Genomic DNA, 57671 nt, shown 5'->3' with positions numbered 1-57671 from the left:
ACACAGCAGGCAACTGCACACATCGGTGATATGGCGAACGCGATGGATAAAACACATCCTTCGACGATGGATCAACTGAACCAGATGGGACAATCTGTCGGTTCAAGTAATGCGGGGCTTCAGATGATTATGGGTAAACTTCAGCAACTCGCTACAGTCAATGGCATCACTGATGCATTCTGGCTGGCAACTGCCCTTAGTTTCCTTGCGTTTGTTCTCGCATTCTTCTTGAAAGATAAAGAACACTATCGTTCTGACGAAGCGTAAATAATTATAAAATGAACAAGTTGAAATTAACTATTTCTTCAACTTGTTTATTTTTATATAATGATTTGTAAGGAGTTGGACGACTTGAAGATAAAATACATCGATAAAAGGCATTGGCGTAGATTGCAGAGACGAGACTACAAGGAAATTCGACTTGAAGATGAACGATTTGATGGAATCGTAGGTCTAGTGACAATGCAGAAAGTCAAATCTCCCTTACAGGTTGAAGTAGTAGGAAAATTCATAACAGTAGCTGATACCGGTTATCAGTGGCTGCAATTATTGCCAAAAAATAAGCCTTTCAGCATTACAGCAATGTATGATAATTACGGCCGACCAGTTCAGTATTATATCGATATCAATGAACAGAATGTTATCGAGCTTGGCGAAGCACGTGCACACGATTTATTTCTAGATGTCCTAGTGCTGCCGAACGGAGCTTATGAACTTGTAGATGAAGTAGATTTGAAATTTGCACTTAAAAAAGGCAGTATTACAAAAGAACAGTATGATTTTGCTTATCAGACAGCTCATCAAATTATGAATAATATTCAGAAAGATTTTGAGACGTTCAAGACGACTATAGATTACTGCCGTAAAAAAATAACACCATCAGACAATTAATTGTCTGATGGTGTTTTTGGTTAAATTTAACTTGAAATATAGTCTCCGCCGTTGATGTGTATCGCCTGCCCAGTAATATAAGTAGAATCTTTTGAAGCAAGAAATACATATGCCGGTGCATTTTCACTTGGTTGACCGCGTCGTTCAAGTGCTGTTTCCTGACCATGTTTTTCAACTTTTTCAGCTGGGAAAGTCGCCGGAATAAGCGGTGTATAGATTGGACCCGGTGCAACACTGTTCACACGGATTTTCTTAGGCGCTAAATGCTGTGCAAGAGAACGGGTAAAGGCAGTGATAGCACCTTTAGTCGCTGAGTAATCGATTAATGTATCAGAACCACGATATGCTGTGACACTGCTTGTATTAATGATGGTATCCCCTTCAGATAAATGTGGAATCGCTGCCTGAGATAAATACATCATACCGAATATATTTGTAGAGAATGTCGTCTGAATCTGTTCGGGTGTCACATCAAGAAAATCTTCCTGAGGGAACTGAACACCACCATTATTGACAAGAATATTCAACTTGCCGAAATCAGTGACAACATCAGTGACTAATTTCTTGCATTGCTCAACATCTTTTAGATCGAACGCATAAGATTTAGCTTTAACTCCTATTTCTTCAAGACGTTTCACTGTATTATCTGCATCATCTGTCTCATCATAATAACCGATGGCAACGTCTGCACCCTCCTTAGCGTAAAGAATCGCAACTGCGCGACCGATACCAGAGTCGCCACCTGTAATCAGAGCCACCTTACCTTTTAATTTGCCGCCAGCCTGATAATCCTCATCTTCAGCAATCGGCTTAGGGTCCATCTCGCGTTCACTGCCTGGTTGTTTGCTTTGCGTATAACCTTTAATCTCTTTATCAATTTTTTCAAATTTATCCATTATTACACCTCATTTTATATTGATTTGTTATTAGTCTATACCTCAATTAATAGAGGTAAAACAATGCGTATGACTCTTCAAATATAAAAAAATATCATAACCGATTAAAATTGCTTAATTTGTAGAATACTGATTCGATAGATAGACCTGCCAGGTTATCTGATATAATAGAAGAAATTACTCGGATGTTACTGATAGGAGGTTATGGATGAAAATCGATGATTATCGTCTGCTAGTTGCGCTTGCAGATGAAGAAACTTTAAGAAAAGCGGCGGACACGCTTTATATTTCACAGCCTGCTGTCAGTCAGCGTCTGAAATCCATTGAACAGGAATGGGGGACAGATATTTTTATCCGCACGAAGAAAAAACTGATTGTCACGACCAATGGTGAAATTATTCTTCAGCATGCCCGCAAAATGCTGAAGGAAGAAATGAATCTGAAAGAAATGATTCAGTCATCTGAAGGGATTGTCAATGGTAAGCTGTCAATAGGTGTGTCATCATTAATCGGTCATACGATATTACCGCGTGTTCTTGGGCATTACGTCGAACTATACCCGGAAGTGAAAATTCAGCTGCAAGTCGGTTCGAGCGGTAGAATCATGGCGAACCGTCATGATTTTCATGTATCAGTCATCCGCGGCATGAAAATTATGAATCTCAATAATGATGTGCTGCTGACGGATAAACATTACTTCATCTATCCGAAGGCTAAGAAAAAACAGCTGGATACTTTGCCGATGATTGAATTTCAGGCGGATCCTGTTTACCTGAAGGAGATAGAACTGTGGTACACCGAGCAGTTCAATCAAACTTATGCGCCGCAGATTAAGACCGATCAGATTGCAACGTGCAAAGAGCTGTTGTTATCTGGTGTAGGAGTTACAGTACTTCCGGAAATCGTAATCGGAGATATCGATCTTGAGCAGTTTGAAGTAGAACTGCTTCAAGTCAATCAGCATCAATTAGTGAGGGAAACCTATATCAGTTATGAGAATGACGTGCTGGCACTTCCTCAAGTCAAAGCATTTATTGAGTTAATGAAGAAGGAAGCAGCGCTTTAAAGTTATAGAAATTGGAACGTAGCGAATAGAAAAAATTACAGTTCTATTCCTTAAGTTGTGAGTTTGAGTAATTGTTTTCTGAACTTAACTTGATCCTCTTCTGGTAAAGCATCAACTTTCAGTGCTTTTTCGAGTAAACATTTATTTTTCTTGGCGGTGTATTTTAAAGCATTATATTCGTCAATAGTGAACTGAATGGGGTGTTTACTAAGCAGTTCAAGCTGACTGTCCGGCTCAACCAGACCCTCTTCAAGTACTCTGAAGTAACATCCGGTTGCATGGGCTGCACTCATCAGTTTGACAAGGTTCGGCACATTGTATTTCTTGGCAATTGTTTGACACGGACCACGTCCTTCTGTAACTTGAATTACAGCTGACCCGAACTTAAATGTATCACCGATAGCAATGTTGTCCTTTGTCAGACCGACTGTTGTGATATTTTCTCCGAACAACGCATATTCCGGCATTATTTCAATATAGGGACGCCATAAATCATAATCGAGTTGGTCATAAAGGCAAATAGCTTTATCAACACCTCCATGACCATGATATTCATGTTCGTCTCCCTCAAGCCCCAGGTATGATACATACGTCGGTTGCTGAATAGGGGATTTAGAAACAGCTGTTTTTTTCGGAGGATGGGAATCGAATACTTCTGTCTTGATTTTACCAGTACATATTTTAATGATTTTATATTCCATGAATGTTTCCCCGCTCTTTTTCGTTCGATTGAATTCCTATATAATTAAACAATATCACTTAGAAGAAAGTTTGTGAAACTATGTTTATTCAGCTGTTGAGTATTAAGAACTACAAATTATTCCTGATCAATATGGCGCTTCTCGGTATGGGTCTTGCCGTAACAGTTCCATTTTTTATTCTCTATGCGACTCAGGAGCTGGGTATGACAAAAGGACAGTATGGTTTGTTGATGGCGCTTGCTGCACTGGCAGGATTTATGATGAATACATTCATCGGTCGATTTTCTGACACTGGACGTATCAATCGGAAATGGCTGATTATCTTTTCACTGCTGATGGCAAGTCTCGCGTTCAGTGTCTACTTCTTTGTACACCAAGTATTATGGTTTATTGTACTCTATACAATATTCACGGGATTTGCCGCGCCAGCTATGCCGCAGATGTATGCATCAGCTCGTGAAAGTATCAATGTATCGGCATCGAGTAGAAATGCTGTATTTGCGAATACAGTACTCAGGTCAATGTTCAGTCTCGGATTTTTGTTCGGACCGTTAGTCGGTACTATACTGTTAAGTCGTTTCGGCTATGATGGACTTTTCGGAGGAACCATTGTACTGAACGTAATTGTCCTTCTATCAATGATTCTATTTTTCAAAGATATTAAGACTGTAGCTCCAGCAAGAACTCAGAATTATGTAGAACCTGTGGCGCCGAACTTATTAAAAGATATGAATTTATTAATTCCGTTTCTAGCTTTTGTCATGCTGCACGTCGGACAATGGATGTACACATTGAATATGCCGTTATTCGTAACAGAGCACTTGAATGAATCTGAAAATAATGTCGGATACCTTGCAAGCCTTTGTGCAGGACTGGAAGTACCGTTTATGATTATCCTCGGTATGCTTGCGAGCAGATTTCAGTCAAGAACATTGCTGATGATCGGCGCTGTATTAGGGGGCGGTTATTTCCTGTCAATCGGACTCTTCAATTCAGTGACAGCGATGCTTATAGGACAGCTTGCGCTTGCGTTCTTTCTTGCGATACTGCTTGGACTCGGTATCAGTTACTTCCAGGACATTCTCCCTGATTTCCCGGGTTATGCCTCAACGCTATTTTCAAATGCTATGATTGCAGGACAATTGCTCGGCAACCTGTTAGGCGGGGTCATGAGTGATATCGTAGGACTGGGGAACGTCTTTTACGTGTCAGCGGCCTTTATAGCATTAGCATTTGTATTACTGATTTTTACTAAACCGGTTAAAATGGAGGATATTATATGAGTGCATTAATATGGCTATTGATTATCGCTGCATTTATCGTGGCATTTGCAGGTCTTGTCATGCCGGTCATTCCAGGAATATTGATGATGTGGGTTGGATTTTTTCTTTATCACTTTCTGATTGACGATAATAAGTTATCATGGATTTTCTGGGTAGTGATGGCAGTACTGACAATAATCAGTCTCGTGAGTGATTATGTCGCTGGCAGTTATTTTGTGAAACGCTTCGGCGGCAGCAAAGCAGGAGAAATCACAGCAGCAGTCAGTGTTATTGCCGGCAGTTTTGTCTTTCCGCCGTTCGGAATTATTTTAGTGCCACTAGTGGCGGTACTGATTGTGGAGTTGATTGTGCTCCGTGATCTTGAACATGCAGTAAAGGCGAGTATCGGTTCACTGTTTGGCTTTCTCACCAGCACATTTGCGAAGTTTCTGATACTGGTGATCATGGTCGTATGGTTCTTTATTGATGTGAATGTGAATTTTTAGTGTTTACGCCGTTATCATGTATTTATGAGACATTCAGAGCTGATTTTCGAAGCGAATGTCTCATAAAAAGAAGATATGGGACTTTCACCGCGAAATGCGAGGGTGAAAGTCCCATTAATTTTTGAATATCTGTATTAATCAATCTTACGGGAGAAATGAGAGGTCAGTAAACCGAAAATAAAAATCATTAACATAGCAAGCCATACAGGAATGGCTGTATCTGGACCTAATTTAAGAGGATTATTTCTGAAGTATGCATATTAAACATCCTTTCTTAAGAGGGACTTACTTTATTACGATATATCCATATTGTGAGTATTAAGAGTAATAGTTCACTAGGTATAGCAAATCGATAATCAAGATAGAATTTAGGTCCAATTGGTAAAACAGTATAAAGGACTAATGGTATGGATACCATAAGTGAAAATATCACTATAAAAATAAACATAGACTTTTTCTCTCTGAATGCATTATTTTTCATTGAATTAAGAGTGAATGAAATAAGAATGATTAATAAAATAATGAAGAGTGCAGTATTTAAAGTGAAAGAAATAGAATGCAGCATTATGTGTTTGCCGGTTACTAAATAACGAATCATTTCTATGATGCTAAAAGGTAGCAATGATGATGATAAAGTCAGGCAAACTATGAAAGCAAAATGCCATAACTTATCGATTGGCTTTGTATCAGGTAATTCTTCAATTATTTCTTCTGCATATTCCTGATAGTTTTGCCCGAAAAATTGTTGGGCGTGCATACCATTTGATTGAGCTTCTAATAAATGATCTAACATATCCTCAATAACTATATCGGCAGCTGTTTCAGATTTTGCATAATTAAACTTAATTTTATTTGCAACGTTTAAAAATATCTTTCTGTTTTCAGAAGTTAGCTTTTGCAGTTTTTTTGTATATTCTAAATTCATATCATTTAATATGGTCATTTATAAAAATCACTCCTCATTATAACGATTTAAAGCATATCGTCCGAATAATATAATAATCACACCTATCGGCATTGCTATATACCAAGGTATAAATATTGAAGGACCGACTTTAATAAGCACCATCGGAAGTATGAATGCAGCAAATATGATTGCACAGATAAACCACAAGAATAAAAAATTCATAACTTTATTAAACCAATTTTTTTCAGGTTGAAACTCATCTTTTTGAATAGCTTTGAGAAGATAGTTAAGAAATAAGAGAAATAGCATAAATCCAATTAAATATCCCGTAACAAATCCGATTAAGTTTTCTGATACTTGAGGTTTGTGAAAAAAGGAAATAATCATATTGCTGAAACCATATGCAAAAACTAAAAAGCCTAGTGATATCAGAAAAAGTGAACTCACAAAACTCATTAAACTTCTTTTATTTTCCTCAGGCAATTCTTCTACTAGATCCTTAGCGAAAGTTTCAGGGTTATCTCCGAAGAATTCCTCAGTTGTTACACCATTTCGCTGCGACTCTAATAAGTGATCAAGTAAATCATTCAGTACTTCTTCAGTATGACGATTTGAAAGTTTCCATTCTGTACGTAGATATACTAACACTTTCTCATACATTTTTAGATTTTCAGGTGTTAGTTGTTTTCTTTTTATGTTATTGAGTTCAATTAATTCGTCTATATAACTCACAACAATCACTCCTTATCTTAAAAATTATTGAGTAAATCCGAAATAGGACCCACTATATCATTCCATTCAGCTGTCATCTCATTTAGGGACGCAAGCCCTTCTTCAGTAATGAAGTAATATTTTCTTTTAGGTCCCAAATCACTCTGTCGCATTTCACTTGTGATTAAATTTTTCTTTTGTAGTCTAAGTAAGACGGGGTAGATGGTACCTTCACTGATGTTACCTAAGCCGCTGTCCAGTAATTTCTGAGATAACTCATAACCGTAAACTTCTTTTTCTTTTATTATTGAAAGAACTACTGCATCAAGCAGACCTTTCAACAATTGAGTGCGCATACCCAATTGATTCACCTCTATTTTGTAATACAAGATAGCGTATCTTTTAATAGCTACTTTGTAATACATAGTAGCTGAGATAAGTATAAAATTTCTATAAATATTTGTCAATGGTGAGTGATCAGCTTTATATATTTATGGGACTTTCGAATCGAATTTTCGACGCGAATGTCTCATAAAAAGAAAATATGGGACTTTCACCGCGAAATGCGAGGGTGAAAGTCCCATTAATTTTATCTTCCTTTATTTGCCCGGTTCTGTCTGCCGATTTTCGTATTTTTCTTCCACATGTCCTGTTCGGCACGCCGCATTGCCTGGTTACTGCGTCGTTCCTGATAGGCAAGTTCACGCTGGTATTTCTCATACTGTTCATATCGCGCCGCACTTAATGTACCATCGCTGAGAGCCTGTTGGACTGCACAGCCGGGTTCATTGGTATGACCGCAGTCGTTGAAGCGGCATGACTCAATAAGTGATTCAATATCTGAGAATTCTGTGCTGAGCCCGATGTGGTCACCTGTGGACCAGAGCTGGAATTCACGCATACCCGGCGTATCAATCATGATGCCGCCATCTGGTAACAGCAGTAATTCACGGTGTGTCGTCGTATGTTTTCCTTTACTGTCACTTTCCCGGATATCATTAGTCACCATAACATCTTCACCCATCAATTTATTGATCAGTGTGGATTTGCCGATACCGCTTGAACCAAGAATTGTTGCGCTTTTATTATCTTTTAAGAGAGCTCTTAGTTCAGCTATGTGGTCATCTGTATGCATCGATATGAAGTAGACAGGAACATCTCCTGCAATGCCGGAAAGTTCGGCTGTCATAATTTCTTTTTCCAATTCATCTATAAGATCTGCTTTAGTCAGCAGAATAATTGGTTCTGCACCGGAATCACGTGCAGCAATCAAAAAGCGCTGCATACGGTTGACGTTAAAGTTATCATTACAGCTCATCGCGAGAAAAGCATAGTCGATATTTGCTGAAATAATCTGAGGTTTTGTTTCAGTACCTGCCGCTTGTCTGATAAAAGCCTGCTTTCTCGGCAGTACGTGTTCTATCAGTCCTTTGTTTTCTCCGGGCTGAAGCGTCATCAGCACAAAATCGCCGACTGCCGGTAGAGCGAGAGGATCAGTCAGATCATGCATGAATTTCCCGGGCAATGTCGCAAGTATGACATGATTTTCAGTGACTACTCTATAAATTCCTTTTGATTGAGTAGCAATTCTACCCGGTACAAGATTGTCTATACGTTCTAATTGTTCATTGGAAAATCCTAATTGTTGTAAAGTTGTCATTGATTTCATCCTTTTCAGTTAATAAAAATACCCATGGCTTAGCCATGGGTACACTGAAAACGTCCGTTAAAGGGCGCACGTGTGCCATGGCTTCAGTGACAGAATCATATTCATAGTTGCCATTAGACATCACGCCCTTTCTTTTTCTTAAGTCTACATGAGAACACTTTACAATGTCAAACGCTTTCAAGTTGCACTTACTCTAACAACCCTCTAAACTGAAATTAACAACTAAAAGGGGGATCAACATGTATACGTCGAAAGATGCATTTATCAATGAATTTGAACGTGAGAGCCAATTGACACTGAACTGTCTTCGGGAACTGACGGATGAGTCACTTGCTCAGGCGGTCACAGAGAAGGACCGCACACTCGGTGAACTGGCATGGCATATTACACAGAGTCTGGGTGGTTTTGCATCATTATCCGGTGAATCTTATGAAGGTGCTGGGTTTAATGATGAAGCGGCACCAGAATCAGCACAGGAACTTGCAGACATTTATGAAAAAACATTTCAGAGCGTTCTCAGTTCATACAAGCAGACAGTGACCGATGATAATTTAACTGACGAAGTGGATTTCTTCGGTACACCGATGCCTAAAGGAGCACTGCTTCATACGGCTAACTTGCATCAAGTTCATCATCGCGGTCAGATGACAGTACTGATGCGTCAGGCGGAACTTCATGTCCCTTCACTCTATGGTCCATCACGTGACGATCAGTAAACACAAAAAGCTTCAGGCATCTGCCTGAAGCTTTTTTGCTGTTAGCTTGCCTCTATCCGTTGTTAAATAATATAACTATCATGGTAAAATAAACATATGCTGAAATATATCAATAGTGAGGATCCGCTCCTCAAGACCATCGCAAGTTTACATGAAAACATTCCATCTGAATATAAAGAGTGGCAGCCGGAAAGTATCGATAAAGTGCTCCGCTATGAATCCCTGAAACTTTTGCTTCAGCAAGGAGCAGATAAAGTGATGGTCATAGAAGGAAATGGTGAACTCATCGGCTTTATATGGTTCAAACTGACTGACCATACCCATATCAAATCGCTCTGGGTAGCACCAGAATATAGAGGACGGGGTTACGCTTCTATGCTCAAAGAAGAAGTAAAAGTGATCAGTAAGAAACACCATATGCCTTACATCTCAGGGACAGTCAACCCTGATAATCGCATCATGATCGCCATGAATCAGAAACTGGGCTATAATTGGAAAGGGAAAAATATGATATTGAAGTTATAGAGGTGGCCCATGATTAGAACGTTATATATTGATGAGTTAAATGAATTGAAAACATGTGAATCACCTTATCAGATGGAAGGAACGCCTAAATGGATGTGGGTCGATATGTCCGAGCCGACGATGCATGAAAATTTGCTGCTCAGTCAGTATTTTCATTTTCATCCTCTGTCGATTGAAGATGCGGTATCTGTCAGGCAGCGACCGAAATATAAAGAGTATGATGATTATTTGTTCTTCGTTTTCCACGCCATTGATCTGACGACGATGCTGCCTGAAGAAATAGATGTATTTATCAATAACAGCATAATTGTCACATATCACAAAGAGCATTCTGAAGAAGTGGATAAAGTATGGAATTCCGTTATTTATAAACGTGTCAATGAAAAGCTGACGACATCGGAGATTATGTATCGCACACTTGATGCGATTGTCGATAATTATTTCCCATTTGTTTATGAGCTTGAAGATAAAGTATTTTCTTTCGAAGATCGTCATTCAGTTGATATTTCAACAGAAGTGCTGATTGAGGAAACCTTCGACTTAAGAGAAGATCTGCTGATCATACGACGGACAGTTCTGCCTATGAAAGACCTTGTCTACAGATTGTTGGAAGGAAGAATTATGTCACTGTCGAAGAAGCAGAAGATCTTTCTGCATCATATTAATGATCACCTCGTCAAACAGGCGGAGATGATAGAATCTTCCCGGGAAATGACAGCAGATATTAGAGACAATTACATATCGCTCAACTCGTTTAAAATGAATAACATTATGAAAATATTAACGATATATTCTGTAATTTTCATGCCGCTGACGTTACTTGTCGGGATATACGGAATGAATTTTGATTTTATGCCGGAGCTTCATTGGAAGTATGGTTATTTAGCGGTTTGGGTTCTGATGCTCAGTATAATGTTTGGAATGATATATTATTTCAAGAAAAAGAAATGGTTTTAGCATAACAAGCTGTTTATTTTCGGCTGTCTATACAAATAAACGCCTTGGAAATTTAAAGATTTCCAAGGCATTTATTATTTAGGATACTAGTAATCTTCCTAGCATTTTCTATCGACTGTGCTGCAGTGGTACAATCCTTCCCACTCTTTGAACATAGGACCGCTGTCGCCCTCTACTGGATCAGTTTCTGGTATCATCACACTGCTGATCTGACTTTGAATTTTTGTAAGATCTTCATAAGATTTTAAAGTTTCAACCTCTTGTTCATTCGGATAAGCACCGACAATTTTAAAGTCATCTGACTGGCTTAACAGTTTGTGTCCATAACCTGCAGGAAGCAGTAGGACATCTCCTGCTTTCACTTTAAGCGTTTGTCCATTCTCACCGCCGATCATTAATTCGGCGTCACCAGATTTGATTCCGAGTACTTCATGCGCATTAGGATGAAAGTGATGGTAATCGTATACACCGTTTTCCCAAATGCCGTGCCAGCCATTTTTCTTAAATGTTTCTGCAGGATCAGTGACTGATTGCGGATAGACAATGACCGGGTAAATAATATGATTCGGTGTAGAAGGAGAGACAGGAGCATGTATAATCTTATATGACATTAAAAAACCTCCGTTTATTGTATAATAAAAACTATTCCCTTATTGAGTATGTATTAATCTTATAGAATTTGTATCTATTATATGATTCAGAAAAAATGAGAGGTGCGTCATGGAAAACTTTATTGTCATTGTCAGTTTCATTGTAGCTGTGATTCTCTCAGCTATTATCCATCATTATTTTAATAAAATACCACTAGTCTTTATTCAGATAGGTATCGGTATGTTGATTTTTCTAACACCGATTCCCATTCATCTGGAGTTTGAGCCGGAACTTTTCCTAATCGGTATTATCGCACCGCTGCTTTTTCTTGAAGGAAATCATGTTTCCCGAATTAACTTGCTGAAATATTTAAGACCAGTCATCTTAATGGCAATAGGTCTTGTATTTACTACTGTAATTGGACTTGGCTATATTATTCAGTGGCTGCTGCCGGCTATTCCGTTTGCTGCTTGTTTCGCTTTAGCCGCAATTATATGTCCTACGGATGCTGTTGCGGTCCAGGCGATTGCCAAAGGACGTAAACTGCCGAAAGGACTCATGACTATTCTCGGCGGAGAATCACTGTTGAATGATGCAGCAGGGATTTTAAGTTTCAATATTGCCCTTATCGCACTGACAACTGGACAGTTCAGCGCACAGGATGCTGTCATGCAGTTTATCACTACGACTATCGGAGGTCTGGTAATTGGGGCTATTATCGGAACAGCATTCGTGCAGGCACGTATGTGGCTCATCAGAACTGGTTTTTATAATGAATTTGTCTTTATTTTAATACAGTTGCTGACACCGTTCGTTATATACATGGTCGCAGAATCTTTCCACGTTTCAGGAGTCATTGCAGCAGTGATTGGTGGTCTGATTCACGGCATAGAACGCGATAGAATCAGCCAGGCAACCACACGGCTGCAGCTGGGCTATGACAATACATGGGGGCTGCTGTCCACCGTGATGAATGGCTTTGTCTTTACTATGCTAGGGTATATTATCCCGGAAGTAACAATGCACATGGTTAATACTGAATCAAGACATCTAGGTGAAATCACATTTTATACTTTTTTGATTGCACTTCTTGTGTATCTTTTTAGATTTGTCTGGGTCTTTATTTTGTATGATAAGTTTTTCATTCCAGTCAGTAGATTTGAAAGAATTTTGAATAACGAATCAGTGTCGACATCTGAGAAACGACCATCAAGATTTAAATACTCACTAATCGCAACGGTGTGCGGCGTTCATGGGACGATATCAATGGCTATTGCTTTGACGCTTCCAACTACTATCGTTAATCATCAGTCTTTTGCTACAAGAGACGATATGTTGTTTATCGCTGCCGGGGTCGTTATTATCAGTTTGATTGTTGCACAAATTAGTTTGCCGCTGCTAACAAGCTCTGAAGAAAGAATCAATATATCAAAGCTGTCATTCAGAGAAGCAAGAATGATGATGAAAGAGCAGGGACTTACTTATATTCACCGTAATACTGTCCTCGAAAACAGTGTTATAGCAAGTAATCTGACTCGTCAGTATGCGACTCAGATTAATTTCTTCAAGGAAGTAGATGACAACGAACAGAGCTTAAGAGAACTGTCCAGATTACAGGCGATTGCTATGAATACTGAGACGGAAACTCTGGATGAACTGATTCAGACAGGTAAAATCACCGAAAGCACATTTAACAATTATGTAATTTACGTAGAGCGAACAAGAAACTTTGCATCTTCCAGCTTTTTAGCGAAGTTATCCTTTATATTCAAAATGAGAAAGAGAAGAGCAAACTTTATAAATCAAATTAATGCAGCGAGTTCTTTATCATTTCAGAATAACTTACTTGAACTAGAAAAAGTTGCAAGAGTCGTTCATCATAAAATAGTTGAGCGGCTATCTAAGGAAATGGTAAGAAGCAATAAAATTGAGGTTGCAATGGTGTCAGACAGTTATTTAAATCGAATCAGTCAGCTTAATAGAAATGCTATGACTGAAGGTATTGATAACAATGAAACATTATTTGCACTCGACGTTTTGAATGTGGAGCGAGACTATGTTTACCAGTTAGCGCAAGCAGAAAAAATTTCACCGGAAGTAGCGGTTGAGCTTAGACAGTCAATTAATTATGATGAGATGGCTCTGTTAAGTTCACATGAACATTAATGAATTATTAGTTGAATGAAACCTTCTATGATAAAATTAAATTAAAGTAAGAGAAGGTGGAGAATTACAGTGAAACGACTTATAATCAGTGTAGTTACGGCGTCTATTGCGCTGACGGCTTGTGGTAGCAATGAAGACGAAAAATTAACTCAGGACATTAAAGCACTGGAGAAAGAAAAAGCTGCGACTCAAAAAAAATATGACACTCTTAAAAAAGAGAATCAAAAAAAAGATAAAGAAATAAAAGCTAAAGAAAAAGAACTGGCACAAATTAAAAAAGACAAAGAAGAAGCACTGAAAAAACAAATAGCTGAAGAAGAAAAACAAAAAGAAGAAGCGGCTAAAAAGCAGGCTGAACTCAAGAAAAAAGAAGCTGAAAAAGTAAAAGCCAACTCGGCCGTTAAATCCTTGATGCCTAATACGATAGAAGCATCCACAAATGGCAAAGCAAAACTAGTGATGAAACAAGATGATGTTCCTCTAGTACTTGAAGATAGTGGAATGAAAGTTGAAGTCGGACAGCTCCAGATTTTCAGCGTCACTAATATGCCGGAAGGTCAGGTACTGCTATTTGATGGTGCGACAGATGGTTTTGTCATTATGTATCAGGTTACTACTGAGAACACATCTGACCAGACTCTTTATTATAACAACAACACTAAATTTACTGCGGGAGATCATACTAAATTCTCCGACTTTGCCTCATTTATCCCGAGTGACTACCAGGAAATGAGTATGAAGAAAAGTCAGACTAATTTCAATGAGTACATGCCTCATGAAAAGACGACAAGCTACAAATCGATCGCCATTTCCAGCACAGATTATGAAATGCTTAAAAAAGGCAGGGCAACGCTTGTGATACAAGGTGGAATCTCTACTGATAAAACATTTAACAATAAAACAGAAAAGACTTCAGATACGTATTCCTTCAAATAAATGTTTGTGTAATTTGGAGTTTGGGAATTTATAGAGAAACTTGTTGAGAAGAGGTAGATGGCAATGAATGAAGAAAAATTTGTACTAATTGAAAACCAATCGATGACATTGAATGAACTGGCACGTGAGCTTGAATCTATTACGGGTTATACTGTGAAAGACAGTTTCGGCGATGTGAACAGGATTGTAGCGCAGAAGCCTAACTTTGATGACGATTTTGAAAGTTTTCTTGTGACATATGAATTTCATGAATCAGACGATATTGTAGATGCAACAATCACTACACCTCGTGATGAAAATGTAAATTTGAAGACAGAAGCTGTTAAATTACGACTGCTTTCTTATAAATCAAGATAATAAATGTTTTAACACTTTAATTAAACATGATTATTTGTTTAATTAAAGTGTTAATTTTTTATTATACTCAATGGAGAATTATTATGAAAAAATTATTGCTGATGGCGGTGCTGCTAGTTACCGGAGGCTGCAGCGAAGAACGACAATCATTTAATGAATCACCTTCTGTTTTATTTGATACAGCTCATGGTGAAACAGCAGGAGAAGCGGACTGGGTCATCGATGGTGCTTTTTCTGACTTTGCTGCTGCTTTGAAGAAATCCGGGTATGATCTGAAACAGTCGAAGGTCGATGACAGAATAACATATGACTCACTGAAATCATATGAAATGTTTGTACTGGCTGAACCGAATATCCCTCTCAAAGAAAGCGAGCAGACGGCTCTTAAACAATATGCAGAAAATGGCGGCAGTATACTGTTCATCAGCGATCATTATAACGCTGACCGCAATATGAACCGTTTTGATGCATCTGAAGTACTCAATGGATACCGGAGAGGTGCATATGGTGATCCAGCAAAAGGCATGACAGACAGTGAACGGAACTCAGCAATGATGGCTGACATCTCCTCGAGTGATTTCTTAAGCGATACGTTCGGCGTGAGATTCCGTTATAACGCAATTGATGATGTGACAATGACGACGATGAAAGATGCTTTTAATATCACTAAAAATGTTCATAAAGTCACAATGCATGCAGGTTCAACAGTAGCAATAACTAATCCAGCGCAAGCTCAGGGACTTGTTTATCTTCCTGAACTGACGAACCGCGATCGCTGGAATCATGCTGTCGATCAAGGCGTTTATAACGGGGGTGGTGAAGATGAAGGACCATTCATTGCCATCAGTAAAGCAGGAAAAGGAAAAGCAGCCTTCATCGGTGATTCTTCTATTATTGAAGATGCAACACCGAAATATGTACGTGAAGATAACGGGAGAGAAAAGACGACTTACGATGGGTTTAAGGAGTCTGATCACGAAAAACTTCTCATGAATCTTGCAAAGTGGTTGACGACTCAGGAAGATTACACAACATTTGAGCATAATGATAATAAGAAAACACCACTGCTCAAGATGGAAGAACCTGCTCATTCCACTGAACCGAAGAAGGAACCATGGGCAAATCCTGGCGCAGGCTATTTATGGTACGACCGCAACACTTTTGCCGAAGGAAGTTACGGTGCATCACAACAAGAGAGAGCGAACAGTACATCATCAAATAATATTCAAATATTAAGTCCCTCTGTTGCTGCGCCAAAAGAAAATATTCAGATTAAAGTCAGAACAGATAAAGCTGTTCCTACTAAAATCGCAATCGTCATGAAAAATAATCAGCACGTCGGTTTATTTAATGGACGTCCGCCAGGCGAGTCAAACGCTTATACTCCAAAACATTATGATCAATACTACGAATGTTATTTCAATGGCCGTATTGCAAGAGAAGCAGAAGGACAACTGACAATTCAAGTGATCCAGAATAATAAGATTACCGCTACAAAAACGCTGAATCTTGAATAGGAGCATATCATATGAAAAAAATAATAATAGCAGCGCTGTTATTTTCTCCGTTTACTATGTATATCGCCCATGCAGAAAGCGATTACAGCAATACGAAGACGAACGGCGAAAAAGTTCAGTTTGAAAACAGCGAAAAGGTTAAAATAAACGCACCTGTCATATCTGCTAATGAATTTTCGCGTTCGACTTCCATCCCTGAATTTAAACCAAGAAAATACAGGGGTAAAGTAAGAAATGAACATGTTCTAGTAGTACTCATGGATTTTTCAGATAGTAAACAATCGACTTTAACGAAAAATGATACTCATAACTATTATGACAATTATACGAAGTCCTATTACAATCAACTATTTTTTGGAAATACGTACACTGCCCCTGATAAAAAATCATATAACACACTAAAGTCTTACTATCAACAAGCATCGGGAAATAGCTTGAATATTAAAGGACAGGTGACAGGATGGTACCGGGCAAAAAAACCTTTAAAATATTATGGATCCGGTGAAGATAAAAATGTCGGTGAATTAATAATGGAAGCGGCAGAAAAAGCGGCAAAAGACCCAAAAGTAAAGATGACTGATTATGATCGATACGATTATTATGATCTGGATAAAGACGGCAATATATATGAGCCGGACGGTCTTATTGATAAACTGGTCGTTATTTTTAGTGGTGTCGGCGAAAGTGAAGGCGGCGGTAAGCTGGGCAGCTGGTCAATCTGGGAACATGTCAGTGAAGTTCCGTTTACAGATCGTGGTAATCCTAAAACTATTATTGGTACCAAAAGTAAATATTCAAGTTTTTACAAAAAACGTTTAGCTGTTGCTGAATATGGTGTAATGGCAGAAGATAGTACAGTCGGTACGCTTGCCCACGAGTTTGGCCATATGTTAGGTCTCATAGATGAATACGATGTTTCTCCGAGTTCGGTCGATCATGCAGGAGAACCTGTCCGTTACTGGTCTTTGATGAGCTACGGAGCTGATGCCGGAAAAATTCACGGGACCATGCCTGTTGGTATGAGTCCTCTTGCTAAGTCGGATTTACAGCAGCTATACGGCGGAAACTGGACGCTTGGTACAGAAATCAATTACCGGTCTATTGATTCAGCAGGCAAAGAATTTTTACTTGATCAAGCAGGAATCAAAGGGTCAAACAATGATGTGATTAAAGTCAATCTGCCGCCTGTAAAAAAAGTTCGTGCAGGAAAAGTTAAGCGCTATAATCAATATTATCTACTTGAATGGCGTAACCATAATGGTCTGGATAAAGGACTGGGTTCAATCTATGATCCGTTCGGTCGCAATAAATATGGCAAAGGTCTTATCATATGGTATGTCAATGAATCTTATGAAGATAATGGTAATCTAAAAAACCATCCAGGGAAAAGCCTCCTCGGTGTAGTGGATGCTAATCAAAAACCGATTGTTGCTAAGGGCGGGTATAGTCCAGTCACGGATACTCAAATATATGATGCAGCATTTAACACGCGGGATTATGGCAACTATAATTCAAGTGCAGATTACTATTTTAAGAAACCTTCAACAAAGCCCGTTACAACGTTTAAAGACAGCAATTATACTCAGCAGTCATTGAATCAATTAACGCTTCGTGAAGCCGGCAGAGTGTTACCTCAGCTAGGTCTTAAAATTAAAGTAGTTGATCAGAATAATGAGGCTACAGTCGCTAAAATCAAAATCTATAGATAAGTCGTATGCATATCATTATTTATGATGATGTGCATATTTTTGATGAATAAATATACTACTTTAAACATTTCTGTAACATAATATTAATATCAGAAAATTCAAATAGTTATTTACATTTCTCATCATTCTCTACATAATATATATAAGTAAGTCAATATTCTATGATATCGGGGGAAGATGAATGAAGAAAAAAGCGGTAGTGTCATCATTACTTGCATTAAGCTTAGGGGTGTCGGGTCTTGGGTTAACAAGCGGTGCTGCTTATGCAGATGAAGCGTTAAAAGAAAATACAAAACAGCATTATACAGGTGCAAATTTTGACAGCGTCATCGCTAACGAAGAGCGCCTGATTAAAATGTTAAAAGACGAAGGTGTCATCAGTAAAGATGCATCTCGTTCAGAAGCTGAAAAAGCAGTTTCAGCATATTTAAAAGCCAGACATAACAATACTGAAACTAAAGTGAAGAACGAAGGTAAGTTCATTAAGAAATATAAAGAAGTGAACGAGAAAAATAGTAATGGTAAACGCAGCAAGTATACAAAAGGCAAAGGCAATAAAAAGGGTCATGCTAAAAACTTGAAACCTGTTGTGGAAGAAAACTATACAGGTGAAAAACGTACTGATAAAGTGCTAATTTTAGCAATTGATTTCCCGGATTATCAGAACTCTACAATTACTAAAGAAGAAACAGATATGTTTTATGAAGATTATCCAATGAGTCACTTCCAGAACATGGTCTTTGGGGAGAATGGCTACAAAGGACCGAACGGCGAGAACTTGATCAGTATGAAACAGTTCTACCAGAATCAATCTGGCGGCAGCTATGATGTCGACGGACAAGTTCACGGCTGGTACAAAGCAAAACATGAAGCAAAATACTATGGCGGAAATTACCCGACTGTTGATGATAGTGATGGCAGACCGAAAGAGTTAGTTAAAGAAGCACTTGAACAAGCGGCAAAAGATCCAAATCTTAACCTTGCTGATTATGATCAGTGGGACCGCTATGACTTAGACGGTGATGGTGTACTGAATGAGAAAGATGGTATCGTCGATCACGTTATGATTATCCATGCATCTCCTGGTGAAGAAGCAGGCGGTGGTAAATTAGGTCCTGATGCGATCTGGTCGCATAGATGGAGTCTGAACTTCACGAATACAGGCGAACCATATACGATTCCTGGAACAGCATCTGGTCAGAAACAGTTCGGTGGAAAACTCGCTGTCATCGATTATACAATTCAACCTGAAGATGGAGCTGCCGGTGTATTCTCACATGAATACGGTCATGACCTAGGATTGCCGGATGAATATGATACTATTTACTCTGGTAAAGGTGAACCAGTATCATTCTGGTCTATTATGTCAAGCGGAAGCTGGGCTGGTAAAATTCCAGGAACAGAACCAACTGGATTCGATGCTTACATGAAAGAACAGCTTCAGGATATGCATGGTGGTAACTGGCAGACAGGTACTGAAATTAATGCAGATGAAGTGACTTCAACACCTGAAGAATTCTTATTAGATGAAGCGACAACTAAAGGAACTAATAACGATGCAATTCGTGTTAATCTACCTGATAAAGTAACAGATGTTGTAAAACCGGCTGAAGGCGAAAAAGCTTACTTCAGTGGTGCTGGGGATGACTTAACAAATTCTGCAGCAGCAACTGTTGACTTAACTGGTAAAACATCTGCTGACTTTACGTTCAAAGCTTGGTATGACATTGAAAAAGGTTATGACTACGCATATGTTCAAGCATCAACAGATGGCAAAACATGGACAAACTTAGCAGGTAACATTACAAATAATGATGATCCTGATGGTTCAGGTGCTAATGCAGGTAACGGTATCGATGGACAAAGTAACGGCTGGGTAGATGCAAAGTTCAACCTCGATGCCTACGCAGGTAAAAAAGTACAGTTACGCTACTTATATGTAACAGATGGCGGCTATACTGCTCCTGGTTTCTATGCAGATGATATTAAAGTGACAGCAGACGGCGCTGAAGTATTCGCTGATAACGCTGAAGGAGATGCGAAGTTCGAATTAAATGGATTCTCATTAAGCGATGGCAAGAAATATAGTAAGAACTATTACTTATTACAATGGAGAAGTCATAATAAAGTAGACGAAGGACTTGCTCATATTCCTAGAGGCGGTACATTAATGAGCTTCAATACTGGATTGAACGTATACTATGTAGACAACAGCTATACAGATAATCATGTAGGTAAACATCCTGGCTACGGCTTCATTGGAATCGTTGATGCAGATCAGAACGCTCTTAAATGGGAAGGAACAACTCCTTCAGTAGCATCTACTCAGTATCAAGTACGCGATGCTGCATTCAGCTTGACACCACAAGATCCACTCAGCTTAAAACTTGCTGATGGTTCAACGTTAGTAGATAAAAATTTAAAAGCTAACCCATTGTTTGATGACTCTAAAGATTACTCTAACCCAGAACAGCCTCATGCTGGTAAAATCTTACCTAATACAGGCTTGAAAGTTCAAGTAGTTGGTGAATCTAAAGATAAATCAACTGGGAAAATTGTAGTCTACAAGTAAAAGAAAGTTATAAAAACTAAATATTATAGCTCTGGATGCTTTTTTCTACCACACCGCATTGTGTTGGTCGAAAAAAGTTACCAGGGCTTTTTTAGCTTTTGCAGGAGTTGCTTTTTGCTATAATGATAAAAAGGGGTGGGATGGATGATCTATATTGAAACAGAGCGATTGAAGCTGAGAGATTTTAAGATGGATGATCTGCAGAAGTTCAAGGAGATGAACGTCGATCCGGATGTAAGAAAATATTTTCCTGATATCATGAGTTTCAAACGTTCTGAAATGGCTTTCAGGCAGATGCAGAAAGAAATTGATACAACTGGCCTTGGATTGTATGCTGTTGAAGAAAAATCGGGAGGTCAGTTTATCGGATTTATTGGCGTACAGTATATGGAAGCCACCCGTCTCTATAACCTTGACATCATGCCATGTTACGAAATCGGCTGGCGTCTCGTTAAATCAGCCTGGGGTAAAGGTTATGCAACAGAAGGGGCTGAGGCAGTACTAGGATATGTGAGACCAAGAGTAAAACTGCCCATCTACAGCTTTACCAGTATTCAAAATCAACCGAGTATGAATGTGATGGAAAAAATAGGACTTAAAAGGATAAAGACATTCAAACATCCATTGATCGATTCACGCCATCCAATGAACTTACAAGTTCTATATAAGGATGTGAAAGAGTGATATTGATCAGCAGCTGCTTAATTGGTGAGGAAGTAAGGTATGATGGCAGACACCAGTTGAATCCGACATTAAAAGCGCTTGTTGATAAAGGGAAAGCAACCGCTGCTTGTCCTGAGTTAATGGGTGGACTGCTGATACCTCGAGAACCAGCCGAAATCATCGGAGGAAGTGGAGTAGATGTATGGAATAATACAGCTAGAGTGGTAACGTGTTCCGGTAAAGATGTTACAGAACAATATAAGATGGGTGCTAAACGGTTTCTAGAAATTTGTGAAAGCCAAAATGTTAAAACAGTTATTCTGAAAGATAATAGCCCAAGTTGTGGATCAGATGCAATATATGACGGTACATTTTCCGGCGAAAAGCTTAATGCGCCAGGTGTAACAACAGCACTGCTGATGGCTCATGGTATACAAATATTTAATGAGAGAAATTTTTTAAACCAAACGTTATGATCCTTAATTAAGAATCGTAACGTTTGGTTGGAACATGTTTATAGTGATTCATTTCATTGATTAGTTCTCTAGGATGGTCATTAAAGAGAGCAATATTCAGCTGGTGGCTGTCAATAAAACCTTGCTTACTTATGTCACTCAGCATGAGTCTTAAAGAATCATAAAAACCAGCTGTATTTAACACTCCGATAGGTTTACGATGCAGGCCGATCTGAGCCCAGGTGAAAACTTCAAAAAATTCTTCCAGAGTACCGGCACCACCTGGCATCATAATGAAACCATCAGCCATATCAGCCATCATTTTTTTACGTTCATGCATCGTTTCAACGATATGTAACTGTGTAATTCCGGTATGAGCTATTTCTCTGCTATGTAGAAATTCAGGAATTACACCGATAACTTCACCGCCATGCGTTAGAACGCTGTCTGCGATAATACCCATCAGACCGACTTTTCCCCCTCCGTAAACTAGAGTAATCCCTTGAGAGGCAAGATATTCGCCAAGGCGTTCGGCATTTTTCTCATAAACTGGGGCACCAGTGCGTGAACCACAAAATACAGCGACTGTTTTCATAAAAACCTTCCTTTTGTATGATATGATATGACTATTGAAATGAGGTGTTACAATGCTAAGAATTATGCAGGTTGATTCTTCAATGGAAATTACGTTTGACGATTACAGGTTATCTTTCAAGCAGATGTTCTTTGCTGGTCATCCGCGCTATATCATTAATCGAAAACGCTCGAGTTACTTTCCTTTCATTATCTTGAAAGATGATGAAATTATCGGTGCATTTGCACTGGAGAGAGGAACAATTTTATTACGGATGAATGCCCCTCGAACTGCCATTTATCTCAGAGGACTATCGATTGACAGCAGACATCAGGGAAAAGGATATTTCAAACAAGTGCTTAAACTGATAGAACAATATATAAGAGAACAGGATAATGATATCACTACGTTGTACTTAATGGTCAATGTCAACAATGACCATGCTTATTACGCCTTTATCAAATCCGGCTTTAAGGATAAACAGATGATAGTAAAACAAGGTTTCTCTTCTCTTAAAGTGCTTGCTAAAACATTATCATCGCTGTGACTCAATCATCGACTGCAATATATTTTTAAACGTCTTCTTATTCTCTGCAGTGAATTTGCCTGGTCCTTTTGTTCTTATACCAGCTTGTCTCATCTGACTGGACTGGTGACGAATCATCAGTAGTTGATTAATATTGTCAGGGGTATAGAGATAACCGTTATGGTGCATGACGGTCACGTTTTTGTTCAGCAGCAGACTTGCCAGCCCGTAGTCCTGAGTAATGACAATATCATCTGGAACCGACAGCTGAACAATTTTGTAGTCGGCACTGTCGGCGCCTTCATCTACGTAATAAATTTTGACGAAATCCGGATAGACATAATGAGAAAAATGATTGAAGTTCTTTACAAGGAGAACTTCAATCATTTTTTGCTGTGCGACGTCTATCACTTCATCAATGACTGGCGAAGCATCGGCATCGACAATTATTCGCTGGATCACTGCTTAATATTTTCCGCGTCTTCTTATTTGCTCAGCCATCTGTAATCGATGTTTGTCAAATAATGGTTCATGTCTTTCTTCCTCATATTCATGAGAGAGAACGCGGTCATTTATATAGTCATTCACATCGTGAAAAGCTTGATCTGTCATCTGCTGTTTAACGACTTGCTGATGAACAAACTGTGTCGCTTGTTTATTGCCGAGTGGCATTTTCTTTTCTCGCTTTTCTGCTGCTTTCATAACTTTTACCATTTCTTTCTGACGCTGTTTATTCGCTTTTTCTTCTTCAACATGGCGTTTTTCGATACTTTTCGCAAGTTTCTGGTTCATTTTTTCTTCATGCTTAATTTTCTTCTTCTCTGCATATTCATGTTCGAACGTCACTTTCTTTTCCTGCAGATCATGTGTAGTCTGAGAAATAAATGAAGCAGTCTTTACAGTTTTATCTTTAGCATTAACTGCCTTATCAGATACTTTATGACCAGCTGATACAGCTTTATCTTTAGTAATCACTACAAGATCTTTTGAAGTGGATAAAGTATGCATCGTTCTGTTGCGCATTCTGATATAGTCATGATTCTGTTTCAGACGATGACGTTCTTTAATGAGTGGAACGAGAATAACGGCTCCAACATTGACAGCTGTCTTAATTTTCTGGTTCATGATAATCTCTCCTTGTGATGAAACTGAATACTTTGTTCCTACCCTCATTATAAACACAATAAACGGTCCCGCATAGCACAGGACCGCTCTTAATAACGCATATTGCTGACAATTTTCCGGGTGATATGCATCAATGTAGTATATTCTCTTGGAGTAAGACTTGAAAAAGCGAGAACTTCTTCAGGAATGTGATTCAACTGTATAATCAGTTCATGTCCTTCATCTGTCAACCGCATCTGGACAATTCTTTCGTCCTGCTTCATTCGTTCACGTTCAATCAAACCACGGGCTTCCATCTTCTTGATAATAGGCGTAATAGTTCCCGACTGAAATGCAAGTTTTTCTCCAAGCTGGAGAACCGGAGTAGGACCAGATTCAAGCAGTACCATTAAGACAAGATAATGCTGATAACTCAGATTGTATGGTTTCAGTTTAATTCTGTTGTAATATTTTATAACTTCTCGCTGGACAAGATATAGGCGGTAAGCAACACTGGATTCTTTTGTCATATTTACTCCTTTATGTATTTTTGCATTTAAAATAATATTTTAATAATAACATGCAGAAGAATGAAGATAAAGCTATATTACTGTAATACATTAAAAAGTTAAAATATTTTACTATTTTATACAAAAATGGAGCAACAAAATAACACAGTACTATCAAGAAATATGATAGTACTGTGTTATTGGTTATATATGTCTGCCGATACCGAAACCAAAATAAAGGATTGCGATAATAGCAACAAGTACAAGACGATATATGGCAAAAGGAATTAGCTTGATTCGCCCAATCAGTTCAAGGAACAAACGGATAGATAATAACCCGAAGATAAATGCAGCAATAAAGCCGACAATGTAAAACCAGATCGTGTCGCTGGTTATATACTGATAGTTGCTGAGCAGACTTTTAGCACTCGCCGCCGCCATGATAGGTACCGCCATAATAAATGTGAAATCTGAGGCACCTTTATGACTCATCTTAGTTAACACTCCGGCGGAAATAGTAGAGCCTGATCGCGAGAAACCCGGCCATAACGCAAGAACTTGTGTCAGCCCGATGATAAGTGCCTGTTTATGAGTAATGCCATCAACAGAAATCGGGTTCTTGACCTTTCTTGCATATAAATCTGCAACGATCATCAGGACTGCTCCTAGAGCGAGTCCGACTAAAACTGTCGGAACTGAAAATAAATGCTCATCAATGAAGTCATCGAATAACAAACCTGCAATTCCTGCAGGCAAAAGCCCGATAAAGACATGAGATAATTTAAGGCGATGCTCGCTTTTCGCATTTTTAACGCTCAGCATTTCGATAAATCGATGTCTGAAAATCCAGGCAGCTGCAAATATGGAACCGAGCTGAATGACAATCTTGAAAGTATTGGCAGACTCTTTGGAACCTAATACTTCACTAGAGTGTAACCACATATCATCTACTAAAATTTGATGCCCTGTTGAAGAGATCGGAGCAAATTCTGTCAAACCTTCAACGACTCCCAGAATAAATGCTTTGATTAATTCAAATAATTCCATCAAGTAACCACCTTTTTTTATGAACTGAATACTTTCAAAAGTATATCACAATGAATGAGTTTTCTCCCCTAAAATATACAATCATATTCCTTTAGTTTTAATACAAAACCTTTATAATACTAGGTAGGATGTGATAATGTGAAATACTTAACAAAGTTATCTGGACGTTATATTTATTTGCACTGTTTGATGATTATTTCGGCAATTCTATTGTCAGTTGTGATTATTCTGCAAAGTATGCAGATTGGCAAAATTATCGATAGTGTTCTTTTAAAACATCATATAAATTTTGAATTTGTCATAGTAACAGTTCTCCTTATACTTATTGCACGAAGTGTTCTTCAAACATTACTGAAAACATTTGGCGTGACATTAAGTGGAAAAATTAAGTCACTGCTGCGAAAAACATTGATCAACAGTAAAAAAAGTACAGCTGAGTCGTTAAATTTAGCGACAGAAGGAATAGAAGGCATAGATAGTTTTTACGGCGATTATTTGCCGCAGGTTTATCGTTCTACTTTCATTCCTCTGGCGATCATGATATTTTTGATGTTCTTTCATCGTAATGCAGCATACATTATGCTCATAACGGCACCTTTTATCCCTATCTTTTATATTATTATTGGCATCAATACATCGAAGAAAGCCACTGAACAGATGACTGCTTTGAATCAGTTTTCTGCCTATTTCCTTGATGCCATAAGGGGAATTGTCACCATAAAGTTATTCAACTATGAATCAAACGTCAAACAAGCTATTCATAATAAATCTCAGGCATTTAAAGAGAAAACGCTCATTATATTAAGAACAGCTTTTTTGTCCACATTGATGCTTGAATTCATCTCAATGCTGTCAATTGGAATTATTGCACTTGAAATCGGTCTTGGATTGATTGTCTTCCACACTATTTCATTTTATACAGCTGTAGTGACGTTGATGCTTGCGCCAGAATTTTATAATTCACTTAAAGATCTAGGCATGGCATTTCATACCGGCAAACAATCAGAGGGTTATGCAGAACTACTGAATTATGAAAAGCCGGAAACGATTATAAGAACTGCGGAACAAAGAACAACGATTGCCGGCAATTTCAAAGTAGACTATAAACATTTTGCTATGTCGGTAGATGAAGAATTTGAGTTGAAGGAAATGGTCATTTTCGGACCGAGTGGCGCTGGGAAATCAACGTTTGCTAAAGTCATTGCAGGTGTCATTGAAGAAGGGCATGGTTATATAAATCTGCCCGAAGACTGTGTAAATAATATCGCCTATATGGCTCAGCAGCCGTTTGTCATGAGTGAATCGATCATCAATAATATAACGATGTTCAATGAGCATTCATTCGACGAGATTGTTGCTGCTGCTAAATCTGTTAATATGCACGACCGTATTATGGCATTCACGGAAGGCTATGAAACAAAGATCGGCGCTGGCGGAGAACAGTTATCCGGCGGAGAAACACATCGATTGATGTTAATGAGAATACTGTTGAACCCCGCTAAAGTGATTATTTTTGATGAACCGACTGCGATGCTCGATCATGAGACTGAACAGCTGATTAAAAAGGCCATTGAACAGCTGAAGAAGACATCGACGATATGGACAATCGCTCATCAAAGAGAAACGATTAAAAATGCACCCTATTTGTTGTTAATCAATGACGGAATGCTTGTTAAAGGAACACATGAAACGATGCAAGTCCAGCCATTCTATAAGGCGGTGTTAGCATGAGAATCATCAATAAAGAAACAAGACGTGCTTTAACGATTGCTATAATTATCGGCACAATTGGAGGACTGACTGCAATCGGGATGTTCAGTCTCAGCGGATTGATGCTGTCAAGAAGCGCTTTTAAGGTACCGCTCTATACGCTGACAATACTTGTTGCAACGATTAAATTGTTTGGAGTACTTAGAGCATTTGCCCGTTATTTTGAAAGACTGATCAGTCATGAAGCAACGTTTACGATGCTGAAAGATATTAGAGTTGAGACATTCGATCGGTTAATCAGTGACTTTGTTAATCTTCATTCTAAATGGCAGCTGTCGACGCTGCTTGAACGGACGGTTAACGATATCGAAAAACTTCAGAATATACTGCTCAGAGTCATCTATCCGCCGGTTGTCGCAATGCTGACTACTGTTGTGGTCTGTGTGATTTATTCATTTTACAGTGTAGAGTCAGTGGTTGTTATCATAATTGCAATGACCATTATTTTAGGTATCCTGCCGTTTATATTCAGCAGTTTTATGGCTCGATTGACGAAACTGACACAGCATACCCGTTCAGCTTTTATGAAACGATTGACTGATTATCAGCTCGGTCGTGAAGATATCAATGTATTTGATCAGCGTGGTCATTATGTAAAAATGCTCAATCAATCACAGGAACATTATGAAGCATCACTTATGAAGGAAAAACGTATGAATATTACCTATGACTTTTTGCTCAATTTGATAAGCATGCTTGCTATATGGGGTGTACTGTATGTAGTAGCAGACAGCTCAAATGTAATAATGTATGCAAGTATCGTCATGGTAACTATTACGCTGTTTGAACTTGCTATTCCGATGACTAACTTTCCTTTCTATCATCAGGAAACTAAGCAGGCTCTTGCTCATATAGAATCATTGTCTGCTGGCAGCGACCAGCAGGGTGATGTTTTGACTCAAATTTTCCCTGTTGAACTGAATGATGTCAGATTCACATACAATGATCAGCAGCGACCGACACTTAACAATATTACGATGAGAATAATTCAAGGTCAGAAAATAGGAATTATCGGCGGCAGCGGTTCCGGGAAAACGACATTGCTGCATTTAATTGCCGGACTGTATGAAAGCGAGCAGACGGTTGCTGGTAAATCAATGAGTAGTATTGACCGCGAAGCATATTTTAAACAGCTAAATGTTATGCAGCAGCATAATCATTTTTTCCAGGGAACTATCCAGGAGAACTTATTCAGTGATGATAGAGCAGAGATAGAAAGCTATCTGAATCACTTTAATCTGCCTTTTCATGCTGATACTGAAATCAATGAATTTGGTGCTCAGTTATCAGGCGGCGAGCGCAGACGACTTCATTTTATCAGATTACTGATGAGACGAAGTCCACTATGGCTTTTAGATGAACCGTTCAATGGAGTGGATGTTCACAATAGAAATTTAATGCTCTCTACTTTATTACATTTAGATGCGGCTGTCATATTAATTAGCCATGAAGTGGAACTGCTCAAGGATTTTGATATAATTTATGTGATACATGAAGGTCGGTTAACAGCTGCTGGATCGTATGACGAAGTGATGAACAATCCTCTAATTTCTGAACGGTTCAGTCGTGTAAAAGAGTTGATGGTATAGAAATATTATTATTCATTGCAAATAAAATATGATATGATGAAAAAAATAATGGGGGTATATAATGGAAAAACTTGCATGGTTAGTTGACACAGCAGCAGGCTTTACAGATGAAGAGATTGAACGACATCCTTTATTTATTGTACCAATGGGTGTCATTTTAAATGGTACACATTATGTTGATCAGGAGGAACTTTCGACTCAACGTTTCTATGAATTACTTAATAAGCATGGTGAAGGCGCGAAAACAACACAGCCTAATTTTCAGTCAATGCTTGAAACGTATGAAGCTATTAAGCAGGATGGGTACGACTCAGTTATTGCAGTTCATCCTTCAGGCGAACTCACAGGGTCTTTTCAGAATTCGGTAGCGGCAAGCAGTGAAGTGGATATTAAATCTACTGTCATCGATTCAAGAATCGGAGCATTTCCTTATAAACAGATGGTTGTCGAAGGTATGAAGGCAGCTGAAGCAGGAAAATCATTTGATGAGATTGTTGAACTGGTTAAGACATTTCCTGAAAAAGGTCAACTGCTGCTGCAACCGAAAAGTCTGCATCAGCTGAGAAGAAGCGGGCGTTTAACTGCCTCTCAAAGTTTTCTTGCGGGACTACTTAATATTCAGCTCGTATTACATTTTGAAGACGGCAAAGTCATGCCGCTTGAAAAGGTAAGAACAAAGAAAAAAGTAATGGAACGAATGCTTGCAGTAGTCGATGAGAATATAGCAGAACATCAGCTGACCGAAATCTCTGTAATGCATGCAGGAGACATCGAAGAAGCAAGAAAATATATGGAAGCTATTAAAGAAAGGCATCCTGCACTGACGATTTATGAAGAACCTCTTGTACCTGTTGCTGGTGTTCATACGGGTTATGGGACAGTAGGAATAGGCTGGTTAAGCGTAAAAAAATAAACCCTGGCATAAAGCCCGGGTTTAATTTTTTGCATTCGTCATATTATTGATTAATTTATCTAGTAACGCTTTTAAATCGGAGAACTCGTTATCTGTCAGGTCTGCCGCTTCCTGCACGACTTCTGTACAGTCTTCAAGATCTTTCTGCATAGATTTGCTCTTATCTGTCAAGTAAATAAATACTTCACGCTGGTCAAGCTCTGAACGTTCCCGTTTAATTAAGTTATTTGATTCCATACGTTTTAACAGGGGAGATACAGTGCCTGTATCAAGGGCAAGCTCTGTAACAAGTGTTTTAACATTAACAGGTGAAGACTCCCATAGTATGGATAATACGAGATACTGAGGATAAGTAAGATTATGTTTTTTAAAGATTTTGTTCGAAAAATAACGGTTCATCTGACGCTGTGCATTATATAGACTAAAACATAGTTGTTTATCAAGCTTTAAATTATTGGTCATTCATTTCCTCCGACTGAAAAAAGTATTTATTGATCATATATTGAATATGAGAATTTTGTATATTTGAATAATAATTTAACGGTGCAAAATATGTCACTAACATAACATATTACAAAGAAGTGGACATTTCAAGTAATAACGCATATAAAAATAGTCAAAGCTTAAATTTAATATTTTATTATTGAAAGGCTGTTATCAATATGGAAAAAGTGCAACTCTATATCATCAGTGGATTTTTAGGAAGTGGAAAGACCACTCTGCTGTTAAATTTATTAGCACAGTGGCAAGACAAGAAAGTAGCTATTCTAATGAACGAATTTGGTGGTTTTAATGTTGATTCTAAAATCATCGGCGATAATGTTCCGATGAACGAACTGTTAAATGGATGTATTTGCTGCGATTTAAAGAGCGATGTTGAAGTACAGCTTCATGATATCAGACATCGTCACCATCCAGATGTTATCATTATCGAAGCAACAGGTGTAGCGCATCCCGTTGAAATATACGATGCTTGTACAGCGCCGTCATTAACAGAGTGGATGGCTATTAAGGCAGTAATAACGCTTGTAGACGGTCCGAGATTTCTAGAGCGTGATCAATACAGTATAACAACAAAACGTCTTATGGAAGAACAAGTTCAATATGCTCATATTGTTTTACTTAATAAGTGTGATCTTCTGACTGAAGAAGCTGTTAAACAGTTGAAAGATGATATCTCGGAACTTAATAATCAATCGCAGATTATCAGGACGCAATATGCGCGGATTGATAGATCAATATTGGCAGTAGACGGTGAAATGCTTAAATCCAAGAACTATAGTCATCCTGGGATCCAATCACTGGTCTATACATTTACAGGTCCAGTAAGCAGCAGACGTTTCGTTGACTGGCTAAGGGAACTACCGTCTTCTATACTAAGAGTCAAAGGTTTTATAAAGTTTCAAGAAAATCCGCAGCAGGTCGTTCTATTTCAATATGCATACGGCATTCCACAGTATGAGCCGGAAATAATGAATATGCCGCTGAAGTTAGTGATTATCGGAGAGTCACTCAATAAAAGCAAAATTCTCAATCAGCTTGATCAACTGCAGTTCAGCTAAAAACTTAAATGAGGTGTTGTCATGAGTGAAATGGTACCAATGTCAGATGTTATCCAGGGATTCTGGCGTCTAACAGAATGGAATTATAGTAAAGAAGAAACCAATTATATGCTGCATCAGCTGATTGACAAAGGAATTACAGCGATGGATCATGCTGATATATACGGCAGCTACCAATGTGAAACACTGTTCGGGGAAGCGTTAAGCTTAACACCGGAAATTAGAAAAGAAATGCATATCATCACAAAGTGCGGCATTGTACTGCCTTCTGAAATGATGGGATTTAACTCTCATAAATATGATTATTCTGAGAAACATATTACGGCTTCTGTTAATAGAAGTTTGAAAGAACTGCATGTTGATGAAATAGATACTTTGCTCCTTCATCGGCCGTCACCGTTAATGGATCCATTTGAAGTGGCGGGTACACTAAGAACATTACAGCAGCAAGGAAAAGTAAGACAATTCGGTGTTTCTAACTTTAAATACCATCAATATGTTCCATTCAAAGAAGCGATGGACAATCAAAACTTGATTGTCGCGGTAAACCAGCTTGAAATATCAGCTGCTGAACTTGAAAATCTGGAAGATGGTACGTTGAACTGGATGCTTAAAGATAACGTATCGATTATGGCATGGAGTCCTCTTGGAGGAGGAAAATTATTTGACAGAGACAATCAGTTGACGGCACCTGTTTTAGATGTACTTGAAGAAATCGCTCAAAAACATCTAACAACAACTGATGTGATTGCGTATGCCTGGCTTTATCACATGCCGTATCGTATTAAACCGATTGTCGGATCTCGATCTATAGCGCGCGCGGATATTGCTGTAAAGGCGAAAAATGTCGAATTATCAGATGATGAATGGTTTGAAATTTATAAGCAGCGATTAGGACGAGATATATTATAACTTTACAATTTACAGAGAAGCAGAACACTAAATAAGTTCTGCTTCTTTTTTTGATAAATGTATTTGAACGTTTTTGAATGTTTATGGTTGACTTTTGAAAACGGTGACATTAATATAAAGTGGTAAAGGAGCTGATGATATGCTGACAATAGAGCGGCATGATACGATTTTAAGTCTGCTCAGCACTCATGAAGCCGTATCGCTGCAGCTGCTAATGGATGAAACGAACAGCAGCGAATCTACTATTAGACGTGATTTATCGACTTTGGAAAAAGAAGGTAAGCTTATTCGTGTTCATGGTGGAGCAAAGCGCACGGTTGAAAAGCACCGCGATATTGCACTGTCAGTAAAGACGACAAAGTTTGTGGCTGAAAAGAATGATATTGCCAAGCAGGCAGCCGCACTTGTTCAGGATAATGATTGTATTTATCTCGATGCAGGAAGTACAACACTTGCTATGATTCCTCATCTGAATCAACAGCATTTGACAGTTGTAACCAATGGTCTGACTCACGTTCCGCCGCTTGTTGAACAAGGGATAGAAGTCTATATGGTCGGTGGCTATGTGAAAAGCAGCACTTACGCTCATGTAGGGGTACAGGCACGGACGATGCTTGATTCATTCAGTTTTGACAAAGCATTTATGGGAGCGAATGGTGTAGATCTAATCCATGGATTGACAACACCTGACATAGAAGAAGCAGCTATTAAAACTGCAGCTGTAAGAAAGAGTAAGCACAGCTACTTTCTAATTGATGATTCGAAGTTTGATGAAACGACTTTTGCTAAAATCTGCGATCTTGAAGATGTCCAGCTGATTACAAATAAAACCAATCCTTTCTACGCTAAATATAAAGCTTATATTAAACAGGGAGGTACAAAATGATTTACACAATAACTTTGAATCCATCCATTGATTATGTCATGTTTACATCTCAATTTGAGCTTGGCGCATTGAACCGTGCCGCGACGACTTATAAGTTTGCAGGTGGAAAAGGCATCAATGTCTCCCGTGTACTTAAAGAACATAAAGTTGACTCTGTTGCACTCGGTTTCATCGGCGGATTTCCCGGGGAATTCATTAAAGAAGAACTAAAAAAAAATAGTATTCAAACTGATTTTGTAGAAGTTGATGGGGACACGCGAATCAACGTCAAGCTGAAAGGCAGTTCTGAAACAGAAATCAATGCATCGGGTCCCGATATTACAAAAGTACAGGAAGCTCAGTTCCTAAGACAGCTGGAACAGCTGACAAATGAAGATATAGTGATTATCGCAGGCAGCGTACCTGGAACGATTGATCCATCAATTTACAGTAAAATTGCAGAACGCTGTAAAGACAGAAATATTAAGTTCGTTGTTGATGCAGAGAAGACATTGCTGCAATCAGTGTTGAATTTTAAACCTGAGTTTGTAAAACCTAATAAAGTTGAACTGGAAGATATGTTCGGCGAAAAATTGACTGATGACTCGGCTATTGTTGATAGTGCGAGAAAGTTGATGGCACAAGGAGCAAAAATGGTGCTTGTATCTCTTGGAGGTGACGGAGCTATTCTTGTGACACAGTCACTTGTACTGAAAGCGGAAGTTCCGAAAGGGCAGGTGATTAACACTGTCGGTTCGGGCGATTCTACAGTTGCAGGAATGGTTGCCGGACTCGCGAACAATGAACCGCTGGAAGACTGTTTCAGACGTGCGATTGCGTCTGGCACAGCGACAGCATTTACTGAAGATTTAGCAGAACAGCACGATATTGACAGAATGCTTGAACAAATTACGATAACGAAATTACTGGAGGTTAACAGATGAGAATTACAGATTTACTGACAGAGTCTACTATTGCCATGGACCTTAGAGCTTCTTCTAAAGACGCAGTCATCAATGAACTAGTTGATACATTATGGTCAGCAGGTAAATTAAATGATAAAGAGAACTACCGAGAAGCTATATACGCCCGCGAAGCACAAAGTACAACAGGAATCGGCGAAGGAATAGCCATTCCACATGCGAAGACAAATGCCGTTAAAACACCTGCCATTGCTTTTGGTAAATCCAAGATAGGTGTGGACTATCAATCACTTGACGGGACACCTGCCCATTTATTCTTCATGATTGCAGCACCAGCAGGCGGCGCACAGACGCATTTAGATGCGCTTGCGAAATTATCCGGGATATTAATGAATGAAGATGTGCGAGAAGAACTTCTCAATGCAGACTCCAAAGAAGAAGTACTGTCTATCATTGATGCCCATGACGAACCGGAAGAACCTCCAGTTCAAGCGGCCGTATCACAAAATAATAAAGAGGATTTAATACTTGCAGTCACTGCCTGCCCGACAGGCATTGCACATACTTATATGGCGGCTGACTCACTGAAGAATAAAGCCGCGAAAATGGGCGTGCCTATTAAAGTGGAAACGAATGGTTCTGGTGGTGTAAAAAACAAGCTGACTGATGATGAAATCAGAAGAGCGAAAGGAATTATTGTAGCAGCGGATGTCAATGTGGATACTGCTCGGTTTAACGGGAAAAACGTTGTTATGGTACCTGTAGCAGATGGCATCAAACGTCCGGAAGAACTTATTACTATGGCACAAGATGATTCAAGACCGAAGTTTATTGCTAAAGGTGGATCCAATACAAGTGACAGCGGAGAAAGAAAAGGATTCTACAAACATTTAATGAGCGGCGTCTCAAACATGTTGCCATTCGTTGTGGCGGGCGGAATATTAATGGCTCTTGCTTTTATGTTCGGTATTACATCATTTGATCCGAAGGCAGACGACTATCATCCGTTTGCTGAAGCACTATGGTCAATCGGTAACGGTGGTGCCTTTGCGTTAATGATTCCAATATTAGCCGGCTTCATTGCAATGAGTATTGCAGACCGGCCAGGTCTTGCTCCAGGGATGGTCGGTGGTATGCTTGCAGTAAGTGGAGGATCCGGATTCCTTGGTGGGTTGATTGCTGGCTTCCTTGCCGGATATTTAGTACAGGGAATTAAAAAATTATTGAGTATTTTACCTCAAGCGTTTGAAGGAACTAAGCCTACATTGTTATATCCGTTATTAGGGGTTTTAAGTACTGGGCTTATTATGTACTACATCATTAATCCTCCGACTAAATGGTTAAATGAGTGGATGAATACAACTCTAAGCGGCATGAGTGGTACAAACATAGTATTATTAGGACTAGTATTAGGTGGTATGATGGCAGTCGATATGGGTGGTCCTATCAACAAAGCATCTTATGCTTTTGGTATTGCAGCTATTGCTGGAGAAAATTATGCTCCAATTACAGCTGCGATGATTGGTGGTATGGTACCGCCTTTAGCTATTGCAGTATCTATGATGATATTCAAGCGTAAATATACAAAGACACAACGGGGTTCAATTTTGTCAAACTTAGTGATGGGAGCTTCTTTTATCACTGAAGGCGCTATTCCATTTGCAGCTGCGGATCCACTTCGTGTCATTCCTTCAATGATTGCAGGTAGCGCAACAGCTGGAGCACTGGCGATGGCATTCGGCTGTCGTATACCTGCGCCTCATGGTGGTTTATGGGTAGCGGGACTAGATATGAATCACATAGGTGGGTTCCTGCTTTCATTATTAGTAGGTATATTGATTTCAGCAGTCATCTACGGTTTAATTAAACCTAAGTTATCAGAAGAAGAAATTGCTCAGGAAATAGATACGGAACGTGCAGCAGAAGCTTAATCATGTAAGAGCACAAACTCAGTTAAGGCTGAGTTTGTTTTTTTGTCTATGTTATTATTTGTATTCGGTGGGTAGAACTAATATGATATAAGTTAAACTCTATCAAAGAATGGAATGCATGTTAATGCTATATTATAAAACCTATATTAAAGATAACGATGCGCCTTGGGTTACTTTTATTCATGGCGCTGGTGGGAGTTCCACTATCTGGTTCAAGCAGATTCGTTATTTCAGAAAAGATTACAATATACTGCTGCTTGATTTAAGAGGACACGGCAGATCTCAGGAGGACCGATGGAAAAAGGGTGATACTTTTGGACATTTAGCGGATGAGATTATTGAAGTGTTTGATCATCTTAAAATTGAGCGTACGCATATTATTGCAATGAGTCTCGGAACTATTGTTGCACAGACGATTGCGGACAAATATCCTCGGCGTATTCAATCACTTGTACTAGGCGGAGCGATTCTTGCGCTTGATGTCAGAACTAAGATTCTGTTATTTATCGGCAGGCACTTAAAACGTGTCATTCCTTATATGCTGCTCTATAAGTTCTTCGCCTATATCATTATGCCGAGAAAAGCACACGAGGAGTCGCGTCTTGCGTTCATCAATGAGGCAAAAAAGATGAGTCAGAAACAGTTTGTGAAGTGGTTTACGCTAACGCGACTTGTCAATCCCTATTTAAGCCACCTTCAAATTTCAACTTCAACTATTCCTACGCTGTTCATTATGGGCGAGGAGGATTACTTATTCATTCCTCCTGTTAAAAAAGTAACACAGGATCATGAGAATTTTTACTGTGAAATCATCAGTAACTCAGGTCATGTCTGTAATATTGACAAGCCTGACAAATTCAATTTAACTGCTGATAGATTCCTTCGCTCACTAGATGGCATAGTATAAATATGAAAATCCCCATTTAGGCTCGTTAGTGTGGTAAAATGATACTAACTATGTTGCGTTTTAAGGAGGTGACTGCATTGGGAAGGCGATAAATATATTAAGCAACCTGTCTCTTGCACTCACATCAACTATTACCGGAGGTGAATCCCTAGTTTTAGGGAATTAATTGGACATATCGACCATATCTAGTTTATTATTATTTATTTTTCTTATCGGCATGACGGCATTATTTGTCGGCTCTGAATTCAGCTTAGTGAAGGTTCGTACATCTCGTATTGATCAGCTTGTATTAGAAGGCAATAAAGCAGCAAAGACTGTTCAGCACATGATACATGAGCTGGATTATTATTTATCTGCCTGTCAGCTGGGAATTACAGTCACAGCGCTTGGCTTAGGCTGGATCGGTGAATCGACTTTTGAATCAGTCATTCATCCAGTCCTGCATTTACTGCATGTACCAACTGAATTTGCTAAACCAATTACTATTGCACTGAGTTTTGCTATCGTCACATTTATTCACGTCGTTGTCGGCGAACTGGCGCCTAAGTCACTTGCGATTCAGTATGCAGAACGTATGACGCTCGCATTTGCACGACCTCTATATTTCTTTGGACTTGTTATGAAACCATTAATATGGTCGATGAACGGTGCTGCGCGAATGATACTTCGAATATTTGGAGTCCAGCCTGCTGGTCATGACCAGGCAATGAGCGAAGATGAGCTGAAGATTATTATGACTCAAAGCTACCAGAGTGGAGAAATCAATCATACTGAGCTTGCTTATATGCAGAATATCTTCTCATTTGATGAACGTCTCGCAAAAGATATTATGGTGCCTCGTACTCAGATGATTACAATGACTCAGCCGTTTAACATAGAAGATTTACTCGAAGTGGTCAACGAACATCAATTTACACGTTATCCAATTTCAGAAGATGGAGATAAGGACCATATTATCGGCTTTATCAACGTCAAAGAATTTTTAACTAAGTATGCTTCAGGTGATCCAGTCAGAATTAAGGAGCATATCCATGAACTGCCTTTAATCCATGAAGTCACTCGAATTAGCGATGCTTTGATTAAAATGCAGCGGGAACGTGTTCATATTGCTCTTGTTATAGACGAATACGGGGGTACAGCAGGTATTCTGACAATGGAAGATATTCTTGAAGAAATTGTCGGTGAAATACGAGATGAATTTGATGACGACGAAGTCAATGATATTATCCGCACTGGTGAGAATACTTATCAAATTAATGGACGTGTACTGCTTGATGAAATTGAAGAGCAGTTTGGCATTAAATTTGATGATTCAGATGATATCGATACTATTGGTGGATGGTTACAGGCACAGAACCCGGATATAGATATCGACGATTATGTCGATACAGAATACGATAAATGGGTTATACTTGATGCTGAGAATCATCAGATTAAATCTGTTGCACTGCATAAAGAATTCAATTCTTCACGCGAAACAATCGTAGATGAGGACAATCAATAATATAATGCAGGTGTTTTGTCTTTGACAGAGATCAATATATTATGAAGTAGGGAGACGATGTCTCTCTTTTTTTGGAGGTTAAGGATGAGAATCAACAAATATTTATCGGAATCAGGCATTACCTCAAGGCGAGGGGCTGATCAACTGATCAGTGATAAACGTGTTCTGATTAATGGTGAGCCTGCCGAACTCGGCAGTCAGGTTGAGACGGGGGATACTGTCGAAGTAGATGGCAGACTTATTGCGCTTGATAAAGGATATGTATATTTGAAGTTGAATAAGCCACGAGGAATTACTTCGACGACAGAAAGACATATTAAAGGAAATATCGTAGATTTTGTTAATCATCAGGAGCGAATATTCCATATTGGTAGACTTGATAAAGACTCAGAAGGTTTAATTCTATTGACTAACGACGGGGATATCGTCAACGAAATACTGCGAGTAGAAAATAAACACGAAAAAGAATATGTCGTAACTGTCGATAAAAAAATCACTGATGAATTTCTTTCTCACATGGCTGAAGGTGTTGAAATACTTGATACGATGACAATGCCGGCTGAAGTGAAAAGAATCAATGACCATACTTTTAATATTATTCTCATGCAGGGATTAAACAGGCAGATTAGAAGAATGTGTGAGGCACTCGGCTATGAGGTGAGAAAATTAAAACGCATCCGCGTTATGAATATTCATGTCGATGGACTTAAGCTAGGTGAATGGCAGGATTTGACTAAAAATGAACGGGAAGAGCTGTTCAGACAGCTTGATTACCAGCCGAAGCGGTAATACCACTACAAAAATGGACGATTGTTTTAACAATCATCCCTTTTTTTATGATGAAAACTATCAACTCAACAGTTAGTTGTCGCCGCCAAGCATATCGAAAAGACCGCCTAATGAACTGCCTTCTCCTCTGTTCGCCCCAGTTGCCGGAGCAGCAGCAAAAACTCTGCTTGCTAATCGTGAGAATGGCAATGACTGTATAAAGACAGTTCCTGGTCCTTCAAGTCGTGCAAACCATACACCTTCACCACCGAATAATTTGGTCTTAATACCCGGAACGCGTTCCAGATCATACTTCACACTGCTGGTCATACCTACCAAACAACCTGTATCCACTTGCAATACTTCTCCAGCCTTCAAGTCTTTCTTGATGATGGCACCACCTGCATGTATAAAGGCCATTCCATCTCCTGTAAGCCGCTGCATAATAAAACCTTCACCGCCAAAAAATCCGACACCGATTTTCTTTTGCATGGCAATTCCTACTGAAACACCTTTTGCAGCACCTAAAAATGCATCTTTCTGGCAGATGAATTCGCCGCCGACACGATTTAAATCAATAGGAATGATTTTACCGGGGTAGGGAGCCGCCAGATAGACATGTTCTTTGCTTTTTCCTTTATTCGTAAAAGTCGTCATGAACAAACTTTCACCAGTAAGTGTACGTCTGCCGGCAGCAAAAATTTTATCCATAAATCCTGAACCGCCTGTAGATGCACCATCACCGAAAATGGTTTCCATCTGTATTGACGGATTAATCATCATCATACTGCCGGCTTCAGAGATGACTGTTTCATCAGGATCTAATTCAACCTCAACATACTGAATATCATCGCCGTAAACTTTATAATCTATTTCATGATTTTTCATAGTATTCATCCTCCCTGTTTATTTTCAGTATACAGAATCCATTTGAAGGCTGTCGACTATTAACAAAAAGAACAAAAAAAGAGCCCTCAGGCTCTTTTGTCAATTAACGACGACGGTGCATCATGTTTAAAATGATAGATACAATCGCAATTAAAAGAATTGTACCGACTAATGCAGGTAAGATAGAAACACCCCAAATTTCAGGACCCCAGCTACCTAACAAGTAACCACCAAGCGTAGCACCGATTAAACCTGCGATAATATTACCGATTTTTCCTCCAGGAATATCAGTACCCATGATCATACCAGCAATCCAGCCGATTAGACCACCCATGATTAATGTAAGAATTAAACCCATATGTGTTTCCTCCTAATAATAAGTATAAGTACATTAAATTCTGATGAGAAAGCTCTCATGTTTTGTATATACCACTGAATTGACTATATAAACATAAAAATTAAATATTTTCTTCTATTTAATTTGTTCACGCTTAAAAATATAAAATAGTAAGTATATAAACCAGATGATATATAAATAATTATAAGGCATAAATAAAGTAAGCAGGACAATAGTTGAATATATAAGGACAATTCCATAAGTAACAGGATGTTTTATAAATCTGTAAATGCTGTACTTGCTGGTTTTTACAGAGCTATCTATGATGCCAAGAGCGAAAATAATATAGCCGGCGATGAATACAGAAATACTTAAATAGGCAGCAGACCAGTATTTTGTGTCACTACTTGAAGTTAGTAGTAGAGGAATAAGGAGAGAAATCAACAGTGTCAACATAAATAATTCTGCAGTTTTTCTCACTGTAAAGGAAAATTGATAGTTTATCGCCAGAATGATTCCTATCAATAGCATACTTGTCATAGTCAATATCAATGCACGGTTGATGAAATTACCTTGACCGGCAAACGGATAAATGACAAGTGAAGTCATAGTAATAGCAGCAGGCATGTACAATAACATAAAGCGAGGGTAATAACGTTTGAAGACAATATAAAGAGCGCATGAAATGAAGAAGCTAGTTATTAATAATATAGTCATGACTCACGCTCCTAAAAAATAAACATTAAACCGATTATAGCAGTTTAATGTTCGCTATACACCTTTTTTATTACTCCATAATAACGTATGCAGCTGTGGCGTAACGAATACTTGATTCATAGTGTCATCTGTCATTACTCTGTCAATCAACCGCTCATAGTGATTGAGAAGTTTTTCCGTATGATGAGAGACTGTATCGTCAAGATATGGATTACCTACTTGTAAATAGAACTTGATGTCAGGATAGCGCTGATGAATCATTTTAGCAAACTGATAATCGGTTTCATCAAAAGTAACGACTTTCAGGCTGATGTTTTCTTGAGGCAGCTGCTGGATTACTTCATCCAAAATAGTTAAATCTTGAATCATCTGGGAAGACGGCGGTTTTGGGCTGATGGTCAGCTGATCAATGTCAGTCATCCAGTTCTGAAATTTAGAACCCTGTGTTTCAAGTGCCACCTCAAAACCGTGTTCATGAATCAAGCTGACTAATGAACCGATGCCTTTAATTAAGGCCGGGTTACCTCCGGATATCGTCACATGATTGAATCGATTACCGCCGACTGCCTGAAGTTCAGAGAAGATGTCTTCTGCTGTCATCATTCTTATATCATCTTTCGCCGTGCCATCCCAAGTAAACTTAGAATCACACCAGCTGCATCTGAAGTCACAACCGGCCGTTCTGACAAACATAGTCTTACGGCCAATGACAGCACCTTCACCTTGAATAGTGGGCCCGAATACTTCTAACACTGGGATTTTCATTGAGATCCACCTCTATAGATGACATAACTGGTCGGTGTTTCCCGGAGAAAGACCTGAAGGCAGACCGGTCGGTTAGGCAGTGTATTCAAGTGTTCCTGAACCAGTTCATAAATACGCTCAGCCATCTTTTCAGTAGACGGGATTATATTCTCTAGTTCAGGTAGTTCATTAAGCAGCTGATGATCGAACCGTCCATGGATCAGTTGTTTTAATGTGCTGAAATTAATCAGGAAACCGGCTTCATCGAGTGTGTTACCACCGATAGTCAGATTGAGAAAATAAGTATGACCATGTATTCTGCTGCATGCTCCTGCATCATGGTGGGGGATATAATGGGCACTTGAGAAGTTCATATCTTTATTAAGTTCAAAGCGATAGTTATGAGCGACTTGTGGATAGATCTGCTGTATCATTTTGTCTCTCTCTCTTTCATATAGGCACGAAGTCCGTTATTTCTTAACAGGCAGCTCGGGCAAGTGCCGCAGCCATCTGCGATAATTCCCTCGTAGCATGTCAGTGTATTTGCTCTAATATAATCCAGCTGTCCCAGCTCATCAGCAAGCTGCCATGTCTGCTTTTTATCAAGCCACATCAGCGGTGTGTGAATAACAAACTCTTTATCCATTGATAGATTCAATGTGACATTTAATGATTTAACAAACATGTCCCGGCAATCAGGATAGCCGGAGAAATCTGTTTCGCATACACCGGTAATGATATGTTTTGCACCGATTTGATAAGCAAGAGCACCAGCAAATGACATGAACAGAAGATTGCGAGCCGGTACAAATGTATTCGGAAGTTCTGACTCTGCTGAAATATTCATCGTATGATCGGTCAATGCGTTAGGCGCCAGCTGTGATAACAATGACATGTCCAATACATGATGCTTTAACTGCTGGTCATCTGCTATCTGCCTGGCTACATCAATTTCAAGAGCGTGCCGCTGTCCGTAGTTGAAAGTTACCAGTTCAACTTCCTGAAATTGTTTTAGCGCATAGAATAAGCACGTTGTACTATCCTGGCCGCCGCTAAAGACGACCAGGGCTTTACTGTTTGATAATTGTCCGTTCATCATTCTCACCTTTTCCAATAAAAAAAGACATCTTTTCCTAGCAAGATGTCGTACTAGTTTTTTATAGAGGGTGTGTGCTAGGAACCTCTTATATTAAATTCGTTTATCATTGTAACAGAAAAAAGTTTATACTAAAAGAAATTAATGATAAGGAAACGATGACTATGCTGCTTATAATTGATAACTATGACTCATTCACATATAATATTGTCCATTATCTGGAAGGAATGAATTACGAAGTTGCCGTTTGTAAACCAGATGAACTGACACTAAGAGACGTTGCAGCACTTAATCCTAAAGGAATTATTATATCACCCGGTCCCGGTCATCCACTTGAAGCAGAATTCTGTCTCGATGTTGTCAGCAATTATAAAGGCATTTATCCGATACTAGGAATATGCCTTGGCTTTCAAGTGATTGTCACTGCATTCGGCGGACAAGTCAGACAAGGGATTCCTGTACATGGTCATCAGTCGGTGATGAATCATGACGGAAAAGGAATATTTGAAGGCTTGCCTATGCCGATCAACATCGGACGTTACCACTCTTTGCAGGCCGTCATGCCGATTCCTGACTGTTTGATCGTGACAGCTGTCGCCGACAACATTATCATGGGTGTCAGGCATGACGCTCTGCGGATTGAGGCGGTGCAATATCATCCTGAATCTATTTTAACGGACTATGGACGTGAACAACTGAATAATTTTGTGAAGAGGTACTGCAGATGATAAGAGCGTGCGTTCAGTTTCATTCGATGGCTGATAACCAGCCGATAGAACTATATTTTAAGAATCCAGTCGATATTCTCATAGCCAGCGAAATAAGTGAAGTAACAGCAGTACTGGATCAAGTTGAACAATATAGCCAGGAATATTATGTGGTCGGTTATACAGCTTATGAAGCTGCTGCTGCTTTTTCAAGTAAGATGAAGGTTAAATCGGTTGATACGTATGCGAAATTCTACATTTTCAAGGAACCAGCTGCTCCATTTGATGACTGTGAATTGATGAGACCTATGGAGTTTCAGTTCAACGCTTCAAAACAACATATCGTGGCACAGATTAATCATATTAAAGAGCAGATCAGTAAAGGGAATACATATCAAGTCAATTATACTGTTCGTTTACAGTCAGCTAGTAGTAATGCACCTTATGCGGTATATAAGCTGCTGACACACGACCAGAACGGACAATATACTGCCTATATTGAAGATGATGACGAAGCGGTCATCAGTATCTCACCGGAACTATTTTTTGAATATGATAAAACGACAGGACATATATATACTAAACCTATGAAAGGCACAATGCCGAGGTCAAATTCAGCCGATAATTATAATCAACTGCAATATTCTAAAAAGGATCAAGCTGAAAATGTCATGATTGTTGACTTGCTTAGGAATGATTTAAGTAGGATAGCTTTGAAAAATTCTGTAAATGTTTCGTCATTATTTGAGATAACAGCTTACGCGACAGTTTATCAAATGACTTCTACTATAGAAGCCACGCTACCTGCTCATATATCTATGAACCAACTATTCGAGGCACTTTATCCTTGTGGGTCAATTACGGGGGCACCAAAAATCAGTACGATGGCGATTATTGACCAGTTGGAAGATAAACCAAGAGGCATATACTGTGGTGCTGTCGGCATCATGCTCCCAGATGGCAGAACGATTTTCAATGTTCCGATACGAACACTTGTTAAGCAAGGACAAAATTTCGTATACGGCGTTGGGGGAGGAATCACAGTCGATTCAGTCCCGGAAAAGGAATACGATGAAATGGTAGCAAAAACTCAAATTTTAAATGCATTGAAACAAGATGACTTTCACCTAATCGAAACGATGCGTATTGATGAAAGTGGTATTAAACGATGGGATTATCATGTAAAGCGGCTCGTACAGAGTCTGAATCACTTTAATATGAACTATGAGAAAGAGCAGCTGGATAATATCGCAGGATTGACAACTGAAGGAACAAAAATGCTGCGATTAACTGCTTCAGACGGAAAAATTTTCTATGAACTGAATGAGATTCCAGTCATAAAGAACGCTACGGCTGTATTGCGTCCGATGCTGGAAACCGATGGTGATAAACTCCGGTATAAGACATCCAGACGCGACCATTATAAAGTAGATAATGATAGGCTTTCTTTGTATTATAATCAGAAAATGCTGATAACTGAATTCAACATTGGAAATCTGGTCTATAAACTCCATGACAGTTTATTTACACCCTTTGTGCATGATATGCTTGCGGGCTGCATGCGTCAGCAGCTGATCGATGAGGGAATGATAGGAGAACGTAATTTAAGCCTCTCAGAACTTATAGATAATAAGCATAAAATCAAGTTGTGGATGGTTAATTCACTAAGAGAGTGGACAGAAGTCCGGCTTGAGAGTGATTCAGAAACAATTAATGGCAATTCCGTTCAGAAAAGCGTAGAATAGAAGTATTAATCTCGAAACATTATAGGAGAAAATTATGATTATAAGTTTACTGCTTCTCATTGGATTATGTATCTGGATATATTACTGCAACCAGCAGGTGCAGCGATTTCTTGAAAGAGACAATATCAATAAAGCCCTTATTTGGCTCTATTTAACCATGATTACCTCAGTAATTATAGTCGGTTTCCTGATGTTTAGTTTGAGAGAACAAGTGCTGGACGTTTTGAATGTGTTCTACCGCCATTAGGTAGGGCACTTTTTTAATAGTTCAGTCTAAAGTCGTATTTAATAAATAATGCTAATAATATAAAGTAAAAAGTGAGGGTTTTTATGATTTTTGAAAAAGCAGGAATGTTCTCAACATTTCACAAGGAAACGGCAAGTGATCCACTGGCGCATAATCTGGCTAATGCATTAGTCGGGAATACAGCTGACAACGCTACGCTTGAAATGACCTTTGTCGCACCCGTCATTCGTTTTGATGAACCAACTTTAATTTCACTGACTGGAGCAGATTTTAAAGCTTATACGAAAGATAAAAAAGTTGCACCATATAAACTGCATTTAATGGAGCAAGGAGATATCCTTTATTTTAAAGGACCTAATAAAGGAACAAGAGCATATATGGCAATTGGTGGCGGAATTCAGCTGCAGAAAACGACAAATTCTGATTCATTGATTAATGGACTGACAGGATTGATCAACGAAGGAGATGCTTACGAGCTGAACCGTCAATATAGCGCGCTGCAGAAATCTCTGTTGTACCAGCTGATACATGATAAAGAAGCGAAATGGGGAATTGATAGTTACAGTCTTGCCCGCATTTATTATTCAGATGTGTTTCACATTATTGAAACAGCTGATACGGCTTTACTCACTGCTGAAGAAAAAGAGATGATAACTGCTGACGTTTATGAAGTATCTCAGCAGTTCAACCGCATAGGGTTTCTCCTGGAAGGTGACAGAATCGAACGCTCTATTGAAACAACGCCGCAGCCGATTGGCAGGGGAGCGATACAGATTAATCCTGATGGGAAACTGATTGTCATACAGAATGATGTGAAGAAAAAAGGTCATTATCCGCAGATTGCAACAGTCGCGCCTCATCATCTGCCAAAACTGTCTCAGAAAAAACCAGGTTCAAGACTCCTTTTTAAATGGGAATCACCAGAAGAATATGCTCTGTCTGAAAAATCCTATAGTGCATGGGTAAAAAGTATTCTGCTGCAAATCGACTATCAATTAAAAAATCATTAATATTTACAAAATCGAAACAAAGATTTCACATTTTACACATTTTTGATAAAAATTCTGCTAATTTAGTTGAAATCTATCGAAAAAAGGTTTAAATTAATATGTTGTATCCTAAATTTTAAACTATTTTATATTAATAATGATAACTAAATGTAAATTACATTAACGGAGGAAAATTGATGAAGGAACGTAAAATAAGTATATTTGTCTTCTTCCTGCTGACATTGCTGACTGTCTCTTTAAAGACATATTTTGCATACTATATCGACTTGTCGCTTGGCGTCAAAGGCATTGTACAAAACTTAATATTATTGATGAATCCTTATAGCTTGGTGGCTCTTGTCCTTAGTTTGTTTTTATTCTTTAAAGGTCGCAAGGCGTTCTGGTTTGTCTTTGCCGGAGGATTTTTACTGACATTGTTACTATATTCCAACGTTGTCTACTTCAGATTTTTCTCTGATTTCATTACATTCAGTACATTAAATCAAGTGAGTAATGTCGATTCTATGTCGGGAGCAGTATGGAGTTCATTCCAATGGTATGACTTTATCTACTTCGTTGATACAATTATCTATCTGTTCATTCTGTTATTCAGAAGACAGTTATTAGATACAAAATCATTTCAGCGCAAGTTTGTGCCGGTTTTGATGGGAATGTCAGTGGCATTATTCTTTCTGAACCTGGCATTTGCAGAAACAGATCGGCCAGAACTGTTGACTCGTACTTTTGACCATAAATATCTTGTTAAATATTTAGGTCCTTATAATTTCACTGTTTATGATGGTGTTAAAACCATTCAGAATAATCAGCAGAAGGCACTGGCAAGTGAAGACGATCTTGCTAAAGTCAGATCTTATACAAAGACAAAATATGCTGAATCTAATCCTCAGTACTTCGGTATCGCAAAAGAAAAAAATATCATTAAAATTCATTTGGAAAGCTTCCAGACATTCCTGATTAACAAAAAAGTCAACGGTGAAGAAGTGACACCGTTCCTTAATCAACTAGCGAGCGGTAATAAAGACTTTATTTATTACAGTAACTTCTTCCACTCAACGGGTCAGGGTAAAACTTCTGATGCTGAACTGACGATGGATAATAGTATTTATGGACTGCCTCAAGGATCAGCTTTTTCATTGAAAGGTGATAATACTTATCAATCATTACCTGCCATTTTGAATCAGCAGCAAGGATATTCAACTTCTGTGATGCATGGCGACTACAAGACTTTCTGGAACAGAGATCAGATTTATAAACATTTTGGTATCGATAAATTTTATGATGCGACTTATTATGATATGAGCCCTGAAAATCTTGAAAACTTAGGCTTAAAAGATAAAGAGTTTTTTAAGGAATCTATTCCTTATCTGAAAGCTGAAAAACAACCATTTTATTCTCATTTACTAACATTGACAAACCATTATCCATTTACAGTAAAGCCTGAAGATGCAACGATTGATTCACCAAACACAGGGAACCCTACAGTAGATGGTTATATACAGACCGCACGTTATCTGGATGAATCGGTAAAACAATTTGTCACTGATCTGAAAAAAGAAGGATTATATGATGATTCAGTCATAATGATCTACGGTGATCATTATGGAATTTCAGAAAACCATAATAAAGCTATGGCGAAACTTTTAGGAGAAGAAATTACACCGACTAAGTTCATGGACTTACAGCGTACTGGTTTATTCCTTAAAGTACCTGGAGTAAAGGGCCATGTTGATTCATCATATGCAAGTCAAGTGGACGTAGTACCAACGATTCTTCATTTAACTGGAATCAATGCAAAACCATACGTAGTGTTTGGAACAGATTTATTCTCGAAGAAACATAATCAGACAGTAGTATTCAGAAACGGTGATTTTATCACGCCGGAATATAAATCTATAAACGGTGTCTACTATGACAACATGACTAATCAACCGATTACAGATTCAGCAGACAAGACTAAAGCAGATAAAACTAAGCATCAAGTTGAAACAGAACTCGAAATGTCAGATAGCTTGATTAATGGTGACTTGCTCAGATTCTACAAAAATCCTGAATTCAAGAAAGTCGATCCGATAAAATTCAATTATGAAAACGGTAAAGTAAGTAAATAATAATTCTTTAAACAAAAAATCCCTGATCCTCACAGTTGTGAAGATCAGGGATTTTTTTCAGCCGAGTGATACGTCAAGTATCATCATAATAGTAAAGCCAACCATTAATCCTAATGTTGCAAGGTCAGTATTATTTCCTGACTGAGATTCCGGAATTAATTCTTCTACTACAACAAAGATCATCGCTCCTGCCGCAAATGCCAGCGCATAAGGGAGGAGTGGAGTAATTAATAAGACGGCAGCAGCACCAATGACCGCAAATACAGGTTCGACAAGAGCAGAAGCCTGACCAAGCTGGAACGCTTTGCTTTTTGACTTACCGTCTGCATAAAGCGGCAGACTAAGCGCTGTTCCTTCCGGAATATTTTGAATACCGATACCGATGGCGAGTCCGATAGCAGCCATTAAAGTCGCACTGTCGTTATGCATAATAGAGCCAAATGCAACACCTAGTGCGAGACCTTCAGGAATGTTATGTAATGTTATAGCAAGCAGCAGTAGAGTTGACTGCTTTAAATTACTTTTGACACCTTCCTGCTTATGATCTTCTGAATGTTCACGGTGCATATGAGGAATGACAAAATCAAGTCCTCGGATGAACAAACCTCCAAGCAGAAAACCGATAGCAGCTGGAATCCACGGAATATTCCCTGCCTTTTCACTGAATTCCAAAGCTGGAGCAAGCAGTGACCAGAAGGATGCTGCAATCATGACACCTGCAGCAAAACCCTGCATTGTATTCAGCAGTTTGTTATTCACCCCTCGGACAAAAAATACAGCCGCAGCACCCGCCGCAGTCAGACTCCAAGTAAATATTCCGGCAATCAATGCCTGAATGACAGGCGATAAATGACTAAACCAGTCGTACATACGTACCTCCTTAGCGAGAAAAAGTGTATAATATTATATTGAGATTTTCATTAATAAATCATAACACATTACATGAGATGAGGGTTACCCTTGGAAGCATATAAAATAGAAAATTTGACGAAACAGTATGGTGATAAAACAATATTTCACAATGTTAGCCTGAGTATTTCTGAAGGAGAAAAAGTAGCACTTGTCGGCATTAACGGTACTGGCAAAAGTGCGCTGCTTAAATGCATTGCAGAAATAGAGCCGCATGACGGTGAGGTGACGCATCCGAATCACTATAAAATCAGTTACGCAGCGCAGGATCCAGTCCTTGACCTTGAGCAGAATGCGCTAGTTAATGTACTGGATCAGTCCAGTCCGGTCGTGCAGCTACTGAATCAATATGAAGAAACAATCCATTCAATGACCACTGATACATCAGAGCAGACAATGAATCGTTTCAATCAGCTTCAGCAGCAGCTTGAGGCAGTGGAAGGTTTTAGTTATCAGGCAGAGGCAAAGACGATATTAACGAAACTCGGCATTATGGACCATTCAGTTCAACTGAAAACGATGAGCGGTGGTCAGCAGAAGCGTGTCGCATTAGCCCGGACACTGCTTGAGAAACCTGATTTACTGCTACTCGATGAACCGACCAACCATCTGGATTTTGAATCCATCGTCTGGCTCATACAGTTCATCAAAAACTATAAGAAGGCAGTCATCGTTGTTACCCATGACCGTTATTTCCTGAACGAAGTGGCAGAACGCATTGTCGAACTAAGAAACGGCCGGACGTTCCAGTATTCCGGTAACTATGATGCTTATATTGCTGGTAAAGCTGAAGAAGAAGCGACGCTTGATCGTGTGCAGCATAAAGAAAAACAACTTTATAAACAGGAACTTGCATGGATGCGCCAAGGTGCGAAAGCAAGAACAACAAAACAGCAGGCACGTATCGAGCGCTTTAAAACCATCGAGGATAAAGTGTCAGAACATATCGTTAAAGATGAACTGTCAGTGGACCTAAGTCATCAGCGTCTTGGCAAACAAGTGTTTGAACTTGAAAATATCGGTATGACTTTTGGTGGTCGGACACTATTTGATGACTTCAGTACAATTGTTCAGACAACTGACAGTATTGGAATTGTCGGTGAAAACGGCACAGGTAAATCTACACTGCTCAACATATTAGCACTGGAAATTGAGAATTTTACAGGTGTTCTAAAAGTAGGTCAGACGGTTAAAGTCGGCTATTATAAACAAAGCAATGCCCGAATGAACGACCAGATGCGCGTCATTGATTTTCTGAGGGAAAAAGCAGAAGAAGCGACGCAGTCTGATGGCACGAAAATTTCTGTGACGCAGCTGCTGGAACGTTTTTTGTTCCCATCAAGCACTCACGGTACGTTGATTCATCGTCTTTCTGGCGGTGAGAAAAAACGCCTGTATTTACTCAGTATATTGATAGAAGGACCGAATGTGCTTCTGTTAGATGAACCGACCAATGATCTTGATACAGAAACGCTGACAATTTTAGAGCAGTATTTGTCCGAGTTTAATGGTGCAGTGCTGACCGTCAGCCATGACCGATACTTTCTTGATAAAGTTGTTAATAAATACTGGTATTTACATGATGGGACCGTAGATTCACTGCTTGGGGATTTTGAAGATTACTTAGCAGCTAAGAAAAGAACAGAAGTCTCAGTGACCAAAGTTCAACCAGCTGCAGGGAAGCCGAGACAGCATAACCGGGTCTCCTATAAGGATAAACGTAACTTTGAACAGCTTGGCGAAGAAATTGAAGAACTTGAAACGAAGTTGAAAATAATTGACGACCATATTGCCGGTGAGACAACAAACTATGCACGACTGAATGAACTGACAGCTGAACGAGAAGCTTTAACTTTACGCTATGACGAAGCATTCATTGAATGGAGCGAATTAGCAGAACGGATGGAGTAGAACGCTATTGGAAGCTATTTTAAAACGCTATTTCGGATATGAGACATTTCGAACCGGGCAGCGGGAATTAATATCATATATAGTAAATAATGAATCAGCGCTTGGGATTTTACCTACAGGAGGTGGGAAGTCCATCTGCTATCAAGTACCAGGTTTAATAAGAGGCGGATTAACTCTTGTCATCAGTCCTTTGATTTCATTGATGAAGGACCAGGTGGATTCGTTGAATGCAGCGGGTATTAATGCTGCCTATTTAAACAGCAACTTAAAAGCAGCAGAAGAACGGGAGATTTTAACTGGTCTTGCCTATAAGCGCTATCAGTTTCTATATGTTGCACCTGAACGATTTAATCAGCTGGCGTTCAGACAGATGCTGAACCAGCTTGATATTAGATTAATTGCATTTGACGAAGCTCATTGTATTTCCAAATGGGGTCATGATTTCAGACCTAGTTACAGACAAGTCATTCACTTTACAAGACAGTTCGACTGTCCGTTTCTGGCAGTGACCGCAACAGCCACAATAGACGTTAAAAAAGATATTCAATCACTGCTTGGAATTATTGATTCACATGTGATAGAAACGAGTACAAGACGTGATAACTTAGCCTTTAAAGTTGATCCAACTTATCAGAAAGAGAAGATGGTCCGTGAGTACGTGAAGAAGCATCAAGATGATTCCGGTATTATATATGCCGGCACAAGAAAACAGGTAGAGGCGCTTAGCGAACAGTTCAGTCATTTAAAGATTAACCATACCATTTATCATGCCGGTCTTTCTAAAAATGAAAGAGAAGAAAATCAGGCGAAGTTTGTTCATGATGACTGTCCTGTCATGATAGCGACCAATGCTTTTGGAATGGGAATTGATAAATCAAATGTCCGCTACGTCATTCATTACAATATGCCGCAGGATTTAGAGTCCTACTATCAGGAGGCGGGGCGTGCCGGTCGTGACGGGCTGGAAAGTGAATGCATACTGATGTTCAGCGAGCAGGATATCAGACTGCAGCAGTTCTTTATCAGTACAAGTGATGAATCTATTCAGGAAAAGAAGAAAGAAAAGCTTGAAAAAATGATTCATTATACGAAAACAACTCAATGTCTTCAAGGAACCATCATTAATTACTTCAATCCTGATGAACACTTGAAGCCGTGCGGCAAATGCAGTAATTGTCTGAGTCAGGGCGCATATGATATGACCAATGAAGCATTGAAAATTTTGAGCTGTCTTATACGGATGAAGGATTCTGTTCATCGTCTTTTGCTGATTAAAGTGCTGAGGGGCGAGGATGATAGAGAAGTGAAAGATTATCATTATCATCTGCTCAGCACATATGGCTTATTGAAAGAATACGAAACAAAAGAACTTAACCGGTTTTTAGATACACTGCTGTTCAATGGATACATTCATGAAGCAGGCGGAAAAATGATCTGTCATCCATCAGCAAAAGAAGTCCTCATTAAAAAGATGGAAGTTATGACTCATTATGAACCGGTCAATTACAAAGAAAAAGTGACGATCAAAACGATATCTGAAGTTAATGAGCAGCTATTTAATGAACTCAAGAAGGTAAGGAAGCAGCTGGCGTCAGATTTAAGTGTACCGCCATTCACCATCTTTTCAGATCAGACATTGATATTATTTGCTAAGAAGATGCCGACAACAAAACAGGAAATGATTCATATAGAAGGGGTAGGCAGTTATAAATTGAAGCATTACTGCCCGCAGTTCCTTGATTGCATCAATGAGTATCTGTCCATGGCAAGATAGCGTTTATTAGCTTACAATTAGGCTATAATGATTAAAATTGTGAGGTGACGATATGATAAAGTTTGATGATGTGTCAAAAATTTATGGAGAAAAACATGCAGTCGATCATGTGTCGATGGAGATTAAAGAGGGCGAGTTTTTTGTACTGATCGGTCCTTCCGGCTGTGGCAAGACAACAACGCTTAAGATGATTAACCGACTCATTCCGTTATCGAGCGGATATATATACTTTAAAGATCAGCCAATCAGCAGTTATAAACTTGATGAAATGCGCTGGGATATTGGTTATGTGCTGCAGCAGATAGCATTATTCCCTCACATGACAATCCGAGACAATATCGCACAAGTGCCATTAATGAAGAAATGGGCGAATGAGGATATTGACAGCCAGGTCGATAAACTGCTTAATATGGTAGGTCTACCTGCTGAACAGTATCGCAATCGAATGCCTGCTGAACTATCAGGGGGACAGCAGCAGCGTGTTGGTGTTGTCAGAGCGCTGGCGGCTGACCCTCCCGTCATATTGATGGATGAGCCCTTCAGTGCGCTTGACCCGATCAGCAGAGAAAAACTACAGGATGATCTTCTCAAGCTCCAGTCAGAAATCAATAAAACTATTATTTTTGTCACTCATGATATTACAGAAGCATTTAAACTTGGTGACCGTATCTGTCTGATGAATGAAGGACGTATCGAACAAATTGGAGCACCGGACGACTTTTTAAGACAGCCGAACAATGACTTTGTAAGATCATTTATTGGAGACATGTCAGGGAAAGTATCGTTCGCTGAAGATTATATGGTGAATAGTCCTTTTGATAATCGTTGTCCTGTTATACAGCCGGACACTAAAATGGAAACAGTGTTTAAACTCCTGCAGCTGCACGAACAACTGAACGTTACTTCCAGTGGAAAGCACTACGGTGCTATTACGAGAAGTTCTGTATTTGAGCGACTGAGTGAAGGAGGTAACCATTTATGAGTAATCTGCTGAACACATTGTCTGAGCGCAAAGGCGAACTACTGAGTGCTTTATTCGAACATATCCAGCTGTCGTTTATTGCCCTGTTAATTGCGATGATTATCGCCGTGCCGCTTGGTATTCTATTGACTCGCAGACAGAAAATTGCAGAACCGATCATCAATGTAACTGCCATATTGCAGACTATTCCTTCGCTTGCATTGTTAGGACTCATGATACCACTCTTTGGAATCGGTCGGACACCTGCCATTATTGCGCTTGTTATATATGCGCTGCTACCGATTCTCCGCAATACATACACAGGAATCAAGGAAGTCGATCCATCTCTGAAGGAAGCAGCAAGTGGTATCGGTATGAATCCATTCAGACGGCTGGTTAAAGTTGAATTGCCGCTTGCCATGCCTGTTATTATGGCGGGTATCCGGACAGCGATGGTGCTCATTATCGGAACGGCAACGCTTGCAGCTTTTATCGGAGCTGGCGGACTTGGCGATCTCATTCTGCTCGGTATCGACCGTAATAACACCTCACTGATTTTACTGGGTGCGATTCCAGCTGCTATACTTGCAGTGTTCTTTGATAGCATATTACGCTTTATGCAGCGATTGTCTTATCGAAATATCGGTATTATTCTCGGTTTAATCGTATTGATCTGTCTCATTACAGCAGTATTTCCACTTTTCAATCGCAGCACTGACAAACTGGATATAGCCGGTAAGCTAGGGACAGAACCTGAGATCATCACCAATATGTACAAACTTGTTATTGAAGACAAAACTGATTTAGAAGTCGATGTGAAACCAGGACTTGGGAAAACTTCATTTTTGTTCAACGCTCTGAAATCGGGAGACATTGACGGTTATCTTGAGTTCACAGGAACAGTGCTCGGTGAACTGACGAAGGAATCACCAGAAGGTAATACAGAACAGGAAGTATATCAACAGGCAAAGACATCTATTGATAAGAAATATGACATGGCTCTATTATCTCCGATGAAATATAATAATACTTATGCCTTAGCTGTTAAAAAAGAATACGCAGAGCAGCATGGAATCAAAACCATTTCTGATCTGGATAAAGTAAAAGATGAGATTAATGCCGGCTTTACACTGGAATTTAATGACCGTGAAGATGGTTATAAAGGCATCCAGAAAAAATATGGTATAAAGCTTGACCATGTGAAGACGATGGAACCTAAAATCCGTTATCAGGCTGTGGAAAATGGTGATATTGATGTCATTGATGCTTATTCTACTGATGCTGAGCTTCGTAAATACGGTATGATCGTACTGGAAGATGATCAGCATTTATTCCCGCCATATCAAGGTGCGCCGCTGTTTTTAAACAAAACTATTAAAGAACATCCTGAAGTAAAAGATGCGTTAAACACTTTAGCCGGTAAAATTACCGATGAAGAAATGCAGCAGATGAATTACGATGTTGCATATGGCGATAAAAAGTCAGAAGACGTAGCAAGAAATTACCTGAAAAAGAATGGTCTGATCAAATAGGAGGGACTTCGATGAAACACCAGCTTAAAAACTTAAGCGTATATCAAGCAGGGAAAACTGCGGATGAACTTAAAGCAGCGTTAGGAATTGAAGAAGAAATGATGAAACTCTCGTCCAATGAAAATGTTTACGGACCATCACCACAGGTAAAGGTGGCTCTAAAGGATGCGATGAACGATCCTCATGAATATCCGGACAGTTACGGCAAAGCATTAAAAACAGCGATTGCTGCTAAGTACGATGTTAAAGAAGAAGCTATTCTTCTAGGTGCTGGTCTTGATGAGGTCATCATGATGCTGTCACGGGCTATATTAAAACATGGAGATGAAATATTGACGAGTGAAAACACATTTGTTCAATATCAGCATCACGCCATCATTGAAGGCTGCAGCATTATCACAGCACCTCTAGTCAATGGAAAATTTGATCTGACAGCACTCGCCGGAAAATTGACAGATAAGACGGCACTCGTCTGGTTATGTAACCCGAACAACCCGACTGGTCATTACTTCTCCAGTGAGGAACTATCAGCATTTCTTGATCAAACAGGAGATGTGCCGGTGGTACTTGACGAAGCTTATGCGGAGTATGTGACTGCAGAAGATTATCCGGATAGCTTTGCGCTCTGCGATACCTATCCAAATCTAATTATATTAAGAACATTCTCAAAAGCATACGGCCTTGCATCGTTACGTGTCGGCTATGCTATTTCCTCAGACCAATGGACGGATATGTGGCATCGTGTCAAACTGCCGTTCAATGTAACGACTTTGTCGCTTAGAGCAGCAGAAGCCGCACTGAGAGATCAGCAATATTTGAAAAGTATTCGTGACAGAAACGCAGTAGAAAGACGACGTTATTTTGCTTCACCAATCAGTGCACATCTACTTCCTTCACAGACGAACTTTGTACTAGTCAAGACGGACGAAGGTAAAGCATTAAATGATCATCTGCTTAAATTTGGGATTATCGCGAGACCGACACCTGCAGGAATTAGAATCACCATTGGCACTGCTGAACAGAATACCACTGTCATTAAAGCTCTGGAAGACTATTTTGCATCAAAAAAGAAGGGATGAACATAATGACTAGAGAAACAATCGCAATTGATATGGACGAAGTACTGGCAGACACTTTGAAGAAAGTGATCTTCAAATTCAATGAAGAATCTGGAGAAACAGTTACACTTGAACAGTTACAGGGCATTAAGCTAAGAGATATGCATCCAAATCACGTTGAAACATTATCCCATCTACTGCTTGACCGTGAATTCTTCAGAGATCTAGAAGTTTTTCCGGATGCAGTGAGAGTTGTCAAACGTCTCACAGAGCATTATGATGTCTATATCGCAACAGCAGCAATGGATGTGCCGACGTCTTTTGATGCGAAGTACGAATGGCTGCTCGAACATTTTCCATTCCTTAATCCGCAAAATTTTATTTTCTGTGGTAATAAGGGGGTAGTAGGAACAGATTATCTGATCGATGATAATCCGAGACAGCTCCGTGCTTTTAAAGGTAAGGGAATTATGTACAATGCATCACATAATATTAACGAAAAAGAATTTGACCGTGTTCATAGCTGGAAAGAAGTCGAAGAATATTTTCTGAAAGATAAATAAGTGTGTATCAATCGAAAAATATATCAAAAAACACGGAGATTCAATAGAATCTTCCGTGTTTCAGACTGTAGACAAACTCATTTTGAAAATGGGTTTGTCTTTTCTTTTTCTTCGAAAAATAAAAAATATCGATTTGCAGTCGTAGTTATTACTGGCTACTTCCTGGTCTGGCACCAGGAAGTTCGCC

The 57671-nt window shown here is 39.1% G+C and carries 59 protein-coding genes (1 of these 59 running past the window's edge); 39 read left to right on the top strand and 20 right to left on the bottom strand.

Annotated elements, in window-relative coordinates; genetic code table 11:
* Positions 1-267: the final stretch of a DHA2 family efflux MFS transporter permease subunit gene (locus tag ERX29_RS04050; protein WP_133443416.1), read on the top strand. The gene continues 1593 nt to the left of window position 1, outside the view; only the last 267 of its 1860 coding nucleotides appear in the window; the start codon falls outside the window, past its left edge; it ends in the stop codon at positions 265-267.
* 84 nt (positions 268-351) lie between these two features.
* Complete coding sequence (locus tag ERX29_RS04045; RefSeq protein ID WP_133443415.1) at positions 352-891, top strand: ribonuclease FAU-1 family protein; 540 nt, start codon at positions 352-354, stop codon at positions 889-891.
* A gap of 26 nt (positions 892-917) precedes the next feature.
* On the opposite strand, the gene ERX29_RS04040 is transcribed toward ERX29_RS04045, so the two are convergent.
* On the bottom strand, positions 918-1787 hold the full coding sequence (locus tag ERX29_RS04040) for an SDR family oxidoreductase (protein ID WP_133443414.1): 870 nt from the start codon (positions 1785-1787) through the stop codon (positions 918-920).
* A 208-nt stretch (positions 1788-1995) separates the two neighbouring features.
* On the opposite strand from ERX29_RS04040, the gene ERX29_RS04035 reads away from it, so the two are divergent.
* Positions 1996-2853 (top strand): LysR family transcriptional regulator, encoded by an 858-nt coding sequence (locus ERX29_RS04035; RefSeq protein ID WP_133443413.1) that lies wholly within the window; start codon positions 1996-1998, stop codon positions 2851-2853.
* 50 nt (positions 2854-2903) lie between these two features.
* On the opposite strand, the gene ERX29_RS04030 is transcribed toward ERX29_RS04035, so the two are convergent.
* Complete coding sequence (locus ERX29_RS04030) at positions 2904-3554, bottom strand: MOSC domain-containing protein (protein ID WP_133443412.1); 651 nt, start codon at positions 3552-3554, stop codon at positions 2904-2906.
* 80 nt (positions 3555-3634) lie between these two features.
* Here ERX29_RS04030 and ERX29_RS04025 point away from each other — a divergent pair, with 80 nt between their 5' ends.
* Together ERX29_RS04025 and ERX29_RS04020 are read left to right on the top strand one after the other, a co-directional pair.
* Positions 3635-4837 (top strand): sugar efflux transporter, encoded by a 1203-nt coding sequence (locus ERX29_RS04025; RefSeq protein WP_133443411.1) that lies wholly within the window; start codon positions 3635-3637, stop codon positions 4835-4837.
* A complete protein-coding gene (locus ERX29_RS04020) occupies positions 4834-5322 on the top strand; it encodes a DUF456 domain-containing protein (protein ID WP_133443410.1) in 489 nt (162 codons plus the stop codon). Before ERX29_RS04025 ends, ERX29_RS04020 begins: the two co-directional genes overlap by 4 nt.
* Positions 5323-5596: 274 nt before the next feature.
* Here ERX29_RS04020 and ERX29_RS04015 read toward each other — a convergent pair whose 3' ends face one another.
* The 4 genes from ERX29_RS04015 to rsgA all read right to left on the bottom strand — a co-directional run bounded on the left by ERX29_RS04015 (position 5597) and on the right by rsgA (position 8600).
* Positions 5597-6247: a DUF1129 domain-containing protein gene (locus ERX29_RS04015; RefSeq protein WP_165981061.1), complete on the bottom strand. Its 651-nt coding sequence runs from the start codon at positions 6245-6247 to the stop codon at positions 5597-5599.
* 27 nt (positions 6248-6274) lie between these two features.
* Entirely contained in the window at positions 6275-6961 is a 687-nt protein-coding gene (locus ERX29_RS04010; protein WP_133443408.1) for a DUF1129 family protein, read from the bottom strand.
* Positions 6962-6978: 17 nt separating this feature from the next.
* Positions 6979-7302 carry a PadR family transcriptional regulator gene (locus ERX29_RS04005; RefSeq protein ID WP_133443469.1) on the bottom strand — a complete coding sequence of 108 codons (324 nt, stop codon included), beginning with the start codon at positions 7300-7302 and terminating at the stop codon, positions 6979-6981.
* A gap of 227 nt (positions 7303-7529) precedes the next feature.
* Positions 7530-8600 carry a ribosome small subunit-dependent GTPase A gene (rsgA, locus tag ERX29_RS04000; protein WP_165981060.1) on the bottom strand — a complete coding sequence of 357 codons (1071 nt, stop codon included), beginning with the start codon at positions 8598-8600 and terminating at the stop codon, positions 7530-7532.
* A gap of 248 nt (positions 8601-8848) precedes the next feature.
* Here rsgA and ERX29_RS03995 point away from each other — a divergent pair, with 248 nt between their 5' ends.
* The 3 genes from ERX29_RS03995 (at position 8849) to corA (ending at position 10807) form a co-directional block, all read left to right on the top strand.
* Positions 8849-9325, top strand: coding sequence for a DinB family protein (locus ERX29_RS03995; RefSeq protein WP_133443406.1), 477 nt, complete (start codon positions 8849-8851; stop codon positions 9323-9325).
* 96 nt (positions 9326-9421) lie between these two features.
* Positions 9422-9850, top strand: a complete 429-nt coding sequence (locus ERX29_RS03990; RefSeq protein ID WP_133443405.1) for a GNAT family N-acetyltransferase — start codon at positions 9422-9424, stop codon at positions 9848-9850.
* Between the two features lie 9 nt (positions 9851-9859).
* Complete coding sequence (gene corA, locus ERX29_RS03985) at positions 9860-10807, top strand: magnesium/cobalt transporter CorA (RefSeq protein WP_133443404.1); 948 nt, start codon at positions 9860-9862, stop codon at positions 10805-10807.
* A gap of 98 nt (positions 10808-10905) precedes the next feature.
* Here corA and ERX29_RS03980 read toward each other — a convergent pair whose 3' ends face one another.
* A complete protein-coding gene (locus ERX29_RS03980; protein ID WP_133443403.1) occupies positions 10906-11418 on the bottom strand; it encodes a cupin domain-containing protein in 513 nt (170 codons plus the stop codon).
* Positions 11419-11527: 109 nt separating this feature from the next.
* On the opposite strand from ERX29_RS03980, the gene ERX29_RS03975 reads away from it, so the two are divergent.
* The 8 genes from ERX29_RS03975 to ERX29_RS03940 all read left to right on the top strand — a co-directional run bounded on the left by ERX29_RS03975 (position 11528) and on the right by ERX29_RS03940 (position 21794).
* Positions 11528-13564 carry a cation:proton antiporter gene (locus ERX29_RS03975; RefSeq protein WP_133443402.1) on the top strand — a complete coding sequence of 679 codons (2037 nt, stop codon included), beginning with the start codon at positions 11528-11530 and terminating at the stop codon, positions 13562-13564.
* Positions 13565-13633: 69 nt separating this feature from the next.
* Positions 13634-14500: a DUF5068 domain-containing protein gene (locus tag ERX29_RS03970; protein WP_133443401.1), complete on the top strand. Its 867-nt coding sequence runs from the start codon at positions 13634-13636 to the stop codon at positions 14498-14500.
* A gap of 63 nt (positions 14501-14563) precedes the next feature.
* The gene (locus tag ERX29_RS03965) at positions 14564-14857 is read left to right on the top strand and encodes a hypothetical protein (protein WP_133443400.1); all 294 of its coding nucleotides are present in this window, start codon (positions 14564-14566) and stop codon (positions 14855-14857) included.
* An 83-nt stretch (positions 14858-14940) separates the two neighbouring features.
* Positions 14941-16374, top strand: a complete 1434-nt coding sequence (locus ERX29_RS03960) for a Gldg family protein (RefSeq protein WP_165981059.1) — start codon at positions 14941-14943, stop codon at positions 16372-16374.
* Positions 16375-16385: 11 nt separating this feature from the next.
* Entirely contained in the window at positions 16386-18083 is a 1698-nt protein-coding gene (locus ERX29_RS03955; RefSeq protein ID WP_133443398.1) for an immune inhibitor A domain-containing protein, read from the top strand.
* Between the two features lie 181 nt (positions 18084-18264).
* Positions 18265-20655 carry an immune inhibitor A domain-containing protein gene (locus tag ERX29_RS03950; RefSeq protein ID WP_133443397.1) on the top strand — a complete coding sequence of 797 codons (2391 nt, stop codon included), beginning with the start codon at positions 18265-18267 and terminating at the stop codon, positions 20653-20655.
* A gap of 144 nt (positions 20656-20799) precedes the next feature.
* Positions 20800-21339, top strand: coding sequence for a GNAT family N-acetyltransferase (locus tag ERX29_RS03945; RefSeq protein ID WP_133443396.1), 540 nt, complete (start codon positions 20800-20802; stop codon positions 21337-21339).
* A complete protein-coding gene (locus tag ERX29_RS03940; RefSeq protein WP_133443395.1) occupies positions 21336-21794 on the top strand; it encodes a 2-thiouracil desulfurase family protein in 459 nt (152 codons plus the stop codon). Before ERX29_RS03945 ends, ERX29_RS03940 begins: the two co-directional genes overlap by 4 nt.
* 7 nt (positions 21795-21801) lie before the next feature.
* Here ERX29_RS03940 and ERX29_RS03935 read toward each other — a convergent pair whose 3' ends face one another.
* A complete protein-coding gene (locus ERX29_RS03935; protein WP_133443394.1) occupies positions 21802-22368 on the bottom strand; it encodes an LOG family protein in 567 nt (188 codons plus the stop codon).
* Between the two features lie 52 nt (positions 22369-22420).
* Between ERX29_RS03935 and ERX29_RS03930 the strand changes: the two genes are divergently transcribed.
* Positions 22421-22894: a GNAT family N-acetyltransferase gene (locus tag ERX29_RS03930; RefSeq protein ID WP_133443393.1), complete on the top strand. Its 474-nt coding sequence runs from the start codon at positions 22421-22423 to the stop codon at positions 22892-22894.
* Here ERX29_RS03930 and ERX29_RS03925 read toward each other — a convergent pair.
* From ERX29_RS03925 to ERX29_RS03910, 4 genes are all read right to left on the bottom strand, one after another.
* On the bottom strand, positions 22883-23335 hold the full coding sequence (locus tag ERX29_RS03925; protein ID WP_341777603.1) for a YaiI/YqxD family protein: 453 nt from the start codon (positions 23333-23335) through the stop codon (positions 22883-22885). The genes ERX29_RS03930 and ERX29_RS03925 overlap by 12 nt on opposite strands.
* 3 nt (positions 23336-23338) lie before the next feature.
* Positions 23339-23998, bottom strand: a complete 660-nt coding sequence (locus tag ERX29_RS03920; protein WP_133443392.1) for a hypothetical protein — start codon at positions 23996-23998, stop codon at positions 23339-23341.
* 89 nt (positions 23999-24087) lie between these two features.
* Positions 24088-24507, bottom strand: coding sequence for a MarR family winged helix-turn-helix transcriptional regulator (locus tag ERX29_RS03915; RefSeq protein WP_133443391.1), 420 nt, complete (start codon positions 24505-24507; stop codon positions 24088-24090).
* A gap of 183 nt (positions 24508-24690) precedes the next feature.
* Positions 24691-25533: an undecaprenyl-diphosphate phosphatase gene (locus ERX29_RS03910; RefSeq protein ID WP_133443390.1), complete on the bottom strand. Its 843-nt coding sequence runs from the start codon at positions 25531-25533 to the stop codon at positions 24691-24693.
* 138 nt (positions 25534-25671) lie between these two features.
* Between ERX29_RS03910 and ERX29_RS03905 the strand changes: the two genes are divergently transcribed.
* From ERX29_RS03905 to ERX29_RS03895, 3 genes are all read left to right on the top strand, one after another.
* Complete coding sequence (locus ERX29_RS03905; protein WP_133443389.1) at positions 25672-27264, top strand: ABC transporter ATP-binding protein/permease; 1593 nt, start codon at positions 25672-25674, stop codon at positions 27262-27264.
* A complete protein-coding gene (locus tag ERX29_RS03900; protein WP_133443388.1) occupies positions 27261-28892 on the top strand; it encodes an amino acid ABC transporter ATP-binding/permease protein in 1632 nt (543 codons plus the stop codon). The genes ERX29_RS03905 and ERX29_RS03900 overlap by 4 nt, the downstream gene beginning before the upstream one ends.
* 61 nt (positions 28893-28953) lie before the next feature.
* Positions 28954-29805, top strand: coding sequence for a DegV family protein (locus ERX29_RS03895; RefSeq protein ID WP_133443387.1), 852 nt, complete (start codon positions 28954-28956; stop codon positions 29803-29805).
* A gap of 21 nt (positions 29806-29826) precedes the next feature.
* Here ERX29_RS03895 and ERX29_RS03890 read toward each other — a convergent pair whose 3' ends face one another.
* Positions 29827-30267, bottom strand: coding sequence for a MarR family winged helix-turn-helix transcriptional regulator (locus tag ERX29_RS03890; RefSeq protein ID WP_133443386.1), 441 nt, complete (start codon positions 30265-30267; stop codon positions 29827-29829).
* Positions 30268-30467: 200 nt separating this feature from the next.
* Here ERX29_RS03890 and ERX29_RS03885 point away from each other — a divergent pair, with 200 nt between their 5' ends.
* From ERX29_RS03885 to ERX29_RS03850, 8 genes are all read left to right on the top strand, one after another.
* Complete coding sequence (locus tag ERX29_RS03885; protein ID WP_133443385.1) at positions 30468-31367, top strand: CobW family GTP-binding protein; 900 nt, start codon at positions 30468-30470, stop codon at positions 31365-31367.
* Positions 31368-31388: 21 nt separating this feature from the next.
* Complete coding sequence (locus tag ERX29_RS03880; protein WP_133443384.1) at positions 31389-32279, top strand: aldo/keto reductase; 891 nt, start codon at positions 31389-31391, stop codon at positions 32277-32279.
* A gap of 139 nt (positions 32280-32418) precedes the next feature.
* Positions 32419-33165, top strand: a complete 747-nt coding sequence (locus tag ERX29_RS03875) for a DeoR/GlpR family DNA-binding transcription regulator (protein ID WP_133443383.1) — start codon at positions 32419-32421, stop codon at positions 33163-33165.
* A complete protein-coding gene (gene pfkB / locus ERX29_RS03870; RefSeq protein ID WP_133443382.1) occupies positions 33162-34088 on the top strand; it encodes a 1-phosphofructokinase in 927 nt (308 codons plus the stop codon). The genes ERX29_RS03875 and pfkB overlap by 4 nt, the downstream gene beginning before the upstream one ends.
* Positions 34085-35998 carry a PTS fructose transporter subunit IIABC gene (locus ERX29_RS03865; RefSeq protein WP_133443381.1) on the top strand — a complete coding sequence of 638 codons (1914 nt, stop codon included), beginning with the start codon at positions 34085-34087 and terminating at the stop codon, positions 35996-35998. The genes pfkB and ERX29_RS03865 overlap by 4 nt, the downstream gene beginning before the upstream one ends.
* 124 nt (positions 35999-36122) lie before the next feature.
* Positions 36123-36905: an alpha/beta fold hydrolase gene (locus ERX29_RS03860; RefSeq protein ID WP_133443380.1), complete on the top strand. Its 783-nt coding sequence runs from the start codon at positions 36123-36125 to the stop codon at positions 36903-36905.
* A gap of 166 nt (positions 36906-37071) precedes the next feature.
* Entirely contained in the window at positions 37072-38409 is a 1338-nt protein-coding gene (locus tag ERX29_RS03855) for a hemolysin family protein (protein WP_133443379.1), read from the top strand.
* An 84-nt stretch (positions 38410-38493) separates the two neighbouring features.
* The gene (locus ERX29_RS03850; protein WP_133443378.1) at positions 38494-39198 is read left to right on the top strand and encodes a pseudouridine synthase; all 705 of its coding nucleotides are present in this window, start codon (positions 38494-38496) and stop codon (positions 39196-39198) included.
* Between the two features lie 72 nt (positions 39199-39270).
* On the opposite strand, the gene ERX29_RS03845 is transcribed toward ERX29_RS03850, so the two are convergent.
* The 6 genes from ERX29_RS03845 to queC all read right to left on the bottom strand — a co-directional run bounded on the left by ERX29_RS03845 (position 39271) and on the right by queC (position 42959).
* The gene (locus tag ERX29_RS03845) at positions 39271-40065 is read right to left on the bottom strand and encodes an AIM24 family protein (protein WP_133443377.1); all 795 of its coding nucleotides are present in this window, start codon (positions 40063-40065) and stop codon (positions 39271-39273) included.
* 103 nt (positions 40066-40168) lie between these two features.
* Positions 40169-40423, bottom strand: coding sequence for a GlsB/YeaQ/YmgE family stress response membrane protein (locus tag ERX29_RS03840; RefSeq protein ID WP_133443376.1), 255 nt, complete (start codon positions 40421-40423; stop codon positions 40169-40171).
* 114 nt (positions 40424-40537) lie between these two features.
* Positions 40538-41119, bottom strand: a complete 582-nt coding sequence (locus ERX29_RS03835) for a hypothetical protein (protein ID WP_133443375.1) — start codon at positions 41117-41119, stop codon at positions 40538-40540.
* A gap of 54 nt (positions 41120-41173) precedes the next feature.
* Positions 41174-41884 (bottom strand): 7-carboxy-7-deazaguanine synthase QueE, encoded by a 711-nt coding sequence (gene queE, locus ERX29_RS03830; RefSeq protein ID WP_133443374.1) that lies wholly within the window; start codon positions 41882-41884, stop codon positions 41174-41176.
* Complete coding sequence (queD, locus tag ERX29_RS03825; RefSeq protein WP_133443373.1) at positions 41881-42297, bottom strand: 6-carboxytetrahydropterin synthase QueD; 417 nt, start codon at positions 42295-42297, stop codon at positions 41881-41883. The genes queE and queD overlap by 4 nt, the downstream gene beginning before the upstream one ends.
* A complete protein-coding gene (gene queC, locus ERX29_RS03820) occupies positions 42294-42959 on the bottom strand; it encodes a 7-cyano-7-deazaguanine synthase QueC (RefSeq protein WP_133443372.1) in 666 nt (221 codons plus the stop codon). The genes queD and queC overlap by 4 nt, the downstream gene beginning before the upstream one ends.
* 164 nt (positions 42960-43123) lie before the next feature.
* On the opposite strand from queC, the gene ERX29_RS03815 reads away from it, so the two are divergent.
* From ERX29_RS03815 to ltaS, 5 genes are all read left to right on the top strand, one after another.
* Complete coding sequence (locus ERX29_RS03815; protein WP_133443371.1) at positions 43124-43687, top strand: anthranilate synthase component II; 564 nt, start codon at positions 43124-43126, stop codon at positions 43685-43687.
* Positions 43684-45411, top strand: a complete 1728-nt coding sequence (gene pabB, locus ERX29_RS03810) for an aminodeoxychorismate synthase component I (RefSeq protein ID WP_133443370.1) — start codon at positions 43684-43686, stop codon at positions 45409-45411. Before ERX29_RS03815 ends, pabB begins: the two co-directional genes overlap by 4 nt.
* A gap of 34 nt (positions 45412-45445) precedes the next feature.
* Positions 45446-45658 (top strand): hypothetical protein, encoded by a 213-nt coding sequence (locus ERX29_RS03805; RefSeq protein WP_133443369.1) that lies wholly within the window; start codon positions 45446-45448, stop codon positions 45656-45658.
* Between the two features lie 83 nt (positions 45659-45741).
* A complete protein-coding gene (locus tag ERX29_RS03800; protein ID WP_133443368.1) occupies positions 45742-46668 on the top strand; it encodes a 5-oxoprolinase subunit C family protein in 927 nt (308 codons plus the stop codon).
* A gap of 176 nt (positions 46669-46844) precedes the next feature.
* The gene (ltaS, locus tag ERX29_RS03795) at positions 46845-48776 is read left to right on the top strand and encodes a polyglycerol-phosphate lipoteichoic acid synthase LtaS (protein WP_133443367.1); all 1932 of its coding nucleotides are present in this window, start codon (positions 46845-46847) and stop codon (positions 48774-48776) included.
* Positions 48777-48833: 57 nt separating this feature from the next.
* On the opposite strand, the gene ERX29_RS03790 is transcribed toward ltaS, so the two are convergent.
* Complete coding sequence (locus tag ERX29_RS03790) at positions 48834-49646, bottom strand: ZIP family metal transporter (RefSeq protein ID WP_133443366.1); 813 nt, start codon at positions 49644-49646, stop codon at positions 48834-48836.
* A 90-nt stretch (positions 49647-49736) separates the two neighbouring features.
* Here ERX29_RS03790 and ERX29_RS03785 point away from each other — a divergent pair, with 90 nt between their 5' ends.
* Genes ERX29_RS03785 through ERX29_RS03760 form a run of 6 tightly spaced genes read left to right on the top strand, consistent with a single transcriptional unit; the run spans position 49737 to position 57484 of the window.
* Positions 49737-51596 carry an ABC-F family ATP-binding cassette domain-containing protein gene (locus ERX29_RS03785; protein WP_133443365.1) on the top strand — a complete coding sequence of 620 codons (1860 nt, stop codon included), beginning with the start codon at positions 49737-49739 and terminating at the stop codon, positions 51594-51596.
* Positions 51597-51603: 7 nt separating this feature from the next.
* A complete protein-coding gene (gene recQ, locus ERX29_RS03780) occupies positions 51604-53370 on the top strand; it encodes a DNA helicase RecQ (RefSeq protein WP_133443364.1) in 1767 nt (588 codons plus the stop codon).
* Positions 53371-53422: 52 nt separating this feature from the next.
* Positions 53423-54352 carry an ABC transporter ATP-binding protein gene (locus ERX29_RS03775; RefSeq protein ID WP_133443363.1) on the top strand — a complete coding sequence of 310 codons (930 nt, stop codon included), beginning with the start codon at positions 53423-53425 and terminating at the stop codon, positions 54350-54352.
* A complete protein-coding gene (locus ERX29_RS03770; RefSeq protein ID WP_133443362.1) occupies positions 54349-55863 on the top strand; it encodes an ABC transporter permease/substrate-binding protein in 1515 nt (504 codons plus the stop codon). The genes ERX29_RS03775 and ERX29_RS03770 overlap by 4 nt, the downstream gene beginning before the upstream one ends.
* Positions 55864-55874: 11 nt before the next feature.
* Positions 55875-56942: a histidinol-phosphate transaminase gene (gene hisC / locus ERX29_RS03765; protein ID WP_133443361.1), complete on the top strand. Its 1068-nt coding sequence runs from the start codon at positions 55875-55877 to the stop codon at positions 56940-56942.
* A 5-nt stretch (positions 56943-56947) separates the two neighbouring features.
* Complete coding sequence (locus tag ERX29_RS03760) at positions 56948-57484, top strand: 5' nucleotidase, NT5C type (RefSeq protein ID WP_133443360.1); 537 nt, start codon at positions 56948-56950, stop codon at positions 57482-57484.
* The last annotated feature ends 187 nt before the right edge of the window (positions 57485-57671 follow it).

The organism is Macrococcus lamae, from assembly GCF_004359545.1.
In the GTDB taxonomy this organism is placed as follows: Bacteria; Bacillota; Bacilli; order Staphylococcales; family Staphylococcaceae; genus Macrococcus; species Macrococcus lamae.
This window is presented reverse-complemented; position numbering and strand designations above follow the sequence as displayed.

Excerpts from the sequence above, each read along its gene's own strand:
- ERX29_RS03860 (WP_133443380.1), top strand. The coding sequence starts at position 36,123 with ATGCTATATTATAAAACCTATATTAAAGATAACGATGCGCCTTGGGTT.
- ERX29_RS03915 (WP_133443391.1), bottom strand. The coding sequence starts at position 24,507 with ATGACAAAAGAATCCAGTGTTGCTTACCGCCTATATCTTGTCCAGCGA.
- ERX29_RS03775 (WP_133443363.1), top strand. The coding sequence starts at position 53,423 with ATGATAAAGTTTGATGATGTGTCAAAAATTTATGGAGAAAAACATGCA.
- ERX29_RS04025 (WP_133443411.1), top strand. The coding sequence starts at position 3,635 with ATGTTTATTCAGCTGTTGAGTATTAAGAACTACAAATTATTCCTGATC.
- ERX29_RS03835 (WP_133443375.1), bottom strand. The coding sequence starts at position 41,119 with ATGACTATATTATTAATAACTAGCTTCTTCATTTCATGCGCTCTTTAT.
- ERX29_RS03965 (WP_133443400.1), top strand. The coding sequence starts at position 14,564 with ATGAATGAAGAAAAATTTGTACTAATTGAAAACCAATCGATGACATTG.
- ERX29_RS03945 (WP_133443396.1), top strand. The coding sequence starts at position 20,800 with ATGATCTATATTGAAACAGAGCGATTGAAGCTGAGAGATTTTAAGATG.
- ERX29_RS03980 (WP_133443403.1), bottom strand. The coding sequence starts at position 11,418 with ATGTCATATAAGATTATACATGCTCCTGTCTCTCCTTCTACACCGAAT.
- corA (WP_133443404.1), top strand. The coding sequence starts at position 9,860 with ATGATTAGAACGTTATATATTGATGAGTTAAATGAATTGAAAACATGT.
- ERX29_RS03840 (WP_133443376.1), bottom strand. The coding sequence starts at position 40,423 with ATGGGTTTAATTCTTACATTAATCATGGGTGGTCTAATCGGCTGGATT.
- ERX29_RS03875 (WP_133443383.1), top strand. The coding sequence starts at position 32,419 with ATGCTGACAATAGAGCGGCATGATACGATTTTAAGTCTGCTCAGCACT.
- queD (WP_133443373.1), bottom strand. The coding sequence starts at position 42,297 with ATGATACAGCAGATCTATCCACAAGTCGCTCATAACTATCGCTTTGAA.
- queE (WP_133443374.1), bottom strand. The coding sequence starts at position 41,884 with ATGAAAATCCCAGTGTTAGAAGTATTCGGGCCCACTATTCAAGGTGAA.
- ERX29_RS03815 (WP_133443371.1), top strand. The coding sequence starts at position 43,124 with ATGCTGCTTATAATTGATAACTATGACTCATTCACATATAATATTGTC.
- rsgA (WP_165981060.1), bottom strand. The coding sequence starts at position 8,600 with ATGACAACTTTACAACAATTAGGATTTTCCAATGAACAATTAGAACGT.
- queC (WP_133443372.1), bottom strand. The coding sequence starts at position 42,959 with ATGAACGGACAATTATCAAACAGTAAAGCCCTGGTCGTCTTTAGCGGC.
- ERX29_RS03865 (WP_133443381.1), top strand. The coding sequence starts at position 34,085 with ATGAGAATTACAGATTTACTGACAGAGTCTACTATTGCCATGGACCTT.
- ERX29_RS03950 (WP_133443397.1), top strand. The coding sequence starts at position 18,265 with ATGAAGAAAAAAGCGGTAGTGTCATCATTACTTGCATTAAGCTTAGGG.
- ERX29_RS03890 (WP_133443386.1), bottom strand. The coding sequence starts at position 30,267 with ATGACCAATAATTTAAAGCTTGATAAACAACTATGTTTTAGTCTATAT.
- pfkB (WP_133443382.1), top strand. The coding sequence starts at position 33,162 with ATGATTTACACAATAACTTTGAATCCATCCATTGATTATGTCATGTTT.
- ERX29_RS03790 (WP_133443366.1), bottom strand. The coding sequence starts at position 49,646 with ATGTACGACTGGTTTAGTCATTTATCGCCTGTCATTCAGGCATTGATT.
- ERX29_RS03760 (WP_133443360.1), top strand. The coding sequence starts at position 56,948 with ATGACTAGAGAAACAATCGCAATTGATATGGACGAAGTACTGGCAGAC.
- pabB (WP_133443370.1), top strand. The coding sequence starts at position 43,684 with ATGATAAGAGCGTGCGTTCAGTTTCATTCGATGGCTGATAACCAGCCG.
- ERX29_RS03770 (WP_133443362.1), top strand. The coding sequence starts at position 54,349 with ATGAGTAATCTGCTGAACACATTGTCTGAGCGCAAAGGCGAACTACTG.
- ERX29_RS03955 (WP_133443398.1), top strand. The coding sequence starts at position 16,386 with ATGAAAAAAATAATAATAGCAGCGCTGTTATTTTCTCCGTTTACTATG.
- ERX29_RS03885 (WP_133443385.1), top strand. The coding sequence starts at position 30,468 with ATGGAAAAAGTGCAACTCTATATCATCAGTGGATTTTTAGGAAGTGGA.
- ERX29_RS03880 (WP_133443384.1), top strand. The coding sequence starts at position 31,389 with ATGAGTGAAATGGTACCAATGTCAGATGTTATCCAGGGATTCTGGCGT.
- ltaS (WP_133443367.1), top strand. The coding sequence starts at position 46,845 with ATGAAGGAACGTAAAATAAGTATATTTGTCTTCTTCCTGCTGACATTG.
- ERX29_RS03900 (WP_133443388.1), top strand. The coding sequence starts at position 27,261 with ATGAGAATCATCAATAAAGAAACAAGACGTGCTTTAACGATTGCTATA.
- ERX29_RS03935 (WP_133443394.1), bottom strand. The coding sequence starts at position 22,368 with ATGAAAACAGTCGCTGTATTTTGTGGTTCACGCACTGGTGCCCCAGTT.
- ERX29_RS03850 (WP_133443378.1), top strand. The coding sequence starts at position 38,494 with ATGAGAATCAACAAATATTTATCGGAATCAGGCATTACCTCAAGGCGA.
- ERX29_RS03975 (WP_133443402.1), top strand. The coding sequence starts at position 11,528 with ATGGAAAACTTTATTGTCATTGTCAGTTTCATTGTAGCTGTGATTCTC.
- ERX29_RS03930 (WP_133443393.1), top strand. The coding sequence starts at position 22,421 with ATGCTAAGAATTATGCAGGTTGATTCTTCAATGGAAATTACGTTTGAC.
- ERX29_RS03990 (WP_133443405.1), top strand. The coding sequence starts at position 9,422 with ATGCTGAAATATATCAATAGTGAGGATCCGCTCCTCAAGACCATCGCA.
- ERX29_RS04035 (WP_133443413.1), top strand. The coding sequence starts at position 1,996 with ATGAAAATCGATGATTATCGTCTGCTAGTTGCGCTTGCAGATGAAGAA.
- ERX29_RS04015 (WP_165981061.1), bottom strand. The coding sequence starts at position 6,247 with ATGAATTTAGAATATACAAAAAAACTGCAAAAGCTAACTTCTGAAAAC.
- ERX29_RS03800 (WP_133443368.1), top strand. The coding sequence starts at position 45,742 with ATGATTTTTGAAAAAGCAGGAATGTTCTCAACATTTCACAAGGAAACG.
- ERX29_RS03960 (WP_165981059.1), top strand. The coding sequence starts at position 14,941 with ATGAAAAAATTATTGCTGATGGCGGTGCTGCTAGTTACCGGAGGCTGC.
- ERX29_RS03805 (WP_133443369.1), top strand. The coding sequence starts at position 45,446 with ATGATTATAAGTTTACTGCTTCTCATTGGATTATGTATCTGGATATAT.
- ERX29_RS04030 (WP_133443412.1), bottom strand. The coding sequence starts at position 3,554 with ATGGAATATAAAATCATTAAAATATGTACTGGTAAAATCAAGACAGAA.
- hisC (WP_133443361.1), top strand. The coding sequence starts at position 55,875 with ATGAAACACCAGCTTAAAAACTTAAGCGTATATCAAGCAGGGAAAACT.
- ERX29_RS03845 (WP_133443377.1), bottom strand. The coding sequence starts at position 40,065 with ATGAAAAATCATGAAATAGATTATAAAGTTTACGGCGATGATATTCAG.
- ERX29_RS04040 (WP_133443414.1), bottom strand. The coding sequence starts at position 1,787 with ATGGATAAATTTGAAAAAATTGATAAAGAGATTAAAGGTTATACGCAA.
- ERX29_RS03920 (WP_133443392.1), bottom strand. The coding sequence starts at position 23,998 with ATGAACCAGAAAATTAAGACAGCTGTCAATGTTGGAGCCGTTATTCTC.
- ERX29_RS04020 (WP_133443410.1), top strand. The coding sequence starts at position 4,834 with ATGAGTGCATTAATATGGCTATTGATTATCGCTGCATTTATCGTGGCA.
- ERX29_RS03895 (WP_133443387.1), top strand. The coding sequence starts at position 28,954 with ATGGAAAAACTTGCATGGTTAGTTGACACAGCAGCAGGCTTTACAGAT.
- ERX29_RS03910 (WP_133443390.1), bottom strand. The coding sequence starts at position 25,533 with ATGGAATTATTTGAATTAATCAAAGCATTTATTCTGGGAGTCGTTGAA.
- ERX29_RS03995 (WP_133443406.1), top strand. The coding sequence starts at position 8,849 with ATGTATACGTCGAAAGATGCATTTATCAATGAATTTGAACGTGAGAGC.